This is a genomic window from Actinomadura rudentiformis (assembly GCF_008923185.1).
Lineage (GTDB): Bacteria > Actinomycetota > Actinomycetes > Streptosporangiales > Streptosporangiaceae > Spirillospora > Spirillospora rudentiformis.
On record NZ_WBMT01000011.1, the window covers coordinates 284903 to 342573 of the forward strand.

At 70.7% G+C, this 57671-nt stretch carries 46 protein-coding genes, 1 other RNA gene and 1 pseudogene (2 of these 48 running past the window's edge); 29 read left to right on the forward strand and 19 right to left on the reverse strand.

Translation table 11 applies throughout. The features are described 5' to 3' along the window. From F8566_RS24230 to F8566_RS24260, 7 genes are all read left to right on the forward strand, one after another. Nucleotides 1–885 carry the 3' portion of a type I polyketide synthase gene (locus tag F8566_RS24230; RefSeq protein ID WP_151563636.1) on the forward strand. The gene continues 6126 nt to the left of window position 1, outside the view, so the window shows 885 of its 7011 coding nt (coding positions 6127–7011); the start codon falls outside the window, past its left edge; it ends in the stop codon at nucleotides 883–885. Between the two features lie 34 nt (nucleotides 886–919). Beyond that, nucleotides 920–5524, forward strand: coding sequence for a type I polyketide synthase (locus F8566_RS24235; protein WP_151563639.1), 4605 nt, complete (start codon nucleotides 920–922; stop codon nucleotides 5522–5524). A 2-nt stretch (nucleotides 5525–5526) separates the two neighbouring features. Then, nucleotides 5527–5835: a phosphopantetheine-binding protein gene (locus F8566_RS24240; protein WP_151563641.1), complete on the forward strand. Its 309-nt coding sequence runs from the start codon at nucleotides 5527–5529 to the stop codon at nucleotides 5833–5835. Nucleotides 5836–5866: 31 nt separating this feature from the next. Next, entirely contained in the window at nucleotides 5867–6703 is an 837-nt protein-coding gene (locus F8566_RS24245; RefSeq protein ID WP_151563644.1) for an alpha/beta fold hydrolase, read from the forward strand. 149 nt (nucleotides 6704–6852) lie between these two features. Continuing rightward, a complete protein-coding gene (locus F8566_RS24250; RefSeq protein ID WP_151563646.1) occupies nucleotides 6853–8025 on the forward strand; it encodes a glycosyltransferase in 1173 nt (390 codons plus the stop codon). Further along, nucleotides 8025–9911: a class I SAM-dependent methyltransferase gene (locus F8566_RS24255; RefSeq protein WP_225993484.1), complete on the forward strand. Its 1887-nt coding sequence runs from the start codon at nucleotides 8025–8027 to the stop codon at nucleotides 9909–9911. Before F8566_RS24250 ends, F8566_RS24255 begins: the two co-directional genes overlap by 1 nt. Continuing rightward, a complete protein-coding gene (locus F8566_RS24260; protein WP_151563650.1) occupies nucleotides 9908–10879 on the forward strand; it encodes a galactokinase family protein in 972 nt (323 codons plus the stop codon). Before F8566_RS24255 ends, F8566_RS24260 begins: the two co-directional genes overlap by 4 nt. A gap of 31 nt (nucleotides 10880–10910) precedes the next feature. Here the strand turns inward: F8566_RS24260 and F8566_RS24265 are convergent, their stop codons facing one another. The 3 genes from F8566_RS24265 to F8566_RS24275 form a co-directional block, all read right to left on the reverse strand. Next, entirely contained in the window at nucleotides 10911–11309 is a 399-nt protein-coding gene (locus F8566_RS24265; protein ID WP_151563652.1) for a hypothetical protein, read from the reverse strand. A gap of 78 nt (nucleotides 11310–11387) precedes the next feature. Continuing rightward, nucleotides 11388–11741, reverse strand: coding sequence for a DUF6191 domain-containing protein (locus tag F8566_RS24270; protein ID WP_151563655.1), 354 nt, complete (start codon nucleotides 11739–11741; stop codon nucleotides 11388–11390). A 46-nt stretch (nucleotides 11742–11787) separates the two neighbouring features. Further along, nucleotides 11788–12312: a pyridoxamine 5'-phosphate oxidase family protein gene (locus F8566_RS24275; protein WP_151563657.1), complete on the reverse strand. Its 525-nt coding sequence runs from the start codon at nucleotides 12310–12312 to the stop codon at nucleotides 11788–11790. A gap of 121 nt (nucleotides 12313–12433) precedes the next feature. On the opposite strand from F8566_RS24275, the gene F8566_RS24280 reads away from it, so the two are divergent. The 4 genes from F8566_RS24280 to rnpB all read left to right on the forward strand — a co-directional run bounded on the left by F8566_RS24280 (nucleotide 12434) and on the right by rnpB (nucleotide 15706). Beyond that, nucleotides 12434–13333 (forward strand): Nif3-like dinuclear metal center hexameric protein, encoded by a 900-nt coding sequence (locus tag F8566_RS24280; protein ID WP_225993468.1) that lies wholly within the window; start codon nucleotides 12434–12436, stop codon nucleotides 13331–13333. After that, on the forward strand, nucleotides 13330–14073 hold the full coding sequence (locus F8566_RS24285; protein ID WP_151563661.1) for a zinc ribbon domain-containing protein: 744 nt from the start codon (nucleotides 13330–13332) through the stop codon (nucleotides 14071–14073). The genes F8566_RS24280 and F8566_RS24285 overlap by 4 nt, the downstream gene beginning before the upstream one ends. A gap of 2 nt (nucleotides 14074–14075) precedes the next feature. Then, on the forward strand, nucleotides 14076–15200 hold the full coding sequence (locus F8566_RS24290; RefSeq protein WP_151563663.1) for a bifunctional RNase H/acid phosphatase: 1125 nt from the start codon (nucleotides 14076–14078) through the stop codon (nucleotides 15198–15200). Nucleotides 15201–15291: 91 nt separating this feature from the next. Further along, nucleotides 15292–15706: RNase P RNA component class A (gene rnpB / locus F8566_RS24295), an RNA gene on the forward strand. 14 nt (nucleotides 15707–15720) lie between these two features. Here rnpB and F8566_RS24300 read toward each other — a convergent pair. Both F8566_RS24300 and F8566_RS24305 read right to left on the reverse strand, forming a co-directional pair. Further along, nucleotides 15721–16374 (reverse strand): annotated as a pseudogene (locus F8566_RS24300) (response regulator); the annotation flags it as partial. Next, on the reverse strand, nucleotides 16371–17501 hold the full coding sequence (locus tag F8566_RS24305) for a sensor histidine kinase (RefSeq protein ID WP_151563665.1): 1131 nt from the start codon (nucleotides 17499–17501) through the stop codon (nucleotides 16371–16373). The pseudogene F8566_RS24300 and the gene F8566_RS24305, both read right to left, overlap by 4 nt. A gap of 186 nt (nucleotides 17502–17687) precedes the next feature. Between F8566_RS24305 and F8566_RS24310 the strand changes: the two genes are divergently transcribed. Beyond that, complete coding sequence (locus tag F8566_RS24310) at nucleotides 17688–19847, forward strand: MMPL family transporter (RefSeq protein ID WP_151563667.1); 2160 nt, start codon at nucleotides 17688–17690, stop codon at nucleotides 19845–19847. A gap of 480 nt (nucleotides 19848–20327) precedes the next feature. Then, nucleotides 20328–20582: a hypothetical protein gene (locus F8566_RS24315; RefSeq protein ID WP_151563669.1), complete on the forward strand. Its 255-nt coding sequence runs from the start codon at nucleotides 20328–20330 to the stop codon at nucleotides 20580–20582. Nucleotides 20583–20966: 384 nt separating this feature from the next. On the opposite strand, the gene F8566_RS24320 is transcribed toward F8566_RS24315, so the two are convergent. The 3 genes from F8566_RS24320 to F8566_RS24330 form a co-directional block, all read right to left on the reverse strand. Beyond that, complete coding sequence (locus tag F8566_RS24320) at nucleotides 20967–23258, reverse strand: SulP family inorganic anion transporter (protein ID WP_151563671.1); 2292 nt, start codon at nucleotides 23256–23258, stop codon at nucleotides 20967–20969. A 152-nt stretch (nucleotides 23259–23410) separates the two neighbouring features. Then, on the reverse strand, nucleotides 23411–25534 hold the full coding sequence (locus F8566_RS24325) for a hypothetical protein (RefSeq protein ID WP_151563673.1): 2124 nt from the start codon (nucleotides 25532–25534) through the stop codon (nucleotides 23411–23413). Nucleotides 25535–25784: 250 nt separating this feature from the next. Then, nucleotides 25785–26366, reverse strand: a complete 582-nt coding sequence (locus F8566_RS24330) for a YbhB/YbcL family Raf kinase inhibitor-like protein (protein WP_225993469.1) — start codon at nucleotides 26364–26366, stop codon at nucleotides 25785–25787. 929 nt (nucleotides 26367–27295) lie between these two features. Here F8566_RS24330 and F8566_RS24335 point away from each other — a divergent pair. Then, nucleotides 27296–28672: an NAD(P)/FAD-dependent oxidoreductase gene (locus tag F8566_RS24335; protein ID WP_151563675.1), complete on the forward strand. Its 1377-nt coding sequence runs from the start codon at nucleotides 27296–27298 to the stop codon at nucleotides 28670–28672. 130 nt (nucleotides 28673–28802) lie between these two features. Further along, the gene (locus tag F8566_RS24340) at nucleotides 28803–32117 is read left to right on the forward strand and encodes a BTAD domain-containing putative transcriptional regulator (protein WP_151563677.1); all 3315 of its coding nucleotides are present in this window, start codon (nucleotides 28803–28805) and stop codon (nucleotides 32115–32117) included. Here F8566_RS24340 and F8566_RS50070 read toward each other — a convergent pair. Beyond that, nucleotides 32110–32835 (reverse strand): RICIN domain-containing protein, encoded by a 726-nt coding sequence (locus F8566_RS50070; protein ID WP_151563679.1) that lies wholly within the window; start codon nucleotides 32833–32835, stop codon nucleotides 32110–32112. The genes F8566_RS24340 and F8566_RS50070 overlap by 8 nt on opposite strands. On the opposite strand from F8566_RS50070, the gene F8566_RS52345 reads away from it, so the two are divergent. After that, a complete protein-coding gene (locus F8566_RS52345) occupies nucleotides 32812–32934 on the forward strand; it encodes a hypothetical protein (RefSeq protein WP_264159407.1) in 123 nt (40 codons plus the stop codon). The two genes, F8566_RS50070 and F8566_RS52345, sit on opposite strands and share 24 nt — an antisense overlap. 75 nt (nucleotides 32935–33009) lie before the next feature. Beyond that, the gene (locus F8566_RS24350) at nucleotides 33010–34152 is read left to right on the forward strand and encodes an MFS transporter (protein ID WP_151563681.1); all 1143 of its coding nucleotides are present in this window, start codon (nucleotides 33010–33012) and stop codon (nucleotides 34150–34152) included. 96 nt (nucleotides 34153–34248) lie between these two features. Here F8566_RS24350 and F8566_RS24355 read toward each other — a convergent pair whose 3' ends face one another. Further along, a complete protein-coding gene (locus F8566_RS24355; protein WP_151563683.1) occupies nucleotides 34249–35088 on the reverse strand; it encodes an ABC transporter permease in 840 nt (279 codons plus the stop codon). Then, a complete protein-coding gene (locus F8566_RS24360; protein ID WP_151563684.1) occupies nucleotides 35085–36068 on the reverse strand; it encodes an ATP-binding cassette domain-containing protein in 984 nt (327 codons plus the stop codon). Before F8566_RS24360 ends, F8566_RS24355 begins: the two co-directional genes overlap by 4 nt. A gap of 381 nt (nucleotides 36069–36449) precedes the next feature. On the opposite strand from F8566_RS24360, the gene F8566_RS24365 reads away from it, so the two are divergent. Next, nucleotides 36450–37007: a PH domain-containing protein gene (locus F8566_RS24365; protein ID WP_151563686.1), complete on the forward strand. Its 558-nt coding sequence runs from the start codon at nucleotides 36450–36452 to the stop codon at nucleotides 37005–37007. A gap of 161 nt (nucleotides 37008–37168) precedes the next feature. Continuing rightward, the gene (locus tag F8566_RS24370; RefSeq protein WP_225993472.1) at nucleotides 37169–38578 is read left to right on the forward strand and encodes a PH domain-containing protein; all 1410 of its coding nucleotides are present in this window, start codon (nucleotides 37169–37171) and stop codon (nucleotides 38576–38578) included. Between the two features lie 11 nt (nucleotides 38579–38589). Here F8566_RS24370 and sepH read toward each other — a convergent pair whose 3' ends face one another. The 3 genes from sepH to F8566_RS24385 all read right to left on the reverse strand — a co-directional run bounded on the left by sepH (nucleotide 38590) and on the right by F8566_RS24385 (nucleotide 43400). Beyond that, the gene (gene sepH, locus F8566_RS24375; protein WP_151563689.1) at nucleotides 38590–40419 is read right to left on the reverse strand and encodes a septation protein SepH; all 1830 of its coding nucleotides are present in this window, start codon (nucleotides 40417–40419) and stop codon (nucleotides 38590–38592) included. 443 nt (nucleotides 40420–40862) lie between these two features. Then, a complete protein-coding gene (locus tag F8566_RS24380) occupies nucleotides 40863–42173 on the reverse strand; it encodes a D-arabinono-1,4-lactone oxidase (RefSeq protein WP_151563691.1) in 1311 nt (436 codons plus the stop codon). Nucleotides 42174–42182: 9 nt separating this feature from the next. Further along, on the reverse strand, nucleotides 42183–43400 hold the full coding sequence (locus F8566_RS24385; RefSeq protein WP_225993473.1) for an MFS transporter: 1218 nt from the start codon (nucleotides 43398–43400) through the stop codon (nucleotides 42183–42185). Nucleotides 43401–43523: 123 nt separating this feature from the next. Between F8566_RS24385 and F8566_RS24390 the strand changes: the two genes are divergently transcribed. The 3 genes from F8566_RS24390 (at nucleotide 43524) to F8566_RS24400 (ending at nucleotide 46554) form a co-directional block, all read left to right on the forward strand. Further along, a complete protein-coding gene (locus F8566_RS24390; protein WP_225993474.1) occupies nucleotides 43524–44702 on the forward strand; it encodes a lytic transglycosylase domain-containing protein in 1179 nt (392 codons plus the stop codon). An 86-nt stretch (nucleotides 44703–44788) separates the two neighbouring features. Then, nucleotides 44789–45748, forward strand: a complete 960-nt coding sequence (locus F8566_RS24395) for a ferrochelatase (protein WP_225993475.1) — start codon at nucleotides 44789–44791, stop codon at nucleotides 45746–45748. Then, nucleotides 45745–46554 carry an inositol monophosphatase family protein gene (locus F8566_RS24400; RefSeq protein WP_151563695.1) on the forward strand — a complete coding sequence of 270 codons (810 nt, stop codon included), beginning with the start codon at nucleotides 45745–45747 and terminating at the stop codon, nucleotides 46552–46554. Before F8566_RS24395 ends, F8566_RS24400 begins: the two co-directional genes overlap by 4 nt. Before the next feature lie 104 nt (nucleotides 46555–46658). Here F8566_RS24400 and F8566_RS50075 read toward each other — a convergent pair whose 3' ends face one another. Further along, nucleotides 46659–46835 carry a hypothetical protein gene (locus tag F8566_RS50075; protein ID WP_192809831.1) on the reverse strand — a complete coding sequence of 59 codons (177 nt, stop codon included), beginning with the start codon at nucleotides 46833–46835 and terminating at the stop codon, nucleotides 46659–46661. A 213-nt stretch (nucleotides 46836–47048) separates the two neighbouring features. Here F8566_RS50075 and F8566_RS24405 point away from each other — a divergent pair, with 213 nt between their 5' ends. Both F8566_RS24405 and F8566_RS24410 read left to right on the forward strand, forming a co-directional pair. Next, on the forward strand, nucleotides 47049–47702 hold the full coding sequence (locus F8566_RS24405; RefSeq protein WP_151563697.1) for a response regulator transcription factor: 654 nt from the start codon (nucleotides 47049–47051) through the stop codon (nucleotides 47700–47702). Beyond that, entirely contained in the window at nucleotides 47699–49084 is a 1386-nt protein-coding gene (locus F8566_RS24410) for a sensor histidine kinase (protein WP_225993476.1), read from the forward strand. Before F8566_RS24405 ends, F8566_RS24410 begins: the two co-directional genes overlap by 4 nt. 37 nt (nucleotides 49085–49121) lie before the next feature. Here F8566_RS24410 and F8566_RS24415 read toward each other — a convergent pair whose 3' ends face one another. Both F8566_RS24415 and F8566_RS24420 read right to left on the reverse strand, forming a co-directional pair. Further along, entirely contained in the window at nucleotides 49122–52001 is a 2880-nt protein-coding gene (locus F8566_RS24415) for an ABC transporter substrate-binding protein (RefSeq protein WP_151563699.1), read from the reverse strand. Nucleotides 52002–52021: 20 nt separating this feature from the next. Further along, entirely contained in the window at nucleotides 52022–53680 is a 1659-nt protein-coding gene (locus F8566_RS24420; RefSeq protein WP_151563701.1) for a serine/threonine-protein kinase, read from the reverse strand. 512 nt (nucleotides 53681–54192) lie between these two features. Here F8566_RS24420 and F8566_RS24425 point away from each other — a divergent pair. Together F8566_RS24425 and F8566_RS24430 are read left to right on the forward strand one after the other, a co-directional pair. Then, entirely contained in the window at nucleotides 54193–54489 is a 297-nt protein-coding gene (locus tag F8566_RS24425) for a DUF4193 domain-containing protein (RefSeq protein WP_131740700.1), read from the forward strand. A 12-nt stretch (nucleotides 54490–54501) separates the two neighbouring features. Further along, complete coding sequence (locus tag F8566_RS24430; RefSeq protein ID WP_225993477.1) at nucleotides 54502–55314, forward strand: hypothetical protein; 813 nt, start codon at nucleotides 54502–54504, stop codon at nucleotides 55312–55314. A 66-nt stretch (nucleotides 55315–55380) separates the two neighbouring features. On the opposite strand, the gene F8566_RS50080 is transcribed toward F8566_RS24430, so the two are convergent. Continuing rightward, nucleotides 55381–55557 carry a hypothetical protein gene (locus tag F8566_RS50080; protein ID WP_192809832.1) on the reverse strand — a complete coding sequence of 59 codons (177 nt, stop codon included), beginning with the start codon at nucleotides 55555–55557 and terminating at the stop codon, nucleotides 55381–55383. Nucleotides 55558–55686: 129 nt separating this feature from the next. Between F8566_RS50080 and F8566_RS24435 the strand changes: the two genes are divergently transcribed. Beyond that, on the forward strand, nucleotides 55687–56061 hold the full coding sequence (locus F8566_RS24435; RefSeq protein ID WP_151563805.1) for a helix-turn-helix domain-containing protein: 375 nt from the start codon (nucleotides 55687–55689) through the stop codon (nucleotides 56059–56061). Nucleotides 56062–56110: 49 nt separating this feature from the next. Further along, nucleotides 56111–56521, forward strand: coding sequence for a VOC family protein (locus F8566_RS24440; RefSeq protein ID WP_151563703.1), 411 nt, complete (start codon nucleotides 56111–56113; stop codon nucleotides 56519–56521). Between the two features lie 96 nt (nucleotides 56522–56617). Here F8566_RS24440 and F8566_RS24445 read toward each other — a convergent pair whose 3' ends face one another. Continuing rightward, nucleotides 56618–56905, reverse strand: coding sequence for a DUF4235 domain-containing protein (locus F8566_RS24445; RefSeq protein WP_151563706.1), 288 nt, complete (start codon nucleotides 56903–56905; stop codon nucleotides 56618–56620). A 99-nt stretch (nucleotides 56906–57004) separates the two neighbouring features. Between F8566_RS24445 and valS the strand changes: the two genes are divergently transcribed. Continuing rightward, nucleotides 57005–57671 carry the 5' end (the start) of a valine--tRNA ligase gene (gene valS, locus F8566_RS24450; protein WP_151563707.1) on the forward strand. It continues 1859 nt past the right edge of the window, so only the first 667 of its 2526 coding nucleotides appear in the window; the start codon lies at nucleotides 57005–57007; its stop codon lies beyond the right edge, outside the window.

The window sequence follows — 57671 nt, forward strand, 5'->3', positions numbered from 1 at the left end:
GCTGAGCTCCCCGTCCCCGCGCCGAACGGGGCAGCCGGCGCCACCGCACACGGGCTGGACCTGGGCCCGGACAGCGTGGTGCTGCTCACCGGCGGCGCCCGCGGGATCACCGCGCGGGTGGCCCTCGAACTCGCCCGCACCACCGGGTGCCATCTGGAGCTGATCGGCCGGACGCTCGAGCCGCGCCCGGTCGAGGACCCGGCGATCGCCGGGGCCTCCGACGAGGTGTCCCTGCGCCGCGCGCTGGCCGCTCAGGGTGGCCGCGCACCTGCGGAGATCGAGGTCGCGATCCGCCGGATCATCGCCGAGCGGGAGGTGCGCGCAGTGCTGGAGACGATGCGCGGCCCCGCCGCGTCCGTCCGCTACCACGCGCTGGACGTCCGCGATCCGCAGGCCGTGCGCGCCATCGTCGAGGACGTCTACGCCCGCCACGGCCGCCTCGACGGCGTCGTCCACGGGGCCGGGCTCCTGGAGGACCGGCTCGTCCGCGACAAGGTGCCCGAGTCGTTCGCCCGGGTGTACCGCACCAAGGTGGACGGGGCCTGCGCGCTGGCCGCCGCGGTCCGTCCGGACCTGCGCTTCTTCGTGGTCTTCGGCAGCATCGCCGGCGTCCACGGCAACCGCGGCCAGGCCGACTACGCGGCCGCCAACGACGCCTGCGGCACCCTCGCCCAGGTCTGGCGCACCGAGCTGCGCGGCAAGGTCCTGGTGGCCGACTGGGGGCCGTGGGCGGGCGGCGGCATGGTCTCGCCCGAGCTCGCCCGTGAGTACGCGCGGCGCGGCCTCGCGCTGATCGAGCCGGGTGCCGGGGTGGCCGCGCTGCTGCGTGAGATCGCGTACGGCGACGAGGTGCAGGTCGTCCTCGCCGCGACGACCGCCCGATGACTGTGAGCGGGACGACTGCGAGCGGAGCGAGCCCATGAATACTGAGCCGATCGCGATCGTCGGCGTCGGGGCGATCTTCCCCGGCGCCGGGTCGGCGGCGGAGCTGTGGCGCAACATCCGCGCCGGGATCGACGCGATCACCGACGTCCCGGCGCACCGCTGGGATCCGGCGCTGTACTACGACCCGGAGGCGTACGGGCGGCCGCCCGAGAGCGACCGCTTCTACTGCCGTCGCGGCGGGTTCGTGGACGACCTGGCCACGTTCGACCCGGGCCGGTTCGGCATCATGCCCGCCGCGGTGGCGGGCATGGAGCCCGACCAGCTGCTCGCGCTGCGGACCGCGGCTGAGGCGATCGCGGACGCGGGCGGCGAGGGGCGGCTGCCGGACCGGACCCGGATCGGGGTCGTCATCGGCCGCGGCGGCTACATCACGCCGGGCGTGGCCCGCTTCGACCAGCGGGTGCGCACCGCGCACCAGCTGACGTCCGTGCTGATGGAGCTGGTCCCGGGCCTCCCCGCCGACCGGCTGGCACGGATCCGGCACGCGTTCTGCGAACGGCTCGGCCCGGACAACCCCGATGCCTCAATCGGGCTGGTTCCCAACTTCGCGGCGTCCCGGATCGCCAACCGGTTCGACCTGCGCGGACCGGCATACACGCTGGACGCCGCGTGCGCATCCTCGCTGCTGGCGGTGGAGCACGCCGTCCGGGCGTTGCGTTCGGGACAGTGCGACGCGATGTTCGCCGGGGCGGTGCACCACGCGCACCACGCGACGGTGTGGAGCGTCTTCAGCCAGTTGCGGGCGCTGAGCCCGAGCCAGCGGATCCGCCCGTTCGACCGGTCCGCCGACGGGACGCTGCTGTCGGAGGGCACCGGCATCGTGTTGCTCAAGCGGCTGTCGGACGCCGAACGCGCGGGCGACCGCGTGCACGCCGTCATCCGCGGCGTCGGCTCGTCCAGCGACGGCCGGGCCGGCGGCATCATGAGCCCGGTCGTCGAAGGCCAGGTGCTCGCCGTCGAGCGTGCCTGGCGGGACGCCGGCCTCGACCCGGCGGCGCCGGACGCGCTCGGCCTGGTCGAGGCGCACGGCACCGCCACCCCGGCGGGCGACGAGGCGGAGCTGGAGACACTGCGCCGGGTCTTCGGGGAGGGCGGGCCTCCCCTCGCGCTCAGCGCCGTGAAGTCGATGATCGGCCACGCCATGCCCGCCGGCGGCATCGCGGGCCTGATCAAGGCGGCCTGCGCGCTGCGCGACGGCGTGCTGCCGCCGACCCTGAACATCGACGAGCCGCATCCGGCGCTCGCGGGCACCCGGCTCCGGCCCGTCCGCGAGTCGGCCACATGGGAACGGCCCGCCGCGGGAGTGCCGCGCCGTGCCGTCGTCAACGCGTTCGGTTTCGGCGGCGCCAACGCCCATGTGATCCTCGAAGAGCCGCCTGCGCACGTGCGGCCCGCCACTCGCAAGAGCAGGCCGCAGCCGCTGCGCATGATCGGCTCGCCGCTCGTCGGCTCGCCGCGTGACGGGGACGGTGGCGGGGACGGCGCCGGTGCCGGGGTGCTTCGGCTGGCTGCCCGTACGGACGAGGAACTCGCCCGGCTGCTCGAACGGCCGGACGGCGAACTTCTGGCGATCGCGGCGAAGGGGGAGCCGCCCCCGGACCTGCCCTGCCGCCTGGCGATCGTGGAGCCGACCGCCCGGAGGGTGGACCTGGCGCGGGCGATCGTGCTCCGGGGTACGCCGTGGCGGGGCCGGAGCGACATCTGGTTCACCCCGAGGCCGCTGCTCGCGGAGGGCGGCAAGGTGGCGTTCCTCTTCCCCGGATTCGAGCCCACCTTCGAGCCGCGCGTCGACGACGTCGCCGACCACTTCGGGATGGCGCGGCCCGAGCTGACCGGGCGGACCGACCTGCTGGGGCACGCGGCGGACGTCATCGCCGTCGGCCGGTTGTTGTCGGACGTGCTGGGCGAGCTCGGGATCGAGCCGGACGTGGCCGCCGGGCACAGCCTCGGCGAGTGGACCGCGATGATCGCCTCGGGCATGTATCCGGCGAACGCCGCCGAGGCGTACCTCGCCGCCCTCGACCACACCACGCTCGACGTGCCGGACGTCGCGTACGCCGCTCTGGGCTGCGGCGCCGACCGGGCCCTGGAGGCCATCGGCGCCAGTCCCGAGGTCGTGGTGAGCCACGACAACTGCCCGCACCAGTCGGTGATCTGCGGGCCGCCCGACGCCGTGCGCGAGGTGCTGGCCAGGCTCGGCGCCGAGGGGGTGCTGGGGCAGGAGCTGCCGTTCCGGTCCGGCTTCCACACCCCGATGGCCGAGGCCTACCTGGGGCCCGTGCAGCGTTCGTTCGAGGTGCTGCCGATCCGCGCGCCGCGCGTGCCGCTGTGGTCGGGGACCACGGCCGAGCCGTTCCCGCCCGGTGCCGACGAGGTGCGCGAGCTCGTGGTGCGCCACCTGCTGGAACCGGTCCGGTTCAGCGAGCTCATCGAGGAGTTGTACGGGGTCGGCGTGCGCGCGTTCGTCCAGGTCGGGCCGGGCAGCCTGACCGGATTCGTGGGCGACCGCCTCGGCGACCGCGACCACCTCGCCATGGCGGTCAACACCCCCCAGCGGACGGGCCTCGCCCAGCTGGAACGGGTCGTCGCGTCGTTGTGGGCGGAGGGCTACGGAACCGCGCCGCAGGACGGGAGATCCGGCGGGCAGGGGACCGGCCGCGGCAGCGGAATGCGTTTGGACCTCGGCACGCCGCTCGTCCGGCTGGACGGTGCCGTGCCGCCGCTGAACGTCAGCGCGGGCGTCGGGGCGGGGCCCGGCACGGCCCCCTTCCCGCCGGACCGGTCGCGACTGGCCGACGCCGGACCGGTCATGGCCGAGCTGGACGCGCTGCTCCGGGACGCCACCGAGAGCGCTCAGATCGTCCTCGACGCGCTGCACACCGGCGGCGTACAGCCTGCGGCGGAAGCCAGGCCGCAGGTGACCGAGCTGACGACCTCGCGGGTGTTCTCGCTCGATTCCATGCCGTACGTCATCGACCACTGCGTGATCCCGCAGCCGGCGGACTGGCCGGAGGTGTCGGACCGCTTCCCGGTGGTGCCGCTGACCACCCTGCTCGAAGTGATGGGCGAGACGGCCCGGGAGCTCTTCCCCGAGCTGGTGGTGGTCGGATTCGAGGACGTACGGGCCATCCGGTGGGTGGTCGCCGACCCGCCGACCACCGCCGACATCCAGGCGACCCTCGCCGGTCCGGGAGGCCCCGGCATCCCAGGCATCCCCGGGACCGCCGGTGACATCGGCGTTCGCCGGGTGAGGGTGGTCATCAAGGGCCACACCGAGGGCACCGTCCTGCTCGCCGCGAACTACCCGAGGCCGCCCGCTCCGGACCGTACGCCGCTCACCGCCGAGGAGCCGCCGGAGGTGAGCGCCGAGCAGTTCTACGCCGAGCGCTGGATGTTCCACGGACCGCTCTTCCAGGGGGTCAGCGAGATCTCGGCGCTCGCCCGCGACGGCCTGCGCGCCGCCCTGAGGTCGTTGCCCACGCCGGGCGCGCTCATGGACAGCGCCGGGCACCTGTGCGGCCATTGGATCCAGGTGTACGGGGAGAAGGACCAGACCGTCTTCCCGGTCGGCATCGAGCGGGTGTCCTGGTACGCCCCGCTGCCGCCGGAAGGGGAGCGTCTCGACGTCACCGTCCGGAACCGGACGGTCTCTGACACGACGATCAGGTGCGACGCCGAGATGGTCCGCAGGGACGGCACGGTGTGGGGTCGCGTGGACGGCTGGACGACGCGCCGCTTCTTCACCGACGAGCCGGTGTGGCGGATGAGGCTCACCCCCGAGTTCTCGGCGATCGGCGAGCCTCAGGCCGGTGACTGGTGCCTGGCGCGCAAACGCTGGGACGGCACGGCATCGCGCGATCTGCTGATGCGGCAGTACCTGTGCGCCGCTGAACGGGCCGAATACCAGGCCCTCACGCCGCGCGAGCAGGGGCCATGGCTGCTGGGGCGGATCGCGGCCAAGGACGCCGTACGGCACTGGCTGTGGGGGCGGGGGCACGGGCCGCTGTTCCCGGCAGAGGTGACCGTTCGCATGGACAGCGCAGGCCGGCCTGAGGCCGTGGGGCCGTTCGACATGCCGGTGGCGCTGTCGATTGCGCAGACCGAGGAACTGGGCGTGGCGCTCGTCCGGCCCGCCACCGAGCCCGCAGGCATCGACGTCACGCCGATCGCCGAGGACGCGGCGGGGCGAGGTCTCGCGCTGCGGCCGGACCCGGCTGATGACGACACGTTGCGCGAGAGCGAGCTGGCGTTGCTGCAGCGGCTGCCCGGCGATGCCGCCACCGAGACCGCCCGGCTGCTGGCCGCCAAACGCGCCGCCGTGGCACGCGATGCCGCCGTCAAGGCCGCCGTCGGGAACGCGTCCAAGGGCGCGGCCATGGACACCGCCGAGGATGCCGAGTCCGGCGGCGCCGTCCGGACGAGTGACGTCGTCGTCACCGCGGCCGACGCCGACCGCCTGCTGGTGGCCACGCCGGACTCGTTGACGGCGGTGGCGACCCGGCTCCTGGACGGGCACGTCGTGACCTGGACCGTCACGTCGCAGAGCAGGGACTCCGCGGCCGAGAACACGGAGGCATGAACATGAGCACGGACATGGGCACGGACGTGGGCACCGACGTACTCAAGGACATCGTCGGGATGCTGGTCGACGTGGTCGGCGAGGACTTCCTGCTCGACCTGGACGTGGGCCTGGACACCACGTTCAACGAAGACCTCGCCCTGGAGAGCATCGAGTTCGTCGCGCTGGCGGAGAAGCTGCAGCGGCGCTATGGCGAGCGGGTCGAATTCGCCGCGTTCATCGCCGGCATGGACCTGGACCAGATCATGCGGATGACGGTCGGCGACCTGGTGCGGCACGTCGAATCACGCCTGCGGCCCGCCGGCCTCTGAACCCGCTGAAGGACTTTCCTGGAGGACGCGCATGCCTGAGGTGACCGCACGCGGGATCCGGTTCCACGTCCAGACGATGGACCCCCCGCGGGACGCCGCGTCCGACCCGCCCGTGGTGGTGTTCGTCCACGGGCTGGTCGTGGACAACCTGTCGAGCTTCTACTACACGCTGGCCGGGCCCGTGGCGGCGGCCGGAGCCCGAGCGGTGCTGTACGACCTGCGAGGCCACGGCCTCACCGAGCGGACGCCGACCGGCTACAGCGCGGCCGACGCGGTCGCGGACCTCTTCGGCGTCCTGGACGTCCTCGGTCACCGGCGGCCGGTCTACCTGGTCTCCAACAGCTTCGGCGGGGTCGTCGCTCTGAACGCGGCGCTCGCCCGGCCCGAACGGATCGCCGGGCTGGTCATGATCGAGTCGTACGGCCCGGCCGAGCGCTCGGGCGAGTGGACCGAGAACATGCTCAACACCCTCGGCAAGTCGGCGCTCGCCCTGGAGTACGAGCGGCTCGCCGACCAGCTGCTGGCGATCGGCTGGCGGCAGCGGGGCCGCCAGGCGCAGACCGCCGACGCGCTCATCAACGGCACCAGCCTGCTCGACGATCTGGCCGCAGTCGAACCTGTCAGGCCCGCCGATCTGGCCGCTGTGGACTGCCCGGTGCTGGCGGTCTACGGGGAGCACTCGGACATCGTGGACGCCGGCAAGCTCCTTCTGCGCTCTGTGCCCGACTGCACGCTCCACATCATGGCCGGTCACGCGCACACGGTGCTCCGGGAGGGAACTGCGGAGCTGCTGGGCGTGATGCTGCCGTGGTTGGCGCACCACGCGGGCACGCCCGTTCCGATCGCGGCGGCCGGGGGTGTGCTGTGAGGGGGCAGTCACCTGAAGGGCAGCCACATGAAGGGCAGCCACCAAAGGGGCGGCTGCGTAAAGGACGCTCGGCGACACCGCGTCGCGTACAGGTCCCGCCGCTGCTCGGCGGGGCGACGGCGGCCGCCGGCGACGGGGACGACGGCCAGGTGGAGGTCACGCCGCGCCGGTTTCTCTTCGCCGTGCCGCCGCTGACGGGGCACATCAACCCGACCGTCGCGGTGGCGGCCGAGCTCGTCAAGCGCGGGCACCGCGTCGCCTGGGTGGGGCACCCGGGCAGCCTCGAACCGCTCCTGCGGCCGGGCTCGCGCGTCTACCCGGCCGTGAGCGAGGCGTTCACTGCACGGTTGCAGGCAGGCCGGGAGGAGCGTCTCAAGCTGCGCGGCCCGGCGGCGTTGAAGTTCCTCTGGGAGGAGTTCCTCGTCCCGCTCGGGCACACGATGATGCCGGGTGTCGAGGCGGCGATCGGCAGGTTCCGGCCGGACGTGGTGGTCTCCGACCAGCAGGTGCTGGCGGCTCCGGTCGCGGCGCGGCTGAGCGGGCTGCCGTGGGTCACCTCGGCGACGACGTCCGCCGAGTTCACCCGGCCGCTGGCGGCGATGCCGCTGGTCGAGGAGTGGGTACGCGACCAGATCGGCGCGTTCCAGCTGCACTACGGCATCGAAGACCTGCTCGACCTGCGGTTCTCCGACCACCTGGTGCTGGTGTACTCCACGGGCGCGCTGATCGGGGACGTCTCGTTCTTCCCGGAGCACTTCGCCTTCGTGGGCCCGGCGCTGGAGCGCCCGCGGGAGGGCGGCTTCCCCTGGGAGTGGCTGGAGACGGGCCGGCGCCCGGCCGTGCTCGTCTCGCTGGGGACGGTCAACGGCGCGGCGGGGGCGCGGTTCTTCCAGGTCGCCGCCGACGCGGTGCGGGACATGGATCTGCAGGCGGTCTTCGTCGCGCCCGCGGGCATGGTCCCCGACCCGCCGCCGAACGTGCTGGTCCGCGACCACGTGCCGCAGCTGCCGCTCCTGGAGCGGATGTCGGCGGTCGTGTCGCACGGCGGCCACAACACGGTCTGCGAGACGCTCGCGAACGGCCTGCCGCTGGTGGTCGCGCCGATCAGGGACGACCAGCCGGTGATCGCCCGGCAGGTCGAGGAGGCAGGCGCGGGCGTGACGGTCCGGTTCACCCGCGTACGGGCGGCGGAACTGCGCGATGCCCTCGGCAGGGTGCTGGCCGACGAGAGCTACCGGTCCGCAGCCGGGCGGATCAGGGATTCCTTCACCGCCGCCGGGGGCGCGGCTCAGGCGGCCGAACGTCTGGAGAAGCTGGCGTGATGCTCATCTCCCTGCTGGTCGCCGCCGGGGTGACCGCCAACGCGGTTCGTCTGCGGCGGCGGCTGGGCGGGCTGCGTCGCATGGACGTGCCCACCGAGGACGGCCACACCGACGGCCGTCCCGACGGCCTTGCCGATGACCACGCCGTGCCGGACGACGCGTACCGGCTGATCACGGCGAAGGGCGGCGTCGTTTCAGGGCGGTTGCGCCGCGCCGCGTTCGACCACGCGTTCGCAGGTGACCTTCAGATCCTTGATTTGATCCCCGCCGACCTGCCCGTGGAGCGCGCGCTCGACCTCGCCCGGGACGTCGACCCCCGCCGATACCGGACCGATCCCGCCGCGCCGGGACGCGGAGCCGGGTTCGCGACCCTCGTCTGTGACGATGTGCTCGGGCGAGCGGGCGTCCGCGCCGGCTCGATGGAACCCGGCGACTTCGGCGCCGCCACCGTGCGGCTGCGGCAGTACGCGCTGCCTCCCATCGAAGGAGCCGGGGCGGGCGCGGCCATGGTCGTCGTGCCGTGCCGTCTGACGCCCCGGCTGCCGGTGAGCGACGGGCGGCGTGCCTGGCTGCGCGGGCTCGGGATCTCGGTGAAGCGGCGGATCACCGGCCTGTTGCTGGGGTACGGCCTGGTCGGGCTGGCGCTGGTGGCCGACCTGTGGTGGGGGATGCTCGCGGTGGCCGCGTACAGCGCCGTGCCCTACATCGTCTTCGCGGGATCCGTGCTTTCGCCACGGGATCTGCACCGATCCGCTCTCCTGCGCATGATCCAGACGCCCTTGCAGTGCTGGAAGACGCTCACCTGCCCGCAGACGGACTGGGAGCGGCGCGTCGCCGAGCGCGAGCGGGAGACGCGTGCCTGGTACGGGAACCAGATCGCCCAAGGCGTGGCCCGGTTTCTCGAACCACTTCGTGATGACTGCCCGTGGTGCGGCTCGCTCGCGTTCCGGAAGCTGCTGACCAGCGGGGACGTTCCTCAGGGCAAGCCGGGGAGCTTCAGGCTGGAACGGTGCGGCGACTGCGGGCACATCTTCCAGAACCCCGCGCTGAACGCGGCAGGGCTGGATTTCTACGACCGTGACTTGCCGGACGGTCCCGGTGGCGCGGCGGGCGAGCGGATCCTGGCGGGCCAGACCAAGCTCCACCGAGCGCGGGCGAAACTTGTGGCGGCCCACGCCAGGTCTCGGCCGCGTACGTGGTTGGACGTGGGCAGCGGGCACGGGCATTTCTGCCGCACGGCTCGCACGGTGCTGCGGGACACCGAGTTCGACGGGCTGGACGCCTGGGCGGCGGGCGGGGCCGAGGAGGGCGTGCGGCGGGGCTGGCTGCGGCGGGGCTACCGGGGGCGATTCACCGAGCTAATGGACGAGCTGTTCGGCCGGTACGACGTCGTCAGCATGCACCGCTACCTCGAACACGCCGCCGACCCGCTCGCCGAGCTGGACGCCGCGGCCAAGGTCCTCATGCCCGGCGGGCACCTGCTGATCGAGCTGGCCGACCCCGAGTCGCTGGTCGGCAAGGCGTTCGGCCGCTGGTGGACGCCCTGGACCCAGCCCCGGCACCGGCACCTGATCCCGATCGGCAACCTGGAGGCGGCGCTCGGCGCGCGCGGGCTGCGGATCGTGGCCCGGCGGCGGCGCCGCGCGCACCAGCGCTACGACGTGGCGCGGACGGTGCTGGGCATGCTGCGGACGCTCGGGCCCGATCCCCGCCGGCCCTGGGCGCCATGGCCGCCGACGGCCGGCGCCTGGGTGCGGTGCGGGCTCGCGGTGACCTGCGCCGGTCCGCTGCTCGCCGCGGCCGTCGTGCTGGACCTGGTGGTGCTGCCGCTGGTCCCGCGTACGAGCAACGCCTATCGCGTACTGGCACGAAAGGACGAAGGGTGATCCACGCCGGCGGCGGTGCCGCTGTCGCTGAACTAGCCGTCGATCCAGAGGTACGGATCACCGCGCATGTCTTCGAGCGGGCCTACGGGAGCGCGCCCGCGGGGGTCTGGCGGGCGCCGGGCGGGCTGACCTTGCTGGGCGGGGATCCCGCACTGGCGGTCGCGCTGCCGTGGGGTGTCATGGTGGCCCTCGGCGCGACCGATGACGGCTCCGCGGCGTTCTACTCGACGAGCCACCACGCTGAAGGCTTCTCTGCCGGCTGCGGGGAACTGCCGTCGGCGCTCGCCTCGGGCGCCGTCCCGGAGTGGGCACTGACCGCCGTGAACGCGCTCATCGCGCACGATCAACCGGGAAGGACGCGGCCGGTGACGCGGGCGTCCGGGATGCGGGTGATGATCAACCGTGAACTGCCGGACGAGATGGGGCTCCTCACCGGTGCCGAGACGGCCTGCGCCATCGAGCTGGGCCTGCGGGAGTTGTACGCGGCGGAGGCCAGGCCCTACGACCCCACGCCGTCGTACGCCGCTGCCATGGAGGCCCGTCCCAAGCGTGCGCTCCTGGTCGCGGACACGATCGAGCACCTGCCCTTCGACCTGGCCGCCGTGGGCCTGCGGCTCTTGATCATGGACGTCGGGGTGGGCACGGCGGTGCCCGTACACCCGGCGGGCGACCTTGCCGAACGTGCCGCGTCGGCCTTGCGCGCGGGGAACTTCCCGGCGCTGGGCGCGCTGCTCACCGAGGCCCACAGCCGCGGCGAACCCCTGCTGGACCTGGCCCTCGACGCGGCCCGTGCGGCGGGTGCGCTGGGCGGGCTGGTCATCGGCCGCTGCGGGGTGGCCCTGGTCCCGATGGCCGCCGTTCCCAAGATCCGGGCGGCGGTCACCAGGAGGCTGGCGGGCGAGGCCCGGCGTCCACCGCGCTTCCTGACCGCGGTCCCCGCCGCCCACAAGGCCGCCCGCGCCCTCTGACCTCCCGGCCGCGCCCGGTCCCGGGCGGGGGTCAGAGCTTGGGCGTGAAGGGGCGGCGGTATTCGGGGTCGTCGGGGAGCTCCTGGCTGCGCAGGGCGGACTCGACGAGCTCGATCGCCGAGGCGAGGGCGACCAGGCGCCCGCCCTCGCGGCGGTAGGTCTCCAGGACGGCCTCGATGCCGTGCGGAGGGACGGCCTCGGCGAGCTCCACCCGGGCGGACCGGAATCCCTCCCGGGCGGCCTCGACGGAGGCGTTGACATGATGGCGGGCCATGCGGGCCAGCGCGATGGGATAGCGGCGCAGCACACCGTAGCGGCGGTACTCCGGCGGGACGAGTTCGAGCAGCCAGGTCATCGCCGTGTCCTCGAAGCGTTCGGTGCCCGGGGGGTGCACCTGCGCGGGCCAGCCGGGCGGGACGTACGTGCTCACACGCCTACGATAACCCGAGATTCGAACCTATGTTCGACACATATCGGACACAGATGCATACCCCCGCCTCTCCCGCTCCTACTGGGGCTGCTCGCCCTCGCTGGAGGCGCGGCGGATGCGGATCTTGCCCGAGTCGAGATTGTCGCGGCCGCCCGTGCCCGCCTGGAGCATGTCGTCGGCCTTGCGCAGCTTCTGCTGCTCCTGCTCCTCGATCTTGACCTTCTTGGAGCCCTCGAAGGCCGAGGCGAGGTCCTCGAACATGCCGCCGCCGAAGCCGGCGCCGGTCTCGCCGTCGCCACGGATCGCGCCCATCAGGGACGACTTGCCGGTGCCCTCCTGTGGCCAGTCCACGGGCTCGTGCTCGGTGGCCTTGGGAGCCGTCCCCATGGGGCGGCCCTTGACACGCTTGCGGCGGCGAAAGGGTGACTTCACACACACTCCAACGCGATGAGTCTCCGAATTGATCCCGCCTGGCCGCTCATTGTGCGAACGACCAGCGAGTGGGAGAACCGCTGAAGTCTCCCTGTTGCAGCCCGAACGCCCATTGTGGCCAGACGGCGACCGTCGCGTTGACGGCGGGGTCCAGGAAGTCCACACGATAGCCGGTGTCGTACTTCGCGTTGACCATGTCGATGAACCGCTGCAGCCGGTCCGGCTCGGTGACGATCTCAGCGCGACCCTGTACGACCACGGGATTCTCGGCATCCTCGGTGGCCATCGTGACGATCTCGTTGCCCCGGATATTGCTGATCTTGCGGGAGGACAGGCTGCTGCTGAACCATAGGGCCTCCCCTGACCACACCCCCCACACGGGCATGGTGTGCGGGCGGCCGTCCGGCCACACCGTGCTCAGCCAGAAGTTCCGCGTCGTGTTCAGCCGTTCGACGGCCCACGACCAAGGCAGCAGGCCGGTGCCCTCCGCCGGGCCGCCGATCCCGTAACCGGGCATGTACGGACGGCTGATGCTGGGAACCACTCCCGGTACGGCGCCGGAAGCCGGCATGACGATCTCCCCTCGGTCTGGCTCTCCCCGCCCTATCGTTCCAGACTCACTCCGGACGCCGACACGGTCGGTCGCCGCCGGTGACTCGGCTGGGGCCTCCGGGAGCGGTAGCCTGCGGGGCGTGCGTCTCTCCGAAGTCATCGCGGTCCTGGAGGAGTTCTACCCCCCGGCCTGGGCCGAGTCATGGGACGCCGTCGGGCTGGTCTGCGGCGATCCGGACCAGGAGGTGGGCCGCGTGCTGTTCGCGGTGGACCCCGTCGCCGCCGTCGTGGACGAGGCCCTGGAGTGGGGCGCCGACCTGGTCGTCACCCATCACCCGCTGCTGCTGCGGGGCGTCACCGGCGTCGCCGCCACCACGCCCAAGGGCCGTCTGATCCACCGGATGATCACGAACGGGGTGGCGCTCTACACCGCCCATACCAATGCCGACGTGGCCGACCCGGGCGTGTCCGACGCCCTGGCGCGCGCCGTGGGCCTGAGCGGGCCGCTGCACCCGATGGTCCCGGCCGCCCTCGGGGATGCGGAGGCCGCCCCCGGCGAGGGCGGCGGGCGGGGCTTGGGACGCATCGGCGAGCTGGCCGAGCCGATCACGCTGGCCGAGTTCACCGCCCGCGTGGCCGCCGGGTTGCCCGCCACGGCGTGGGGAGTGCGCGCCGCAGGCGATCCCGGCCGTACGATCCGTACCGTCGCGGTCTGCGGCGGCGCGGGGGACTCGCTGCTCGACACGGCCCGCGCGGCGGGCGTGGACGTCTACCTCACCGCCGACCTGCGGCACCATCCCGCGTCGGAGTTCGCCGAGCACGACGGCCCGGCACTCGTCGACGCGGCCCACTGGGCGACCGAGTGGCCCTGGCTTGCCGACGCGGAGCGGCGCCTGCACGCGGCGTTCGCCGGGAGTGGCAGCGCCGGCCGCGCACAGAGCTGGTCGTCCCCCCACAAGCAGCAGGCGCTGGACGTGAAGACCCGGGTGTCCACGCTCGTCACCGACGCGTGGAGCCTGCATTACGAAGGAGCAAAGTGAAAGCCGCACCGGAAGCCCAGCAGCGCCTGATCGACCTGCAGGAGCTCGACACCGCGCTCGAGCGGCTGGCGCACCGCCGCCGGACCCTGCCCGAGCTGGCCGACATCGAGCGGCTCGAGGCACGCCTGGCCGAGGTGCGCGACGCCATCGTGGCGGCCGAGACCGAGGTCGGCGACCTGGACCGGGAGCAGAAGAAGGCCGAGCAGGACGTCGACCAGGTCCGCAGCCGGGCGGACCGCGACCAGAAGCGGCTCGACTCCGGGCAGGTCAGCTCGGCCAAGGACCTGAGCAGCCTCCAGGCGGAGATCGCCTCGCTGCAACGCCGCCAGTCCGACCTCGAGGAGGTCGTGCTGGAGATCATGGAACGCCGCGAGGAGGCCGAGGCCAGGGTCTCGGCGCTGCGTGCCGAGCAGTCCTCCGCTCAGGAGGAGCTGGCCGCCGCCGGCGCCCGCCGCGACGAGGCCCAGCAGAAGATCGATGAAGAGACCGGCATGACGAGCACGGCCCGTACCGCCGTGGCCAAGGACGTACCGGACGATCTCCTCTCCCTCTACGAGAAGCTGCGCGGGCAGTTCGGCGGGGTGGGCGCCGCGAAGCTCTACCGGGGCGCCTGCCAGGGGTGTCACCTGGCGCTCAACACCGTCGACCTCAACCGGATCCGCGCCGCCGCCGCCGACGAGGTCATCCGCTGTGAGGAGTGCCGGCGCATCCTCATCCGCACCCCCGAGTCGGGCCTGTAGGCGTGGCGCGGAAACTGGTCGTCGAGGCGGACGGCGGATCGCGCGGCAACCCCGGTCCGGCCGGATACGGGGCGCTGGTCCGCGACGCGGTCACCGGTGAACTGCTGGCCGAGGTCGCCGAGTCGGTCGGCCACGCCACCAACAACGTGGCCGAGTACCGCGGCCTGATCGCGGGTCTGCGCGCCGCCGCCGCCGTCGACCCGGGTGCCCGCGTCGAGGTGCGGATGGACTCCAAGCTCGTCGTCGAGCAGATGTCCGGCCGCTGGAAGATCAAGCACCCGGACATGATCCCGCTGGCCCTGGAGGCCCGGGAGGCGGCGAACGGCCTCGGCTCGGTCTCCTACTCCTGGATCCCGCGCAACCGCAACGCGCACGCCGACCGCCTGGCCAACGAGGCGATGGACGCGGCGGCGCGCGGCGAGCACTGGGTCCGCACGGTGGAGGAGAACACAGCGGAGGAGGAGCCGCCGCCCACCCCTGAGGTGGCGGCCCCCGCGTGGTCGGGGGCCACGACGACGCCGACGAAGACCCTGCTCCTGCGGCACGGCGAGACACCGCTCTCCGTCGAGAAGCGCTTCGCGGGGATCGGTGACTTCCCGCTGACCGAGCACGGCGTGGCCCAGGCGCGGGCGGCGGCCATGGCGCTCAAAGGCCGGGCGATCGACGCGATCGTCACCTCGCCGCTGAGCCGCTGCCGCGACACCGCGGCCGAGGTCGCCGCCGTGACGGGCGCCGAGGTCCGGGTCGAGGAGGGCTTCCGCGAGACCGACTTCGGCTCGTGGGAGGGGCTGACGTTCCGCGAGGCCGGTGACCGCTGGCCCGCCGAGCTGAAGGCCTGGCTGGCCGACCCGTCCGCGCCGCCGCCCGGCGGGGAGAGCCTCGTCGAGGCCGAACGCCGCGTACGGACCGCGCTGGACAAGCTCAAGGTGCGCTACCGGCACCAGACCGTGCTGGTCGTGTCGCACGTGACCCCCATCAAGCTCCTGGTGAAGGAGGCGCTGGGCGCCCCGATGGGAGCGCTCTTCCGGATGCAGCTGGACGTGGCGTCGCTGTCGTCGATCCACTGGTACGACGACGGGCCCGCCAGCCTCCGCGCGTTCAACGACACCCACCACCTGCTGGACTGACCGCTTTCGGACACCCTCAGCCCGCTACGGCAGCGCAAGACCGCGTCTTCGGCGACCTCTCCTGAAGCGGTAGCCTGTGAGACACGGCGGACGAGCCGGCCGGACGGCCGCGTCGGGAGGCCACTGGCCGAGGTCAAGGGTCTCCCGCCGAGGAAAGTCCGGGCTCCACAGGGCAAGGTGGTCGGTAACGCCGACCCGGGGTGACCCGCGGGACAGTGCCACAGAAAGCAGACCGCCACCGGTTCGCCGGTGGTAAGGGTGAAACGGTGAGGTAAGAGCTCACCAGCGCCCACGGTGACGTGGGCGGCTCGGTAAACCCCACCTGGAGCAAGGTCAAGAAGGTGAGCCGACAGGCTCTCCGCGCAGGCGTTCGAGGGCTGCCCGCCCGAGCCTGCGGGTAGGTCGCTGGAGACCGCCGGCAACGGCGGTCCGAGATGGATGGCCGTCGCCCGCCCGCCGCAAGGCGCGGCGGGGCACAGAACCCGGCTTACAGGCCGGCTCGTCCGCCTTCCTGTCCTCTTCGGGGGGCCACCAGCCCGGATTCGTAGGCGAGGACCACGAGCTGGGCGCGGTCGCGGACCTGAAGCTTGATCATGGCCCGGTTGACATGGGTCTTCGCGGTGACCGGGCTGATCACCATGCGGTCGGCGATCTGGCCGTTGGACAGGCCCTGCGCGACCAGGGCGACGGCCTCGCGTTCGCGGTTGGTCAGCTCCTTCAGCGCCGCGCCGGTCGCCAGGTTGAGCGGCTGGGCGACGAACCGGCTGATCAGCTTTCGGGTGATCGACGGTGCGAGCAGGGCGTCACCGCGCGCGGCGACGCGTACGGAGTGCAGGAGGTCGTCCGGCTCGATGTCCTTGACCAGGAAACCGGCGGCCCCGGCGCGCAGCGCGTTGAAGACGTACTCGTCGAAGCCGTAGTTGGTCAGGATGACGACGTGCACGCCGGCCAGGGCCGGGTCCGCGGCGATGCGCCGGGTCGTCTCTATGCCGTCCATCACCGGCATCTGGATGTCGATGAGGGCGACATCGGGCAGGTGCTCCCTGGCAAGCGCCAGGCACTCCTTGCCGTTGGCGGCCTCGGCCACCACCTCGAAGTCGTCCTCGGCGTCCAGCAGTGCCCGGAAACCTCCCCGGAGGAGCGGCTGGTCGTCGACCAGCAGGACACGGATCACAACGGCCGGCCCACGGGGAGCTCGGCCTGGACGCTGAAGCCTCCCTCGCTGCGCGGTTCCGCGCGGAGGTGGCCGCCGAGGGCGGTGACCCGCTCACGCATTCCGAGCAGCCCGGTGCCGGGGACCGGGGCGGTGCCCGGCATGGCCTTGCCGTCGTCGTCGACCCGTATGGCGAGGGTTTCCGGAAGGTAGCTGATCCGGATCGACGCCGTCGCGGCGGCGGCGTGCCGGGCGGTGTTGGTGAGCGACTCCTGAACGATGCGGTAGGCGGTCTGGTCCACCGCGGCCGGCACGTCGTGCCGTTGCCCTTCGATCATCAGCGTCGTGTTCAGGCCGGTCCCACGTGCCCGTTCCACCAGGTCCGGGACGCGGTCGAGCCCATGCGACGGGGCCCTGTCGTCGTCGCGGAGCGTCTCCAGGGTCGCTCGCAGCTCCCGGGTCGCCTCCCTGCTGGCCTCCTGGATCGCCAGCAGGGCCTCCGGCACCTGTTCGCCACGCTTGCGGGCCAGGTGGACGGCGACGCCGGCCTGCACCTTGATGATCGAGATCTGGTGGGTGAGCGAGTCGTGGAGTTCGCGCGCGATGTGCAGCCGTTCCTCGGACGCGCGCAGCCGAGCGGTCTCCTCCCGGGTGCGCTCGGCCTCGTCCGCCCGCCGCTCGGCCTGCCGCAGCGCCTCACCCGCGGCGGCGGCGGCGACCAGCCAGGCCAGCTCCAAGGCGCCTCGGGCCTGTGCGAACGCGTCGGCCGTGGACCCGTCCGGCGAGGAGACCATGGCGGCGAGAGGGAGAGTGGCCAACAGGGTCACGGTCCCCGCCAGCGTGATGATCCGGTGCCCCGCGCGTACGGCGGCGTACACCGCGAACAGGTACGCGACGGCCGGCACGTCGAAACCGATGGCCTGATAGCCCAGCGCGCACAGTCCGGTAACGGCCAGGACGGGAACCGGGGCCCGGCGGCCGGCGGCCAGCGCCAGGCCGCTCGTCACCACCAGCGCGTAGCCGAGCAGGTCGAGATCCGTGGCGGGGTGATCCTCGGCCAGCGCGGTGACCAGCACCATCGCCACCACGCAGACCGCGATCGTCCAGCCCCTGGCCTTGGCCCAGACACCGGACAGTCCTGTGCTCATAAGCGCACCTTAGCCGCGCCCCGTCGCGTGCCACTCCTGCTCGCGGATGAGCAGCCGGCTACCGCGAACGCAGTACTTTCGCGGTGCCTGCGGCTCCCGCGGTAACAGGGTGCGCCATTAGCCGTAGCGCGAAGTGCATGCGCTCGGGGGACGACCGGCATTGCGGCCGGCAGCCAAGATCAGGCCATGAAGAGCGAGACTCCCCGTACGAATGGAATTCTGGCGGGACTGGCCCGGTTCTGTTACCGGCGCCGCCGTTTGGTCCTCCTGACTTGGGTCGTCGGTGTGATAGTCGTGGCGTTCGCCGGCTTCGGTTATGGCGCCGCCCCCGACAACGACTTCTCCGGCGGAGACTCCGGGTCCGCGAAAACACAGGAACTGATAGAGAAACATTTTCCCGAGCAGCAAGGCGACACGCTCACTCTCGCGATCAAGGCGGACAAGGGGATCGACGACCCCGCCGCCCGGCAGAAGATCGAGAAGACCATCGCCGATCTGGTCGCCTCACCTGTCACAGGACCGGTGATCTCGCCGTACCAGGACAAGGATCTGGTGACGGCGGATCGTCGCATCGCCCGTACCGTCATCCCGCTGACCGACCAGGACGTGACGAAGGACGAGGTCAAGCCCCTGGTGGCCACGGTGAAGAACGCCTCTGACGACGGCGTCACGCTGGGGCTGGGCGGGTACATGGCGGAAAAGGCCGAGACGCCCCCGCAGGGTTCGGCCGAAAGCGTGGGCATCCTGGCAGCAGCAGTGATCCTGTTCATCGCCTTCGGGTCGTTGGTGGCCATGGGCTTGCCCATCGTGACCGCCCTCCTGGCGATTGCGGCCGGCCTGGCGCTGACGAAGCTGGTGGGGCACCTGGTCCCCGCGCCGGACTTCACTTTGATCTTCGGCGCGATGATCGGGCTCGGTGTCGGCATCGACTATGCGCTGTTCATCGTGACCCGCTACAAGGACGGCCTCCGGGACGACGATGGGCCCGAGAGCGCCACGGTCACGGCCATCACCACCGCTGGTCGCTCGGTGCTGTTCGCCGGCACGACCGTCGTGATCGCGTTGCTGGGCCTGGTCGTCATGGGACAGCGGCTGATGACCGGGGTGGCCGTCGCCACGTCGATCACGGTGCTGATCACGATGATCGCCGCGGTGACACTGCTGCCCGCGTTCCTGGGCTTCACCGGATACAAGATCAACTCACTGCGTCTGCCTCGTCGCGCGTCCCGCCGGGTCGGCCCCCCGCCCCAGGAGCGCCGTACCCTCGCCGAGCGTTGGGCCGGCGTGGTGCAGCGCAAGCCGCTGATCGCCGCAGTGCTGGCCGGTGCGAGCCTGCTGTTGCTGGCCGCCCCGATGCTGTCGATGCGGCTGAGCCAGCCCGACGCCAGCGTTCAGCCCCGCGACAGGAGCAGCTACATCTCGCACGAGATCCTCTCTGAGGGCTTCGGTCCGGGTTACGGAGCGCCCCTGATCTTCGCCGGCGAGGTCGGATCCAAGGGCGCCGATCTGCGTCCCGTCGTCGAAGCGGTCGGCAAGACCGAGGGCATCGCCCACGCGACGCCACTTCGGGTCAGCAAGGACGGGCAGGCCGTCATCTTCATGGCCTTCCCCACGACCGGATACCAGGACGAGGCGACCGTGGACCTGGTGCACAAGCTCCGCGACGAGGTGCTGCCCCGTGCGCCCGGCGGCGAAGAGGTCCTCGTCGGCGGACCGAACGCCGGCACCATCGACGCCGCCGAGGAGTCCGGCTCGCGCCTGCCCCTGATGATCGCGGTCGTCATCGCGATGTCCATGGTGCTGCTGATCGCGTTGGTCCGATCGGTCACGATCGCCCTGCAGGCCGCCGTGATGAACCTGCTGTCCATCGGCGCCGCCTACGGCGTCGTGGTGGCGGTCGTACAGTGGGGATGGCTCGGCCCGGCCCTGGGATTCCCCGCCGCCATGCCGGTCACGACCTGGGTCCCGATGATGATGTTCCCGGTCCTGTTCGGCCTGTCGATGGACTACCAGGTATTCCTGATCTCACGGGTCCGCGAGGAGTACGAGCGGACCGGTGACACCCGCGCGGCCGTGGCGCAAGGCCTGGCGCGGACCGCCAAAGTCATCACGGCCGCGGCCGCCATCATGATCGCCGTCTTCACCACCTCCCTGCTCGGCCCCGACCTCGCGGTCAAGCAGGGAGGTCTGGGCATGGCCGCCGCCGTGCTCATCGACGCCACCATCGTCCGGCTGATCCTCGTTCCCGCGGTGATGGAACTGTGCGGAAAAGCCAACTGGTGGATGCCCGGCCGCCGCGCACAAAAGGCGCCCTCACCTCCACAATCAGAAAAGGTCACAGCCTGACCTGGAGTGCGGGGACGTCTGTCCCCGCACTCTTTTCACGTCCCGAGGAATGCAGACCCGTGCGCACTGAAGGGCCGACTAAATGCGGTCCGCCAAGGCAGCGGACCGTATTATGCAAAAGCCTTCGGCGACCAGGTCTGTGTACCAAATTGAGGCAGTCGACTCTGGCTTTTATCTGACAAGAGGCTGCCTAAAACAGGCGCCCCCGGCGAACTTGCCCCGTGAGGGGGCCACATCACCGTCCGTGTCCGGTGGGTCCCGGCAACAGGCCCCGGCAACAGGCCGACTTACGTACCCTTCCCCCTCCGCACCTCGTTCACACCAAAACGGGAAGTGTGTCTCATCTCGGTAGCTTCGGGTCACACGACACAAAGGAGCGGAAACAGCGCCTCTAACGTCCAAGGTACAGCTGATCGCCTTTGGGGGAGATCGGCGGTGGCGGCGGGGCCCCGGAAGAACGCCCCGCGGAGAGGAGCGCCGATGTTCATCGTGATCGCGGTGGCCGCGCTCGTCGGATTGCTGGTGCCACTGATCTTGGTGGCCGCGTTCTCGCGGTCGAGTCGGCGGGACGCCCTGTACGCTCCGGCGACCGGTCAGACGCGGTGGGCGCGCCGCGTGGCAGGCATGTACATCCGCGACGACTACACCGCTCGCAGGGACGAGTACACGGGTTACCACACCCGGATGATCGAACACGGGGACCGGACCGGCGAGGACGAACTCGTCGGCCGCTGAAGACCCGATGGCGGCCGATCCGCTGCTGAGAGACCAGCAGCGGACGACCAGCCGCCATAAAGCCGAAGGCGTACTGGCCGCCGCGACGACCGACCCCGCAAGGCCGGAGACAGACGACCGGCCGACCAAAGGGTCTGTGGCGGACGGCCAGCCGTCCATAAGGCGGGGCCGGAAGATCGGCTCCGCCGGCCGGAGGCAGAAGACCGGCCTCCACAAGATCGGGGGCGGGCGATCGGCAGCCACAAACGCGGGCGGTTTGGCGCTGGGAGGTCCCTCGCGGTCGGAGCTTCGGTTAGAGCTCGGGTGGGCACGGTTCCACGGTGGCGGGTGCCGTGGGCCGGGTGATCATGGGTCGTCCTGTCGGGGGACGACCCATGATCGTTCTTAGGTGAGGGCCCGGGTGTTGTCGGTGTCGCCGGGAGCCTCGTCCGGGACGGGGACGAAGGACTGGGTGGAGCGGTCGAGGATGTTGACCTCGGCGGACTCCAGGTCCAGATACAGGCCGACGAGTTCGAGCTTCCCGGCCTCCACGCGGTTGCGCAGCCAGGGATAGGTCAGCAGGTTGTCGAGCTGCTGGATCACGTTGATCTGGCAGAGCCGGGTGAGTGGCGGGACGCCCTCCTCGGGCTCGGTGGCCAGGAACCTGGCGAGGCTGTGGTTGCCGTGCTTCAGCCACCGCGACAGGGCCGGCAGGTGGTCGATCTCGGTGCCGCCCGCGAGCAGCGCCGCCATGGCGCCGCAGTTGGAGTGGCCGCAGATCGTGATGGTCCTGATGTCGAGCACGTTGGTGGCGTACTCGACCGTCGCGGCCACCGAGTCGTCATGGGTGCGGGAGCCGAAGCGCGGGACGAGGTTGCCGACGTTCCGGTTGATGAACAGGTCGCCGGGACCGCTCGCGGTGATGATGTTGGGCACCACACGCGAGTCCACGCAGGTGATGAACAGGTGTTCGGGCTTCTGCTCGAAGGCCAGCTCCGCCATGATCGGCTTGACCAGCCGGGCGGTGCGGCCGTGGTATTCGCGGACGCCGGCGAGCAGCAGGGCGCTCGGCGACACGTCCGGTGCGTCGAGTTCTTCGTGGCGGCGCCGTCGATTCGCCCAGGGTGCCCACCAGCGGGCACTGGGGGACGATTTACGCGGCGGCGACATATCCCCAGTCACAGCTCTTTCATACCAACCTTCGTGAACCTCATCGATGTCGACCCTCCCTCCCTGGCGTTCGTGGGCGACCCGCCACTCGTGGATCGCCTCGAACGCGGCGTGGTCCATGAAGTCCACATTAAGGTCCAGGTCGACGCTCGTTCTGGCCGGGACCTGCTGGAGGACCTTGGTGACCTTGGGCACGCCGAGGAACGTCAGCGTGCCCTCGACGATCACGTGCCATTGCCCCGCAGGGCCAGGGGATCCGGGCATGGCCTGGATCGGGACCGGGAGCGCCTGCTCGACCCGGACCGACAACCTCGTGAGCCGCCGCAAGGCCATCACGGCCGAGATCCCGATGCCGAGCAGCACGCCCTCGCCGAGCCCCAGCAGTACGACTCCGATCAAGGTGGCGAAGTAGGCGGGCGCCTCGCGGTGGTGACGAAGGTCACGGACCCGGGCGGTGTCGATCATCTTCACGCCGAGCACCACGAGGAGCGCCGCCAGGGCCGCCAGCGGCACCTGCTCTATCACCGGCCCGCATGAGAGGGCCAGCACGAGCACCCAGAACCCGTGCATCACGGTGGAGGCGCGGGACCGGGCGCCGGCCGCCACGTTCGCGGTGCTCCGTACGATCACGCCGGCGATCGGCAGGCCGCCCAGCAGGCCCGACGCCGCGTTCGCCGCGCCCTGCCCGAGGAGCTCGCGGTCGAGGTCGGCGCGCGGTACGCCCTGCGGCCGGGCCCGGTCGATGGCCACGCTGCACAGCAACGACTCCACGGCCGCGACCACGGCGACCGAGACGACCGCTCCGACGATCTCGGGCAGACGGCCATGGGGCAGCGCGGGCGCATGCCAGTCGCCCAGCAGGGTGTCCGGCAGGTCGACGCGCGGAGTCTCCCAGCCCAGCGCCCACGACGTCAGCGTGGCGATGGCGATGGCAGGAAGCGGCGCGGGGATCCAGTGCAACGCCGTGGGGCTCAGGCCTTTGGGGAGCCGTTCCCAGGCCAGGAGGACGGCGATGGTGAGCAGGCCGAGCATGACCGTGTGGGAGTGGGACGAGATCAGCTGTCCCGGAAGCTCCCGTACGTTGCTCAGCGGCGAATGCTGGGGCCTGCCGCCCAGAACGACGTGCGCCTGCGCCAGAACGAGCACGACGCCGACTCCGGCGAGCATGCCGTGGACGACGGCGGGGGAGACGGCCAGTGCCGTCCGAGCCACTTTTGCGGCGCCGAGGGCCAGTTGCAGCAGGCCCGCCAACGCCGTGATCGTGCAGGTCGCGCGCCAGCCGTAGGTCTGGACGAGCGAGGCCACGATCACGGTGAGCCCCGCCGCGGGTCCGCTGACCTGCAGTGGCGAACCGCCCAGCAGGCCGGCCACGATACCGCCGACGATCGCGGCGATGAGTCCGGCGGCGATCGGTGCCCCGGAGGCCACCGCGATGCCCAATGACAGCGGGATCGCGACGAGGAAGACGACGAACGAGGCGGGAAGGTCCCGTCGAAGTATGGATACGTTGAGTGTCGAGAACGTCACGCATGGTATGCAATCACGAGCTGGATCATGTCCGCCCGGGATGACACAAACCAAGGGGCCCGGACTGCGTAGATCTTGGAGGGTCCGGGCCGTCGAACGCGAAACGGAGGGCGCCCTGGGGGCCGCCCTCCGTTTCGTTGATATTCAGCCGGTCAGCGCCGGTAGTCGCGATGGCTTTCCCAGTCGTCCGGCTGCTGCTGCTGCGGGCGGGAGTTGCCGCTGCCGTACGAGGAGCCGTACTGGCCACCTGTGTCGCCGCCGGATCCTCCGGCCTGCCCGGAGTTGCCGTAGCCCTGCTGCGACCCGAAGTAGCCGTTGCCGAACTGCTGTGTGGAGCCCGAGTCGCCGTAACCGCCGCCCTGGGAGCCGGTGTCCTGAGGAGTCGGCGCCGACAGCGGGTCGGACGCGCCGTTGTAGCTGCTGCCGCTGAAGTCGGTGTAGCGACCGGGCTCTCCGCTGTCGCCCGCGCCGTTGCCGGCGGAGCCGGGGCCCGACCCCGAGCCGGTGCCGTACGAGCCGTACGACTCGCGGCCGCCGCCGAGCGGGTCGTCGTAGCGGGGACTGTCACCGTAGGCGGGCGCCGACGGGTAGCCGTCGTTCTGCCCGTAACCGCCGCCGCCCGTTCCGCTGCCGGGTGTGCCGGAGAAGGTGCCGGACGGTCCGGACTGGTCGTTGTCGTACCCGGCACTCGCCGAGGCCGGCGTGGACCAGGGACCGGTGGAGCCGTAGGAGGACGACGAGCCGCTGCTCGTGTTGAGCGGGTCATTGAGCGGGTCACTCAGGCCGCTGCCGAACGAGGGGGTCTCCGGCTGCGAACCCGCGCCACCGAGAGCCCCGGCGCCGCCACCCCCGGCGGAACGTGCCCGGTCGGTCTGGATGCGCTGGAGCAGCTCGTCCACGGTGGGGAGCTTGTTGCTGTCGGTGTCGCCGCCGGAGGAGCCGCCGCCGTCCCAGCCGCCGTGGCTCACGGGCTCCGCGTGGGACGGTGCCGGCGGGGCCGGAGGGGCGGGGGGAGCCGCAGGGGGCTCGTAGCCGCGTGCAGGCTGCTCGTCGGTGCGTCCGAGAGGCAGGCCGAGAGGGTCGGACACGCGCGGGTCGCTCGAAAGCGGCCCCGAGGACATGGGCAGGTCGTAGGACTCCTGGCGCGCCGGACCCGCCGAGGGGGCCGGAAGCGAGGTGCCCAGCGGGTCACCCGCGCCGTAGGCACCCTGGGAGCCGTTGCCGTAGGCCGGCTGCTGGTCCGGAGCGCCGTACGGTGACGGGTCGCCCACGCCGTACGGGGACTGCTCAGGGCCGGAGCCGTAAGGCTGCTGCTCGGGGGCGCCGAAGGGCTGCTGCTGGTCGGGAGTGCCGTAGGGAGACTGGTCCGGCGACCCGTACGCGGGCTGCTCGGGGGAGCCGTAAGGAGACTGATCCGGGGAGCCGTAGGGCTGCTGATCGGAGCCCCCGCCGCCGAAGGACTGGTCGCCCGCGCCCCCGAAGGCGGGCTGCGGGCCGGTGCCGGAGCCGAACGCCTGGAGGTCGGCGGCGGTTTCGCTCGGGTCACCTGCGTAGTGCGCGGCGGCCGGAGTGAAGGACGCGGGGGGCGTGGGCACCGCCTGCGCGTCGGCGCCGTTGCGGGAGCCGAGCAGGCCGCCGACGGCGCCGGTCGCCGGGGCGCCGGGGCCCTGACCGCCCGGGCCGTGCCCGAGGTCGTTCATCGAGACCGGCTGGGTGAGGCCGGCGGCGGGACGTTCGGTTGGGGACTGCGGCTCGGGGCCCTGCGGGCCGCCCTGAGCGTTGAGCGGGTCGGCGGCGAGCTCGGCCTCGGTCTTCTCCGGGGCAGCGTCGTGCTGCCAGGGGAACTTCGGCTTGTCGAAGGTGATGGTCGCCCAATAGTCGTCGTCGGCCATTTCGTCGCTGGCCTGGCCACTGGGCGGAGGCGGCGCGGGGGCCGCCTGCGCGGGAGCGGGTGTGGGCGCGGCCAGGGGACCGGCGGCGAGCGGCGCGCCGCCCGGCTGGCCACCACCGGCCTGGCCTCCCGCCACCCGGCGGTCGAAGCCCGGCTCGGCTTGGCCCGGTCCATAGGAGGCGCCGTCATAGCCGGTGCCGTAGCCGTCTTCGGCCGGCTCGTCGGCCGGGGCCGAACGATAGCCCCTGGACGGCTGCTGCTCGTCGGCCATCCAGTCGTCGCCGTCCTCGCGGGCCGCCCTGCTGGCCCGCATGCCCAAGGCCACCAGGACGACCACCAGGACCACGACCACAATGAGGCCGAAGACCACGATGTAAGAAGTCATGCCACCACCCAATGCCTTGGCCCTACGGCCCGCGGGTTCGTCCTGATTATCGCTAGCGGCCGGGTTCCCGAGGGGAGCCTAAACCGATTCTGACCGACCGCTATGACCGTTGTCACACCCTTCGCGCACATCTACCCTCACACGGCGTGCCTCTATCGGCCAATCCGGCCGACCGGTACACCCCCGTCAGTTTTGTCCCTTCAGGCCCTGTTCCGCCCTACTTGCCCAACGGCCTCAGGGTTGAACGCGCCTACTCGGTCCCGAAGTTCCCGATGATCCTGCCCCGGCCCACCGTGTGCTTGGCGATGGCCTCGAGAGAGTCCTTCAGCGTCGCGCCCTGTTTGAACGGCGCCTGGTCGTTGAGTGCGTAGATGGTGAACCGGTACCGGTGCTCCTCGCCCCGTGGCGGGCAGGGCGGCTCATATCCCACCTTCTTGCCGGTGTTCTGACCCTGGACCCAGGTCTTGTCGATCCGTGTGCCTTCGACGAGGTCCTGCGTGTTCTCGCCGATGCCGGCGATCACCCAGTGCACGTACGCCCCGTCGGCGGCGTCCGGGTCGTCCACCACGATCGCGTACGAGCGAGTGCCGGCGGGCTTGCCGGTCCACCGCAGCGGCGGCGTCTTACCCTGCCCGCCAGAGTACGACGAGCAGCCGTAGCGTGTGGGCAAGTCCTGCCCATCGCGGAAGACCTGGCTGCTCACGGGGAACCACTCGGAGAGCTCGGCGCTCTTGTTCTGGGGCAGCCCGATCAGGCCACACCCGCTCAGCGCCCCGCCGAGCAGCACGACGCCCACCGCGGCCACACCTGGACGCCGCTTCCTGCCCATCATCGACACGCCTTCCCGCAGCCCCCGCCCAACCAACCTTTCAAAGGACAAGCCGAGCTGGCCGCCATCCCGCAGCCTCCGCCCAGCCACCCTTTCAAGGGACAGCCGAGCTTGGCCGCCGTCTCGCAGCTCCGCCCAACCGTCCTTCCAAAGAACGAGCCGAGTTGACCGCCATCATGCAGCCCCGGCCGCCCTTCAGGGGACGAGTTGAGCCTGACCGCCTTCCTGCAGCCCCTGCCCAGCCACCCTTTCAAGGACGAGCTGAGCTTGGCCGCCATCCTGCAGCCACGACCCAGCCTGTCCCTTCCAAGGACAAGCTTTCACTGGACTGACCTCCGGAGACGACGTCTGCCCAGCCGCCCTTCAAGAGTGAGCTGCGCTTGACTGACCGTCCGACAGGCAGCAGTCTCGCCCAGCCACCCCAATGGGGGTGAGCTTGACTGGCCTCCGGGACGACAGCGCCACCCAGCCGCGCCCTTCACGAGCAGCCGCGCTTGACCGGCTCCTAAGAGGCAGCCCAGCCCTACCTACCCCTTGGAAGGGTAAAGCTGTGCTTGGCCGACCTCATGGGCGAGATCGTACGCCGCGCACTGCCGGATCCGGTCCAACTCCACGGTGGGCGCACCGCACCGGTGGTGCGCCCTTCCTCGTCCGCCACAACCATAGGCGGTCGACGGGGGTGGATCGGGCCTTTTCTCCCGGGGGGCGACGGCGCTCCCGGGGGGCTCCGCTGTGACGTTCATCATGTGACGTCTGTACCCTGATGTCCGATATCCAGCGAAGGAATGCAGAAGTTCACATGATCGTAACGTTCCATCTTGCTGGTTTGGAAAGTTCTTGAGTTCTTTACCAGTCTCTGACTGGCACTTGGCGCGGCCTATGCGGTAGTTTGTGAATGTCTTCACAAGCCGACCATGAACTTGGAGGCCGCAATGGCCAGGACCGCCGAGGGAACCCCTGGCGCTCCCCACATCCTGATCGTGGGTGGCGGCTATGTGGGCATGTACACCGCACTCCGCCTGCAGAAGAAGCTCAAGGGCGAGCTCAAGCGGGGCGAGGTCAAGGTCACCGTCGTTGACCCGAACGCGTACATGACGTACCAGCCGTTCCTCCCCGAAGCCGCCGCCGGAAACATCTCCCCACGCCACGTGGTCGTGCCGCTGCGCCGCACGCTGCCCCTGTGCAACGTCCGCAACGCACGGGTCACCGAGATCAACCACGACGAGCGGTGGGCGATCGTGCAGCCGCTGGCCGGGCCGCCGGAGCGGATCTCCTACGACTACATCGTCATGGCCGCCGGCGCCGTGCCGCGGATCCTGCCGATCCCGGGCCTGGCCGAGAACGGCATCAGCCTCAAGACCGTCGGCGAGGCCATCCACCTCCGTAACCACGTTCTCGCGCAGCTGGAGATCGCCGAGTCGACCGACGACGAGGAGATCCGCCGCAAGGCCCTCACGTTCGTCTTCGTCGGCGGCGGCTTCGCGGGCGTCGAGGCGGTCGCGGAGATCGAGGACATGACCCGTGACGCGACCAAGTACATGCGCAAGGTCACCCCGCGCGACCTGCGCTTCTACCTGGTCGAGGCGGCCGACCGGATCCTGCCTGAGGTCGGCCCGGACATGGGCAAGTGGACCGCCGAGCAGCTGCGCGGCCGCGGCATCGACGTCAAGATGAAGACGCTCCTGAAGTCGGCGGTCGGCGGCGACATCGAGCTGTCGGACGGCAGTGCCTTCCCGGCGGGGACGCTGGTCTGGAACGCGGGCGTCAAGCCCTCGCCGGTGGTCAAGGCGAGCGACCTCCCGCTCGACGACCGCGGCCGGATCAAGGCCACCGAGTACCTCACCATCGAGGGCGTGGTGGGCGCCTGGACCGCGGGTGACAACGCCGCGGTGCCCGACCTCACCCAGGACGGCATGTTCTGCCCGCCGAACGCCCAGCACGCGCTGCGGCAGTCGAAGCTCCTCGGCGACAACATCGTCCGCGCCCTTCGCGGCAAGTCGCTCAAGCCGTACGCGCACAACAACCTGGGCGCGGTGGCGGGCCTCGGCCTGCACAAGGGCGTGGCCAACCCGATGGGCTTCAAGCTCAAGGGCCTGCCGGCCTGGTGGTTCCACCGCACCTATCACGGGATGATGGTGCCGACGTTCAACCGCAAGATGCGGGTGCTCGCCGACTGGACCCTCGCGCTCTTCTTCAAGCGCGAGACCATCTCCCTCGGCACGATCGAGCAGCCGCGGGCCGACTTCGAGCTGGCGGCGACCGACGACGTCAAGCAGATCGAGGCGCCCAAGGCCGACAGGGTCGCCTGACGGCGCACGCCTCCTGACGGCTCACGACGACGCCCCGCTGATCCACATCCGGATCGGCGGGGCGTTCTCGTTCGGCACGGGCGTGATCCGCGCATGGGCGGAACGGGCCGGCTTGGGAGAGAATCAACGGGTGCGAATCGGGATCCTCGGGCCCTTGAAGGTGGCCGCGAACGGCCATCCTGTCGAGGTCGGCGGCGCACGCCTGCGCGCCCTGTTGATCCTGCTCGCTCTCAACGCGGACCGTACGGTCTCGGCCGACCGGCTGATCGACGACCTGTGGGAGGACCGTCCGCCGGGCGCCGCGCCCAACGCCCTGCAGTCGCTGGTGTCGCGGCTGCGCCCGGTGATCGGTCGCGAGCACCTGGAGTCGAAGCCGGGCATGTACCGGCTCCTCGTCCCGCCCGCGGCCGTGGACGCCCACGACTTCGAGGCCAGGGTCGCCGGTGCACTCCGTACAGGCGACCCGGCCAAGCGCGCGGCCGAGCTGCGGGAGGCCCTCGCGCTCTGGCGAGGCCCGGCGCTTGAGGACGTGGCGGGCCGCCCGTTCGCCGAGGGACCGTCGGCGCGCCTCGAAGGCCTGCGCCGCACCGCCCTGGACGAGCGCATCGAGGCCGATCTCACCCTCGGCCGCCACACCTCGCTCATTCCGGAGCTCCGGGCGCTGACCGCCGCCGACCCGCTCAGTGAGCCGCTCCGCGGAAAGCTGATGCGAGCCCTGTACGCGGCAGGCCACCAGGTCGAGGCCCTGGCCGAATACGAATCGGCCAAACGCACCCTGGCCGAGACCCTGGGCGTGGACCCTTCACCCGACCTGGAGAACGTCTACCTGGCAATCCTCCGCCAAGACCCGACCCTTCTCATGACCAGCCGGGCAATCCCAGGCAGCACGAGCGCAGCACAGACAGCCTCAGCGAACGGTGCGCACGCGATCCAGCAGGCGGCGGCCGATGCAGGCGAGACCATGCACTCCGAGGCGGCGGGGGCGCGGCCGGTCGGGAATCTGCGGGCGCGGATCACGAGCTTTGTGGGGCGGGACGACGATCTCTCCCAGCTGAGCGAGTTGCTGGCCGGGCAGCGGCTTGTGACGTTGACCGGGCCGGGTGGCGCGGGGAAGACGCGGCTGTCGCTGGAGACCGGCGAGCGGTGGCTGGGCCGGGTGCGGGACGGGGTGTGGGTGGTCGAGTTCGCGCCGATCACAGACCCGGCCGAGGTGCCGCAGGCCGTGCTCACGGCGCTGGGGCTGCGCGAGACGGTCTGGCAGGCGGGCGCGGCGCGCGTGAAGCGGGAGATCAACGATCCGCTGGACCGGTTGGCCGCCGCGCTCGCGCGCAAGCGGCTGTTGCTCGTTCTCGACAACTGCGAGCACCTCCTCGACGCCGCGGCCGATCTGGCGGACCGCCTGCTGGCGGACTGCCCGGGTGTGCGGATCCTTGCGACGAGCCGCGAGCCGCTCGGCATCACGGGCGAGGCGCTGTGGCCCGTCGACCCGCTCCCACCACCCCCTCCTGGCGTGCGAGCCGGCCACGCGCTGAACTATCCCGCGGTACGGCTCCTTGCGGATCGCGCGGCGGCCGTGTCCCGCGGCTTTGCGGTGACCGACGGCAACGTCGCCGACATCGCGCAGATCTGCTGGGCCCTGGACGGGATGCCGCTGGCGATCGAACTGGCCGCCGCCCGCATGCGCGCGATGACGCCCGGCCAGGTCGCGGCCCGGCTCAACGACCGGTTCGGCCTCCTGGCATCGGGCAGCCGCACTGCGCTGCCGCGCCACCAGACGCTCCGTGCCGTCGTCGAATGGAGCTGGGATCTGCTTGATCCGGCTGAACGCGCGCTGTGGCGGAGGCTCGCGGTCTTCACCGGCGGCGTCACCGCGGCGAGCGCCGAGGAGGTGTGCGCCGGTCCGGAGCTCCCTCGTGACCAGGTCTTCGACGTGCTGACCGCCCTGGTCGACAAGTCCCTCGTGACTATCAGCGACGGCCAGGGGGAGCCCCGCTACCGGATGCTGGAGACGATCCGCGCGTACGGGTTGGAGCGGCTGGCCGAGTCGGGCGAGGAAGAGGAGATCAGACGCGCGTACGCCACGTACTTCGTCCAGCTGGCCGAAACCGCGGAACCCCACCTCTACCGCGACGAGCAGGTGTACTGGATTGCCAGGCTCGCTGCCGAGCACGACAACCTGCATGCCGCGCTGCGGTGGTCGATCTCGGTCGGTGACGCGCCGCTGGCCGTGCGGTTCTGCGCAGGGCTCGGTTGGTACTGGTTCCTGCGCGGGCAGCTCAAGGAGAGCACCGACACCATCATGTGGGTGCTCAATCTGCCTGGTCTGCCCGAGGACCAGACGACCGCGGTCGCCATGGCGATCGGCGCGATGATGATGGTTGACGGCGACTACAAGAACGAGCAGAGCGTCGCCCTGCTGATGCGGGTACGCCGGATCTGCGACGCCCACGCCGACGAGGAGTTGCAGCCGACGCTGCGTGTGACGAACGTCGCGCTGAAGATGTACCTGATGGATTGGGACGAGGACGCGGTCACGCTCATAGACCCGCTCCTGCACGATTCCAATCCGTGGGTACGCGGGGTGGGCCACTTCATCCGCGGCCAGTTCGCGCTCAACTACGGGCACCACGACGCGGGCGCCGACGACTTCGCCCGCGCGCTGGAGGCCTTCCGCCTCATCGGCGACCGCTGGGGGCTCGCGTTCACCCTCACCGCCCAGGCCGAACTCGCCGGCCGCCGCGGCGACCACGGCGAAGCCGTCACGCTCTACGAGGAGTCGATCCGGCTCAACGACGCCCTCGGCGGCGGGCCCGTGCCGATCCTCCATAGCCATGTGAAGCTGGCGAACGAGCTGGCGCTGCTCGGTGAGAGGGACCGCGCCGTCAAGATGCTCAACGTCGCGCTCCGCGAGGCCGAACGGGTCTGCAGCATCGAGAGCATGGCGGCGCTGCACTGCCAGCTCGGTGAGATCGCACGCCACGATGGCGATGTCACCGGGGCCACCAGGCACCTCGATCGTGCGTACGAGCTGGTCTCGGCCGATACCGGCCCGCCGCACATCCGCGCGATGGTCCTGTGCTCGCAGGGTCATCTCGCCCTCGGCCTCGGCGAGGTCGAGGCGGGCCGGACACGGCTCATCAAGGCATTGCAGGCCGCCGTGCACGCCGTGGACCACCCGATCATCGCGTTCGTCCTGGTGGGCCACGCCGCCCTTGCTCTTCGCGAAGGAGACGCGGAACGTTCCGCATACTGGCTGGGCGCGGCCGACGGCCTGCGCGGCAGCCGCGACCAGTCACTGCGCGACGTCCTGCTGGTCGAGGCCGCCACCCGCAAGGTCCTCGGCGAGACCGCGTTCACCACTGCCTATGAACGCGGCCTCGCCGTCACCCTGGACGACGTCCTGAGCACCTTCGCGCTGGAACGCCCTCCGCCGTTGGTCACTTGATGTTCTTGAACCGCTGGTTCTTGGCGTAGCTGCACTTCCAGACGGTCGTGAGGGCCCTGTTGCGCTTGCTGGCTCCGGCGATGTCCAGGCACTTGCCCTTGGCGTACTGGCTGAAGAACCGGTTGTCGGGCGTGTACCAGAACAGCTGCTTGGTGTAGTTGTCGCCGTACTTCTTGTTCCGGCACTGCCGCTGCGTGACGGAGGAGCCGTTCCGCTTGGCGTCCACGGTGAGGCACAGCCCGCTGTTCCGGTTCTGGATCGCGTAGATGTGGTGCCGGACGCCGCCGGCCCCCGGGGCCTGGACCAGCCAGAGTGCCCACTGCATGTTCGCCTGCTTCACGCAGGACCATTGGTCGGCGCGCACTCCTTGCCGCTTGGACCAGCCAGGGATCTCCACGCACTTCTTGGAGTGCTCTGCCCGGAGGCGTGTCCACGCAGGGCGCTTCAGAGCCGTGGCGTCCCCGGCAGCATCCACACGAGCAGGCCCAGGCGATCCCGGCGCGGCCGAGGCCGCCGAAGAGAGCAACGTGGCGGAGATGGCGCAGGCCGAGCCGACTACAGCGAGCGTGCGAAGGTGATGGGACATAGGTGTCTCCCCAGGTCGGTGATGCCCCAGAGCCAACCCCGACCGCGTCTCCGGCCCGTCTCCGGCCCAGCTCAGGTGGGAAGCGGCCGGTCGTTCACGACATGCTTGATGATCTCCTGCGGTCTCTTCCATCTCTGCCTGGGCACCCTCACCCGCACGGTCCTGCACACCCGGCCCGCCGCCGTGGTCGCCCTCGCGGCCGGGCTGCCCGTGGAGCGGCCAACGATATGAATTCGCCTATAGGACCGCAGCCGTGTCCATATTGGACCGGCCGGATGCCCCTCTGGTCTGCTCTGTCCCGTGCTCATGACCGCCCCCACCTCCGATCGCCGGGTGATCGTGACGATGGTCACGGCCCAGATCGCCGCCAGCCTGGGCTACTTCTCCGTGATGGCGCATCTGGTCGCGCACCTCCGGCATGACGTGGGCCTGATGGCGAGCACGATCGGGTTGATCCTCGGCGTCCGGCTCGGCGTGCAGTACGCACTTCTTCTTCCGGTCGGACCCCTCACCGACATGCTCGGCGCACGCCGCACCGGAACGATCGCGTGTTCCGTCCGCGCGCTGAGCTTCGTCCTTCTGGGCACCGCCGAGGGGTTGAGCGCGTTGCTCTGCGCAGCCGTCCTCATGGGTGCGGGCGGTGCGCTCCTCCACCCGGCGGCTCAGAGCATGCTGGCCGGCGTCACTCCTGCCCGCCGCTCCAAAGGCTTCGCCGCCTACGTGGCGACCCAGCACATCGGAACGGTGGTGGGTCCGCCCTTGGGGCTCGCACTCCTCACCCCGGGCTTCGCGTTCGTCGCGGGAACGGGCGCCGTCTTGTGGGCGTTCGCCGGAGCCCTCTTCCTCTTCCTGCCACGCCACAACCATGAGTCGGCTCCCCGCGATCTCCTTGCGGGCGTCCGAGCGGCTTTCCGCGACCGTTCATTTCTGCTCTTCGCCCTGGCGACCGCCCCTACGACCCTCCTCGCCAACCACATCATGACCGCCGTGCCGCTCCTGGGTTTCACGCCCAGCATGGCGACCCTCAGTTTCTGCGTGCTGGCTGCGGTGGCCGCCTCAGCCCAGCCGTTCGTGGCCGCGAAGCACCGTGGCGAACGCCCGTGGGTCCTGCGTCTCGGCCTGCTGTGCGCGGCGGCCACGTTCCTGGTGCTGGCGCCCTTGGACGGGACGGAGACCGACCTCTTGATGCTCGCGGCCGTCCTCAACGGCATCGCGAACGGCCTGATCCAGCCATCGATCTTCCAACGCGCCGCCCGCCATGCCCCGCAGGGCCGCTTCGGCTCGTACTACGGCGTCCTGGCGTTCTGCTCCGGAATGTTCGCCTGCGTGGGAGATCTGCTGATCGGCCGCCTCTTCGACCAAGGCCCCACCGGCGCCACCACAGCCCTCCTGGCCGTGGCGATCTTCGCCCTGGCAGCCGCAGTGACCACCCGAGGCCCGCACCACTGACGGCGTGGAGATTTGGGACAGGAAACGAAAACGGCGGCGGTGCCCTTCTTGGGGACCGCCGCCGTGATGTGCGTGCCAGACCTTTGAGACCTTGCGTCAGACCTTGCGCCTGAAGGCTCGCATGGACAAGGGGATGAAGAGGGCGGCGATCGCCACGCCCCAGATGAGGGCCTGGATGGCCGGCGTGAGGACCGGCTGGCCCATGCTCGGGTCGGTCACCTTGTGGCCGATCAGCAATCCCCGGATCGCGTCACCCAGCAGGGAGACCGGGTTGTTCTCCATGACCGTGCGGATCCACCCCGGGTACTTGTCGGAGACCGGGATGAAGGCGTTGCTGAGGAACGAGACCGGAAAGATGATGGTGAATCCGAAGATCTGCACCTTCTCCGGCTCGTCGACCGCCAGGCCCACGAAGACCGAGACCCAGGCGAACAGCAGGGAGAAGGCGAGGAGCAGCAGGAACGCGGGGAGCAGGTTGACCCAGCTGGTCTCGACCCGGAAGCCGATGATCAGCCCCACGACCATCACGATGAACATCGACCAGGCCTGCTTGACCGTGTCGGCGATGATCCGGCCGGCCAGCGGGGCCGAACGCGCGATCGGCAGGCTGCGGAACCGGTCGAAGACGCCCTTGGTGACGTCGTTGTTGAGGCCGACGCCGGTGGTCATCGAGGCGAACAGGGCGTTCTGGACGATGATGCCCGGAATGAGGATCGGCAGGTAGTCCTCGACGCTTCCGGCCATCGCGGGACCGAAGACGAAGGCGAAGAGCAGCACGAACATGATGGGCTGGACGCTCAGGTCGACCAGTTCCATCGGGTTGTGTTTGATCTGCACCAGGTTGCGCCAGGTCAGCGTCATGGTGTTGCGCAGTCCGGTGGACAGGCTCACCTGCCGGGGCAGGTCGCGCGGGACGACGTGGGTGGCGGCGGTCATGCCTTGGCCCCTTCTTGGGACATGAACTCCTCGGCCTCGGCCTCGAAGTCGTCGGTGTGGTGTCCGGTGAGCGCGAAGAAGACCTCGTCGAGGGTCGACTTGCGCAGGGCGAGCTCGCTCAGGACGACGCCCGCGTCGTCCAGCTTGCGCACGACGGCGGGCATCACGGCCGGGTCGGTGACCGGGGCCGAGACGAGGCCGTCGCGCTGCTCGGGTGTGGCGTCGAGCAGGTCGGCGACCACGCGGGCGACCGTCACCTCGTCGGCCTCGTTGACCGGGCGGACCTGCAGGACCTGGCCGCCGGCCTGGGCCTTGAGCTGGTCGGAGGTGCCGTGCGCGATGACGGTGCCGTGGTCGATGACGATGATGTCGTCGGCGAGCTGGTCGGCCTCTTCGAGGTACTGGGTGGTGAGCATGACGGTGACGCCGTCGTCGGTGAGGCCGCGGACGATGTCCCACAGGGCGTTGCGGCTGCGGGGGTCGAGACCCGTGGTGGGCTCGTCCAGGAACAGGATCTCTGGCCGGCCGACCAGGCTGGCGGCGAGGTCGAGGCGGCGGCGCATGCCGCCCGAGTAGGTCTTGGCGGCGCGTTCGGCGGCCTCGGTCAGCTCGAAGCGGTCGAGGAGCTCGGCGGCGCGGGTCTTGGCGGAACTGCGCGACAGGCCGAGCAGCCGGCCGATGAGCACGAGGTTCTCGGTGCCGGTGAGCATCTCGTCGACGCCCGCGTACTGCCCGGTCAGACCGATCAGCTGGCGGACCCGGTGCGCGTCCTTGACGACGTCGTAGCCGCCCACTTGGGCCGTGCCCGCGGTGGGCCGGAGAAGGGTGGCGAGGATCCGGGTGGTCGTCGTCTTGCCCGCGCCGTTCGGGCCCAGAACACCGAGCACCGTACCGGCCGCGACCTGCAGCGATACCCCGCACAACGCCTTGGTCTCACCGAAGTGCTTCACCAGGCCCTCGGCCTGGATGGCGTGTGACATGTGATCTCCTAGGTCTGTGTTCGCCGGACACCTGACGGCCCTGGATGCGGCGGCGTGCAAAGTTACAGCTGTCCGGTGGGGAACGCATCCAGTTTTTTCCGACGGTCCTGACAAATCGCTGACGGACCGCTGACGTCCGGGACAACTCTCGCATCCAGGTCTGACAAAACGCTGAGACGCCTGGGATGCAGCTGGCTGAAGCCGGTATTCGGAGAGGGATCGGCAGCGCGACTCCTATATCTTGCGTCGTCCTGAGCATGGTCAACACAACTTCGTGTCACAGCAGGGCAAACCATCGGCCTGGAGGCAGGGTCTGCCGGCGGGAGGCGGCGCGCTCACAGATGACGCTCCACGGGTGGGAGCCCTCATGGATCTAGACTCATGCCCGTGACGTCGGTGCGGCGCGCCCACCAGCCCGACGGCGGTGGTCCGCGTCTGCGGCCGCCCGCCCATCGGGTCTCTCCGCGCGCCATCGCCCACTGGGCGATCGAATATCTCCTGCTCTGGGGCCTGGGCCTCGGCCTCGCCTGGGGTGTGGCCGCCTGGATCGACGACGCCGACTGGGACGGCCTGCCCGGCTGGATGATCGAACGTGTCTGGTGGCTGCCGTTCCTGATCGGGGTCGCCGGGGTGCTCATGGTCACGGTGGCGCCGGTGTGGCGCTACCGGGTGCATCGCTGGGAGGTCAGCTCGGACGTCGTCTATACGCGCACGGGATGGTTCAGCCGTGAGTGGCTGCTCGTCCCGGTGAGCCGTATCCAGACCGTCGACACCGAGCAGGGTTGGCTCGAACGCATGCTGGGCCTGGCGACCATCGAGGTCAACACCGCCTCGCACGCCGGATCGTCAGAGGTCGCCGGCCTTCCGGTGGCGGTGGCGACGCGCCTGGCCGAGGACCTCGCCCGCCGCGCCCATGACCTCCGAGACGACGCGACATGAACGTCCAAGAAGAGGGGCGGGGCTCGCCGCCCTCGGACGATCCAGGGGATGACCACATCCCTGAGGCGTCGGCTGAGCGCGATGGTGCTGAGCCTGGCGGTGCTGAGTCCGGCGGTGCTGAGTCCGGCAGTGTTAAGCCTGGCGGAGTTGAGCCGGTCGCCTTGCGGCTGCATCCGCTGACGTTCGTCGTGGGCGCGGCGCGGGAGCTGATCGCGCTGCTTGCCGCCGGTGCGGCGGGACTGGCGGTCGGTGGCCTGTCCACGGCGTTCTACTTCACGTTGGTCGGACTGGGCATCGGCTTCGTCTTCCATCTGGCGACCTGGGCCACATTCACCTACACCGTCCACGAAGACCGCATCGCGCTCCGCCGGGCGCTGATCGGGCGATCCGTGAAGACCATTCCGCGTGATCGCATCCGTGGTGTGGACATCAGCGCGACGCTGGCCCATCGAGTGCTGGGGCTGGCCATCGTCCACATCGATGCCGGCGCGGATGGGGGCGAGGGCGAGCTCAACGCGGTCTCGCTGCAGGAAGCCGAACGGCTCCGCAAGGTCCTGCTCGCCCGAGCCTCAACAGCCGCTGAACGAGCCGCACCTGAGCCTCAGCGGCGAGTCCTTGGCCGGATGGAATCGCGCTGGTACGTGTACGCCCCGCTCAGCGGCGCCTATCTCCTCACCCCGTTCGCACTCGCCGGCAGTCTTCTCGGCACGCTCTACAACCTGAGCGACGACTTCGGCCTGATCACCCGGGACCGGCTCGAGAACCTGGGCCACGAGGTGGTCGGCCTCCCGACCCTCGTCGTGATCATCCTGGCGATCCTGTTCCTGATCGCCATGCCGGTGATGTCGGTCATCGTGTTCACGCTCTTCAACTGGGACTTCACCGTGTACGAGCGGGACGGCTCCGTGGTGGCCGAGCGCGGTCTGATGACCCGGCGCAGCGTCTCGCTCGAACGCCGGCGCATCCGGGGCGTGGAGCTCGCGGACAACCCGTTCGAACGGCTCGCCGGAGTCGTCCGCCTCGGTGCCCTCGTCACCGGCCTGGGAGACGCCGCCCACCGCGGCCGCCTCCTGCCCGCCGCGCCTGGCACCGCCGTGGAGTCCCTGGCGCGACGAGTGCTCGGCCCTCCGCCCGCACCGCTCATCATGCATCCGCGTGGCGCCCGCAGCCGCCGCATCACGCGGGCCGTCGCCCCACCGGCCGGGGTGGGGGTGCTGGCCGTCCTGGCCGGCCAGCCCTGGGTGGCGTACGGATGTGCCGTGGTCGCATTGCTCGCCGTCCCGCTCGGCATCGACCGTTACCGCCAGCTGGGCCATGCCTCCGATGGCGAACGCCTGACCGTGCGATCCGGATCGCTTCGCCGCCGCCAAGCCGTGGTCGAACACGGCGCAGTCGTCGGCTGGCGCATCCGCCAGACACTCTTTCAGCGCCGCCTCGGCCTGGCGACGCTGGTCGTCGCCGTGGGCGCGGGCGACGGAGGGTATCCCGCCGTGGACATGGCCGAGGAGGACGCTCCCGCCTTCGCCGCAGAGATCACGCCCGCCTGGCTGGATCCCTTCCTGACCCGCTGAGGAGAACGGAGCTATTCGGGGCGGCGGGCACCGAACATGATCTCGTCCCAGGACGGGACAGAGGCGCGCTTGCCCTTGGCCTTGCGGCGGTTGCGGGCCGCAGGGCGCTGGGGTGCCGCCGGTGGCTCGGAGCTGGCCGCCGCAGGCTCGCTGCCCGGCTTGTCCGCGGCGGGCATCGCCGGGCGGCCCGCGGGCTTCTTCTTGGCAGGCGTACGCGGAGCCTCGCGGTGACGCTGCGGCTGTGGCTTCGGCGCCTGTTGCTTGGGCTTCGGCTCGACAGGCTCAGGCGTGGCAGGGGGCTCGTCGTCGGCCTCGGCGGACGCCTCCGGCTCGTCTTTGGGAGCGTCCGCTTCTTGGGGCGCGAGTTCTTGAGGCGCGAGTTCGTCCGCGGGCTCCAGGGCGGGCTCGGGAACGGGATCCGGGGCAGGCCGCGTTGACGCCTCGGGAGCGGGATCCACATCCTGCGAGGGTGCACTGTCCGTGACCTCAGCGGCTGGCTCCTGCTCCACGACCTCTGCGGCGGCCGACGTCGGCTGGACGTCGCCTTCGTCCTGCGCGGGAGCGGACGCCTCTTCGTGAACGGAGTCCACGTCCTGGGAGGGCTCTTCCTCCTGGACGGCGGCGTCCTCCACTGGCGCGGGCTCGGCAGGCTCTTCCTTGCGAGCGAACACAGTGGCGCGTTCCTCTTGAGCCGCGGTCGCCTGCTCCTCACGGGCGGCACGCGCCTCTTCACGGGCGGCGCGAGCATCCTCCGCCTGTGCCGCCGCGTCCTCGTCCTCCCGGGCGGCCGGGCGCTCGTCACGCGGGGCGTCCGTCTCGTGTGATTCGTCCCGAGATTCGGCCGGCGTAGCGCGCTCCTCGGAGACCCTCACGGGAGCGGGCGGCTGTTCTTCACGTGCAGGTGCCGCTGGCTGTTCTTCACGTGCGAGTGCCGGCGGCCGTTCTTCGCGCGCGGCCGCAGGCGCCGGAGCAGGACGGTCCTCGGATGTGGCCTCGTGGATGGCCGGGCGGTCGTCGTCCCAAGTGTCGGTGGTGGGGGCGGCCATGCGGACGGCGGGGGGCTCCAGGCGCGCGGCGACGGCGGGCTCGCGCGGGGTCTCGGCCGGCTGCGCCGGTTGCGGTCGGGGGTCGACCATGCGGCCGCGTTCGACGATGTACTCGCGGCGGGCCTCGGCGGGGCGCTGCTGCTCGCGGTCCGAGACGACCTTCATGGCGGGACGGCGGGGCACCAGCGGCGTGACCGTGTCGTTCAGCGAGTCGTCCCCCCATTCCACGGCGGTGAGGCGGGCGGCGACCTCGTCGAGAGGGGAGACGTGGCGGCGGCGGGGGTCGAAGACCCACTCCGCGGCGTGCGGGCGGCCGTTGTCGAAGAACGACAGGCGCACCCGCCAGGTGCTGTCCTCGCACTTCCAGGAGTCCCACTCGACCTCTTCGAGGTCCACGCCGCCACGGCCGAGGCGTTCTTCGACCGTCTCGCCGAGAGGAGGCCCGGGCGTCGACTCGCCCGGTCGGCGGACGGCGACGCGCTGCGCCTGCTGAGCCATGTACTCGCGCTCCTGCAGGACCGGGCCCTCGAACCAGCGAACGCGCTCGACCGGGATGCCGGCCGACTCGGCGATTTCCTCCGCCGTCTCGCCGGACCGGATGCGGGCCTGGATCTCCTTGGGACGCAAGGGACTCTCCACTTCGATCTCGAACTGGCCGAGGCGGGAGAAATGCCCACGTACCGCTGCGCGCAGCCGGTCATCGACGGGCAGGGTGAACCGGGTGCCCCGGCCCGCGGTCGCCAGGACGAGGTACGTACCGTCCTCGCTGACCGCGACGAGGCGCAGCTCCTGCATGCGTGTCCTTCCTGCCCTTCCTGACGGCACCGGAGGGTGCCGGACGACACGTCCGGTCGCGAGCCCGCCTCACTCGTGCTCGTGACGATCGGTCGTTCGGCGCCCACCGAGGGCGCATGCGTGCCCTTCCCCCGGACTCCTGAGTCTCTCTTCCGGACACGCCTTGCTGCCAGCACCGTACCCGGCATGTCCGAACATCGCCGCTCTCGAAGCCCTCCTCACGAGGCTGAAGAGGGCACCTGACCAAGCTTGCCCGTGCCGAACTCCGGCTGGGGTCGCCCTGCCTGATTCTTGTGGATCCTTTTCCACACTGTGCCTCAAGAGGCAGGGGGACCTGCACTGTTTTGGCCGTCGGCGTCACTTCCAAGGCCTGGAACACCCGAGAAGTCCGGCTAGTTTCCAATGCGGCCCCACATATGGGCGGACCGAAACCGGAAAACGGGTCAGGTGCCGAAGACCTGCCTGGTGTACGGGTTGAGGAACCGGCGTTCCGGGTCCAACTGGTCCCGCAGAGCCAGGAAGTCGTTGAAGCGCGGATAGACCGTTTCGAGGTACGCGGCGTCGCGCGTGTGCATCTTGCCCCAGTGGGGACGGCCGCCGACGGCGGTCATGAGCTCCTCGACGCCCTCGAAGTACTCCTCGTGCGGGTCGCGGTGGTAGACGTGGATCGCGATGAAGGCGCTCGGGCGGTCGTACGCCATCGACAGCCACGCGTCCTCGGCGGGCAGCAGCCGCACCTCGATCGGGAAGCTGATCCGCCAGTCGCGCTTGTCGAAGAGCCCCCGCAGGTCGCGCAGCGTGGGCACAAGCTGCTCACGCGGGATCGCGTACTCCTGCTCCTTGAAGCGCACCGTGCGCGGGCTGGTGAAGACCTTGTACGAGGTGTCGCTGAACGTGCGCGCGCCCAGTGCCTTGGCCGAGACGCCGTTGATGAACGGCGCGGCCCCTGGAGCGCGGTGGGTGACGTGCTGGAGCAAGCCGAAGGCCGTGTTGGACAGGAACTGGTCGTCCAGCCAGCCCTTGAACGTGGAGAGCGGCTTGGCCGGGCCGTCCACGCGGTTGTTGCGCTTGGTCAGGCAGCCCTCGGTGTGCGGGAACCAGTAGAACTCGAAGTGCTCGTTGGCCGCCTCGAACTCGTCGATGCGCGAGAGCACCTCATCCCACGTCATCGGCTCCTCGCGGGCCTCCAGGATGAACCTGGGCACGGTCCGCCACGTGATCGCGGTGACGACCCCGAGGGCGCCCACCCCGGCCCTGGCGGCGTCGAAGAGTTCCGGCCGTTCGTCCCGGGAGCAGGTCACCACGCTGCCGTCGGCGAGGACCAGTTCGAGGGCCTCGACCTGGGACACGAAACCGGCGGCGTCGCGGCCGGTGCCGTGCGTCGCGGTCTGGAGGGCGCCCGCGACCGTCTGCTCCTGGATGTCACCCATGTTGGCGAGCGCGAGGCCGTGCTCGTCCAGGACCCGGTTGAACTCGTGCAGCGGCAGGCCCGCCTCGACCGTGACCAGCCCGCTGGCGGTGTCGACCGAACGGACCGCCGTCAACGCGGTTGGCCGCAGCAAGGTCCCCTCGGCGACTGCTGCGCCGGTGAACGAGTGTCCGGTCCCGACCATGCGGACCGTGAGACCGTCGGCGGCGGCTGAGCGCACTGCGCCGGCCACCTCGTCGGTGGTCCGGGGGGTGACGACGCGCCGTGGCGTGACCTGCTGGTTTCCGGCCCAATTCTGCCACTTTTGTGAGCTCGTGGGGGACATGCGGCGACTCTACCCGGATGGCTGACGTGAAGAAAGTTCATGTTTATTTATTTTCCGTGTCCCGGCCAAGCCGATCGCCGCCGCGACCAGAGCGGCCCCCAGCGGGAGCAGGAACGCGGCCCGCGCGCCGTACACGTCGACCACCCGCCCGGCGCTGGAGGCGCCGAGCGCCACGCCGAGGCCGACCGTGGTCGAGACCAGCGCGAGTCCCTCGGTCAGCTGGTGTCCCGGGACGGCCTGCTCGACCACCCCGTACCCCGGGATGATCGTGGGCGAGATCGCCAGTCCGGAGAAGAAGACCACGAACATCATCAGATAGAGGTTCGTGATCAGCAGCGGCGGCACGAGCCCGGCGGCGAGGAGGATCAGCCCGATCCGGAACCGGCGGTCGAGGGGACTGCGCCAGTGCCGCGCCCCGTACCAGAGCGCGGCGCTCCCACTGCCCAGGGCGTAGCAGCCGAGGAGCAGCCCGGCGAGGGCCTTGTGGCCCTTCTCCTCGGCGAACGCGATGCCGCTGACGTCGATCGCCCCGAAGACCGTCCCCAGCATCAGGAAGACCGGCGCCATGACCAGCACCGCCGGATTGCGCAGCACGCTCGCCGATCCGCCCGCCGAGGGCGGATTGGGCGGCGGTTCGGTGCCGCGCTGCGCGGCCAGGGCCAGGCAGCCGGCGAGGGTGCACGCGGCGGCGACGGCCAGGCCCGCCGCCGGATGCACGCCGGTGGCCACGGCCGTGACGATCATCGGACCGCAGACGAAGATTGTCTCGTCCACGACCGACTCGAAGGAGAACGCGGTGTGCAGCCGCGCGGGGCCGTCGCGCAGCGCGTGCTTCCAGCGCGCCCGCACCCAGGCGCCCAGCGACGGCTGCGTCAGCCCGGCCAGCGCCGCCATCGGGAACAACGTCCACGTCGGCAGGTGCAGCAGGGTGAAGGTGATCAGTGTGGCGAAGCTGGACGCGTTGGCCAGCGCCAGCGGGATGAGGATCCGGCGTTGTCCGTACCGGTCGGCGAAGCGCGCGCTGAGCGGGGCTCCTGCCGCATAGGCCAGAGAGAGGGTCGCCGACACCGCACCGGCGATACCGTACGATCCGGTAATCGCGGACACGAGTAGGACGATGCCGATTCCCACCATGGACATCGACATGCGGCCCACGAAGCCCGCGGCGACGAAGGTCCGGGCCCCGGGAACGGCCAGCAGCTCCCGGTACGGGTTGGCCAAATCCATCTCCTCACCCCGGAGACGGCCCCCCGGTCTCGTCGTCGACCTCCAGACCCAAGATCACGTTACTGGGCGAAACAACTCTAAAAACAAGTAACCCCTCGATAGCGACTCTCGTTGGGATTGGTTGTGGCTCCTCCTTCACCGCCCCGGAAGCAGCCCAAGGTCAAGACCGGGCGTCGGCTGGCGCCGCTCGCCGCGGCCGGCCTCGCGTTGCTGGTCGCGGGCAGCCTCGGCGGTGGCGTCTACGCGGCCATCGACACCCGGGACGACACGCGCCGTTCGGCCTCGGGCACACCCTCTGAGGTGCCGCCGACCGCGCCGCCAGGACCGGTGACGAACGTGGCGGACGCCGGCCAGATCGCTCCGCTGCGCCGGGTCGTACCGCCGGACGTGCTCGCGGTGAGCGGCGGAGGCGGCTCGATCACCCCGTCACAGATCACCAAGATCTCCAAGCTGGCCAAGGTCCGGGACGTGGTGGCGGTCGCGGGCGGGGCCGTCCAGCTCCAGGGGCGCGCGATCAACACGTTCGCGGTCGACCCGTCCTCGTTCCGGTCCTGGACCCCGCCGGGCACCGCGAAGAAGACCGAGCTGTGGGCCGCGCTCGCCGCGGACCAGTTCGTGGTCTCCTCCTCGGCGGCCGAGCAGCTGCAGCTCGCCCGCGGCTTCCAGTACCCGATCGTGGCCCGCACGATGCCCAACCTCACGATGGGCGGCTCCGGCACGCTCGGCCTGCCCGGCATCGACCTGCTGGTCAGCCGCAAGACCGGCACCGACCTGGGCCTGGTCCCGAACGTGGCCGTCATGGTGAACGCGCCGGGCGCCGACCCCGCCAAGGTCGTCAAGGGGGTCAGCAAGGTTCTCGGGACGGGCGCGAACGTGGTCAACCTGCACGAGCAGAAGTACCAGGCACCCGCCGACGGCGGCCGCCCGGGCAGCTACATGGACCTCTACCGGCAGGCGGCCACCACCTGCCCCGGCCTGTCGTGGACGGTCCTCGCCGCCATCGGCCAGGTGGAGAGCGACCACGGCCGGAATGCGGGCCGCTCCAGCGCGGGAGCGCTCGGCCCGATGCAGTTCATGCCCGCCACATGGAAGGCGTACGGCGTGGACGGCGACCGTGACGGCAAGGCGGACATCATGAACCCCTACGACGCCGTTCCCGGGGCCGCCAAGTACCTGTGCGCCAACGGCGCCGGCAAGGGCGGCAAACAGCTCTACCGCGCGATCTGGCACTACAACCACGCCGACTGGTACGTCCAGAAGGTGCTGGCGCTGGCCAAGGCCTACGCCGCCCGCTACCGCTGACCCGCGGGTCCGGAGCGGGTCCGGGTGAGACCGGGGTGGAACCGGGGTGAGATCTGTCACTCGCGGGCTGCTGGTTGGATGGACGCATGACGACTGGACGCACGGCGGCTGGAGGCATGACGACGCAGTACGACGCGCTGCTTCTGCTGTCTTTCGGGGGGCCAGAGGGGCCCGACGACGTGATCCCCTTCCTGGAGAACGTCACACGGGGCCGGGGCATCCCGCGCGAGCGCCTTGAGGCCGTCGGCGAGCACTACTTCCTCTTCGGCGGCGTCAGCCCGATCAACCAGCAGTGCCGGGACCTCAAGGCCGCCATCGAGGCCGACTTCAAAGAACATTCGATGGACCTGCCCGTCTACTGGGGCAACCGCAACTGGACCCCGTACCTCGCCGACACCGTCCGGCAGATGAAGGAGGACGGGGTCCGCCGCGCCGCCGCGTTCGTCACGTCCGCCTACAGCGGCTACTCGACCAGCGACCAGTACGTGGAGGACCTCGCGCGCGCCCGCGCCGAGGTCCCGGACGCGCCGGAGATCGACAAGCTGCCCGTCTACTGCCGCCGCGCCGGCTTCCTCGCCCCGTTCGCCGACGCCACCCGGACGGCCCTCGCGGGCGCGCCGCAGGGCACCCACCTCGTCTTCACCGCCCACAGCGTGCCGCTCGCGCAGCCCCGCCGTGAGCTCTACGTGGCCGAGCTGGAGGAGGCCGCGGCGACCGTGGCGGACGAGGCGGCACCGGGCACGCCGTGGGCGCTGGTCTACCAGAGCCGGAGCGGGCCGCCGAGCCAGCCGTGGCTGGAGCCGGACGTGTGCGATCACCTGGAGACGCTGCACGGCGCGGGCGTCCGCTCGGTGGTGACGGTCCCGATCGGGTTCGTCTCCGACCACATGGAGGTCAAGTACGACCTCGACGTCGAGGCGGCCGCCAAGGCCGGGGAACTCGGGATGCAATTCGTACGGGTCACCACACCCGGGACAGATCCGCGGTTCGCCGCGCTCGCCCGCGAACTGGTGACCGAAGCACAGACATCGGGGGAACGAGCGTGAGCCAAGCCGAGGACCTGCTGGAACTCGCCGTGGAGACCGCCCGCGAGGCGGCCCGCATGCTGGTCGACAAGCGGCCGGTGGGCGGGCCGGACGTGGTGCAGACCAAGTCGAGCCCGACCGACGTGGTCACCCAGATGGACCAGGCCGCGGAACGCCTGATCGTCGAGCGCATCCGGGCCGCCCGGCCCGACGACGGCTTCCTGGGCGAGGAGGGCGGCACCCACGACGGCGGCAGCAACGTGCGGTGGGTGATCGACCCGATCGACGGGACCGTCAACTACCTGTACGACCTGCCCGACTGGGCCGTCAGCATCGCCGCCGAGGTGGACGGCGTGGCGGTGGCCGGGGTGGTCGACATGCCGCGGCGCGGCGAGACGTACACCGCCGTCCAGGGCGGCGGCGCGCTGCTGCAGACCCCCTCCGGCGCCCGCGATCTCCAGGTCAACGCCGCCGTGCCGCTCAACCAGGCCCTCGTGGCCACCGGTTTCGGGTACGCGGCGGAGCGCCGCGCCCACCAGGCCGAGGTCCTCACCGGCGTGCTGCCCAACGTCCGTGACATCAGGCGGAACGGGTCGTGCTGCGTGGACCTGTGCTCGCTCGCCGCGGGCCGCGTGGACGCCTATTACGAACGCGGCGTCCAGGCATGGGACATCGCCGCCGGAGCGTTGATCGTCCAGGAGGCCGGCGGTCTCGTCGGCGGCCTGGAGGGCGCCCCTGCGGGCCCCGAACTGACCATCGCCGCGGGCCCCGCCACCTTCGAGGCCCTCCACGACCTCCTGCTCCCCCTGGGCCCGGCCCGCGACTGACGTGAAAGGCCCTCTCCGCGGCCCTCAGGGGCATGGAGACCCGTGCACAACAGGGAGACTGGGGCCGTGGCCCCGGTCTCCCTGTGGCTATCGCAGAGGCGTCCTCAGTCGCAGCGGGGTAGTTCGACGCCAATGTCGTGGTTCGCTGCGATCCGGCGCAGTTCTTTGATCTCCTCCTGGCGGATGTCCGCCAGGTAGGTGTCGTCGTTAGCGTGGGCGTGTTGCAGCGACTCGTACGCGTCGTCGAGTCGTTGTCTGATGGCTCGTGACAGCTCGCCCATGGGCCTCCTCCCGGATCAGGCCGCTCCTACCCACACCTACGCTGAAGATAAACCTGTTCCAAACCAGCAATTCGCAGTGTGTTCCGGTGGGTGTGCGGCGCCATCCTGAACGGGGCTTACGGGCTTCTTACGAGGCCCATGTCATACCTGGACTGCCTGTACCTGGACGGGTGCCGTCCGGCGCGCGGGCATCATGGACGAGGGGGACGTGGAGTGCGTGTTCTAGTCGTCGAGGACGAGCGGGTGCTCGCCGACGCGATCGCCACCGGCCTGCGCCGGGAGGCGCTGGCCGTGGACGTCGCGTACGACGGGGCAGGCGCCCTGGAGCGGGCTGGGGTCAACGAGTACGACGTGATCGTGCTCGACCGGGACCTGCCTAGGATCCACGGCGACGACGTCTGCAAGCAACTCGTCGCGCAGCGGTATCCCGCGCGGATCATCATGCTGACGGCGGCCGGCGAGCTGGACGACAAGGTCGAGGGCCTCTCCATCGGAGCCGACGACTACCTGGCCAAGCCGTTCGCGTTCGCCGAGCTGATCGCCCGGGTGCGCGCGCTGGGCCGCCGTGCCTCGGCGCCGCTGCCGCCGGTGCTCGAACGCGCGGGGATCGTCCTCGACCCGTCGCGCCGCGAGGTGCTGCGCGACGGCCGTCCGGTCGATCTCACCCGCAAGGAGTTCGCGGTGCTGGAGGTGCTGCTGGGCGCCGAGGGCGCCGTGGTCAGCTCCGAGCAGCTGCTGGAGAAGGCCTGGGACGAGCACATCGACCCGTTCACCAACGTGGTGCGGGTCACGATGATGACGCTGCGCAAGAAGCTCGGCGACCCGCCGGTGATCGAGACGGTGCCGGGAGTGGGGTACCGGCTATGAGCACCTCGTCAGCCCCCGAGTCCGGTCCCGGACGGGAACCCGGCACCGACCAGGGGACTGCGCCGGCGGAGGCCTCGCCCCAGGCCACTCACCCCACACAGCCCATCCAGTCTCCGCCGCCCGCCGCTTCCGCACAGCGGCGCGGGCTGTTCAGGTCGCCGGGTTCGCAGCCGGTGGTCATCCAGCCCAAGAACGGCGGCGGCCGCAAGGGCGGCCGCCGGGACAGATCGTCCCTGGCCGAGGATCTCAAGGCGCTGCCGGGCCGGGTGAGCGTGCGGCTGCGGCTCACGCTGCTGTACGGGCTGCTGTTCTTCATGGCGGGCGGGCTGCTGCTCCTGGTCATGTCCGTCCTGATGGCCAACATCCTGAGCGGCATCACCGTGCAGGTCGGCGACCCCTATGACCCGCTGACCAACCCCGCGGTGCTCGAGGAGCTGCGGCGCACGTTCGTCGAGGAGACGATGCGGCAGCTCGTGGGCCGTTCGCTGCTGGCGCTCGTCGGAGTCGGGATCATCGCGCTGGTGCTGGGCTACTTCGTCGCCGACCGGGCACTGAGCCCGCTGCAGCGGGTGACGGCCACCGCGCGCCGCCTGTCGGAGAGCACCCTGCACGAACGCATCGCGCTCGAAGGTCCGGACGACGAGATCAAGGAACTGGCCGACACGTTCGACGCGATGCTCGAACGGCTCGGCGAGGCCTTCGACTCCCAGCGCCGCTTCGTCGCGAACGCCTCACACGAGCTGCGCACCCCGCTGGCGATCAACCGGACGCTGCTGGAGGTCGCGCTCGGCGACCCGGACGTGTCCGCCGATCTCAAGACCGTCGGCAAGACCCTGCTGGCCACCAACGCCCGCCACGAACGGCTCATCGAGGGGCTCCTGCTCCTCGCCCGCAGCGAACGGGAGCTGACGGCGCGCACGACGGTGGACCTGGGCGAGGTGGCGGAGACCGTGCTGGACCTGGCCGGGCGCCGCGAGCAGGACAACGAGGTCACCGTCCACCGCGAGCTGACGCCCGGCACCGCGCTCGGCGACCCGGTGCTGCTGGAGCACCTGGTCTCCAACCTCGTCGACAACGCGATCAAGCACAACGACGAGGGTGGTGACGTCTGGGTCCGGACGGGCGTCCTCGACGGGTACGCGACCATCCAGGTGGAGAACACCGGCCCCGTCGTGCCGCACTACGAGGTGGACCGGCTCTTCGAACCGTTCCGCCGCCTGAACTCCGACCGCATCGAGTCCGCCAAGGGCGCCGGCCTGGGGCTGTCCATCGTGCGTTCGGTGGTGCTGGCGCACCGTGGCACGGTCTACGCCACGCCCCGGGCCGGCGGCGGGCTCGTCGTCACCGTCCGGCTTCCCCTCGTCTCTCCCGCAGTCACGTGAGAGCCGTTCACGCAACAGCCGTTCACGCAACAGCCGTTTACTTGATGGCTGTCGTCGCCAGGGTGGGATCGCCGTCGGCGTCTTGCTTCAGACCGGTGAACTTGGCGCTTGCCAGCGACGCCTTGACATAGCTCCAGAGCGGGATCAGCGCCATGTCGTCGAGGGCGAGCTTTTCGGCCTGCTGAAGGCTGTTGAGGCGGGTGGTGGCCTGCGGGTCCTTGATCGCGTTGGCGAGCGCCTGGTCGAACTGCTCGTTGCGCCATCCGCTGTAGTTGAGCGTGCCGTTGGTCTCGGTGGCGACCTGGTCGCCTCCCAGCAGCGGCTGGAGGGCACCGTACGCGGAGGGGTAGTCGGGCACCCAGCCGTACGTCAGAAGGCCGCCAGGCGAGTTCTTGGCCAGCAGGGTCCGCCGCATCTCCTTGTCGTTGAGCCTGACCGTCTTGATGTCCACCGACCAGCCGAGGTTCTGCTGGAGCTGCTGCTGCACCAGCTCCGCCCAGCGCCTGTACGAGGACAGTTCGCGGGCGTAGATGGTCACCCTGGTCCCCGCCTTGAGGCCCGCCTGCTCGGCGAGCTGCCTGGCCTTGGCCGGGTCGGGCGCCTCGCAGGACGGGCATGGGCCGGACCGGGCGAACCCGGGGATCGCGGGGGAGACCAGGCCCCTCGCGGGGGCGTAGAGGCCTCCGTACAGCGTGTTGCTCATCGCCCGGCGGTCGAGCGCGTACGAGACGGCGAGCCGGGCCTCCCTGGACCTCATCGGGCCGCGCGAGGTGATCGGGACGAGGTAGTTCATGCTCATCGACGGCCGGGTGAGCAGGCCGGACTGCGACTTGACGCTCGCCAGCGACTCCGTGGTGACCTCCGCCCAGTCGTACTCGCCCGACGCGATCCCGGTACGCCCCACGGTGAGCGCGTCGTCGCTGAACCTGATGGTGACCTGGTCGAGATAGGCCTTGCCGAACCCCCACGAGGGATTGCGGACCAGGGTGAGTGCCTTGTCCCGAGTGTACGAGCCGATCTTGAACGGGCCGTTGCCGACCGGCATGACGTTGTAGGTCTCGTTGTCGGCCTTGAGGGCGCTCGCGGGCACCGGGAAGAAGACGGGGTCGGCCAGCCGCTTGTCGAACTCGCAGTCCGGCTTGATGAGCGTGACGTCGATCCTGTTCTGGCCGGCGAGGGCTTGGACACCGGTGAAGGTGGTCGCCCTGTTGCCGCTGAGCTCGGGATATCCCTTGATGGTGGACATCAAGAAGGATGCCGCACTGGTCTTGCTCTGGGCAGCCCGGGTCCAGCCACGCACGAACGCCTCGGCGTTCACCGGTTCGCCGTTGCTGAACGTGGTGCCGCTCTTGACGTCGATCTGCCAGGTCGTGCAGGTGGAGTCGGCCGGGGCGATGCGGCTGGCAAGGCGGTTGTTCATGGTCCCGGAGGTGGTGACCTCGGTCAGCCCGGTGAAGAGCTGCTTGGTCACGAACCGCGTGCCGGAGCCGTAACCCGCCTGCGAGGGGTTCAGCTCTTCGCCCGTGAAGAACTTGCTCATGATCATGCTGAACTGGCCGCCGGGCTTGGACGTCGGTTCGTCCTCTTTCCCGAGGACGTTCACGGCGATCACCGAGCCGGCCAGGATGAGCGCCACGAGTGCGGCGCTGCCGACACCGGCGAGCACACCGATCGTTCGCTTGCGCGAGCCGCCTGGACCGGCGGGTCCGCCTGGCCTGGCCGGTCCGCCGGGCCCACCCGGACCGCTTGCCGGAGAGGTGGTCTGCGCGCCTGGCGAGGTGGGGCCGTTCGGCCATGAGGCGCCGCCCCCGTTGCCGCCGGGCGCGGGCTGGGCGTAGGGGTGCCCTGGTGACGCGTCGTAGAGGTATCCGGGCGCGGCATACGGATTGTGGGGCGGAAACGAGCCGGGCTGGTCGAATCCCGGAGGGAGGGCAGGCGGAGCAACGGGCGAAGCGTGCGGCGCGGAGGGCGGAGCGGAGGACGGACTGGCGTGCGGAGCGGCGGGGGGCTGCAGGAGGCGGCCCTCTGCGGTCTCGGACGCCGCCGCAGCACCCTGCGTGAGCATGGCGGCGGGCGGGGCCTGGGCACTGGAGCCGCTTTGCGGAAGGCTCCCCGCCAGGTCGAGGAGGCGCACGAGGACCTGCTGCGAGGACGGCCGGACTGCGGGATCCTTGCTCAGGCACTGGAGGACGAGGTCGCGCAGCGGGTCGGTGAGCGCGCCCAGGTCCGGCGGCAGATTGAGGATGCGGTGCATGACGGCCGGGATGGAGTCCTGGCCGAACGCGGCCCGCCCGGTCGCCGCGTAGCCCATCGTCGTGCCCCACGCGAACACGTCGGCCTCGGGCCCGACGCGGGCCCCGGAGATCTGCTCGGGCGCCATGTAGGCGGGTGTGCCCACGGCCGTGCTGGACAGCGTGCCCGTGGCGTCCAGCGCCCGCGCGATGCCGAAGTCGATCACGCGCGGCCCGTCCGCCGGAAGCAGCACGTTGGCGGGCTTGAAGTCGCGGTGTACCACCCCGGCCTCATGGATGGCGGCGAGCGCGGTGATCGTGCCGATCGCGATCCGGTCCAGGACCGCGCCGGTGCGCGGGCCCTCGGTGGCGATCACCTGCGACAGCGGCGGGCCGTCGATGTACTCGCTGACGATGTACGGGCGGTCGCCCTCCACGTCGGCGTCCAGGATGGACGCCGTGCAGAAGGCCGCCACCCGCCGCGCCACCTCCAGCTCGGCGGCGAACCGCGAGCGGGCCTTGGGGTGGCCGCTGAAGCGCGCGTGCAGCAGCTTCACGGCCACCCTGGCGCCGTCGTCGTCCTCGCCCAGGAAGACCGAGCCCTGACCGCCCTCGCCGATCAGGCCGACGAGGCGGTAGCCGCTCAGCCGGTCGGGGTCGCCTGGGCGCAGGGGGAGAACGTCCATGGGCGGGGGTCCTCCCGGGTTTATCGCTTACGGGCCGTTCCGAATGCCTGGGGGGAGGAGCTGGACTGGTCCTGGCGCCACTCCCAGCGCATCGACGGGGTCGCGCTCAGGAAGAACGTGACATAGCCGTCAGCACAGTTCTTGTTGGCGGTGCTGAGAGGTGTCTCGCGATACGTCGCCTTGGTGCTGTCGCCGCCGATGTAGGAGAGCCTGGTGGAGCAGTTGTCGGCAATGTTGCTGTAGGTGTACCGGGCGATTCCCGCGCTCCGGAAGATCGTGAAGCGTGCCGTGAAGTTCCGGGTGTCCGGCCTCGTGGCGCCCGGCTGGCTGGCCGGCCCCTCCCAGGTGCCCATGAGCTCGCCTTGCGTACCGAGCGACGGGGTGCGCAGGCTGTAGGTGGGCGGGCTGTAGGTCGGCCGGAACGGCGGCGGATCGTCGTCACTGCCGATCGCGGCCAGCACGACCACGATGATGATCCCGACCACCAGCAGCGCGCCGCAGCCGATGCCGATGATGGCGGGCGCGTTGGAACCGCCCTGGCGGGGCGGCGGCCCATACCCCGGGGGCAGAGGGCCACCAGGGCCCTGCTGCATGTGCATGGCCGGCGGCGTGTGCGGCCCCTGCGGCATGCCCTGGCCCTGGTACATGGGCATGGGCGGCGGAGTGATCTGCTGCGGTGGCGGCGTGTTGGGGCCGACCCCGCCCTGGTGCATGGGCATCGGGGGCGGCGTGAGGGGCTGCGGCGGAGGGGTGTGCCGCGCCGGGGGAACGGGCGGCGGAGCCTGCATCTGGGCGGCGATCCGGGTGCCCTGGTTGAGCAGGTCCTCCTGGCCCGCGCCCGGGTTGGACGGCGCCGCGCCGACGTGGCCGAGCAACTGCAGCAGCAGCGTCGCCGCAGGCGGCCGGAGCCCGGCGTCCTTGGACAGGCAGCGCCCCACCAGATCGCGCAGCGGCCCGGCGGGCAGCGCCGACAGGTCGGGCTCCTCGTTCAGGATCTTGTTGATGATCACCGGGAGCGTGTCGGCCTCGAACGGCGACTGGCCCGTGGCGGCGAACACCATGGTCGCGGCCCACGCGAAGATGTCGACCGCGGGGGTGAGCGGGGCCCCGGTGAGCTGCTCCGGCGCCAGGTAGCCTGGGGTGCCCACCACCATGCCGGTGGCGGTGACCGCGCTCTCCTGGGAGTTGACCGTGCGGGCGATGCCGAAGTCGACCACGCGCGGGCCGTCGGACGCCAGCATGACGTTGTTGGGCTTGAAGTCGCGGTGGACGATCCCGGCCTCGTGGATGGCCGCGAGGGCCGTCACGGTGCCGATCGCCAGCCGTTCCAGCTCGGCCGCGTCACGCGGCCCGTTGTGCGCGACCACGTCGTGCAGCGAGGGGCCGTCGATGAACTCGCTGACCACGTACGGCTGGTCGCCGTGCACGTCGGCCTCGAGCACCCGGGCGGTGCAGAACGGCTCGACCTTCTGCGCCGCACTCACCTCACGGGTGAACCTGGCGCGTGCGGCCGGGTCGCTCGCCATCTGGGCATGCAGCAGCTTGACGGCGACGTACTCGCCGCTGGGCGACTTGCCGAGAAAGACCGCGCCCTGTCCGCCCGCGCCGAGCCGCCCGACGACCTCGTACTGCCCCAATGCGCGGGGATCGCCTGGCTCCAGGGGAGCGGCATCCGGCATCTGACCCTCCAGTGACCCGTCAGTAATGTGCCGCGTGTCGGACGCCGGCCCCCGTCATGGGGCACCCCGGACCGTGACGATGCGGGGACGCCCTGTCAGGGGACCCGCCCCAACCTAGGCGGGCACGATATCGCGTTAGTTCAGACGTTTCACCGGAGCGATCGGTTCGGGGGCGCAAGCCCCGTGTTTCCGGACCGGAATAAGGCCTCCCGCCGGTCGGCGAGCACAACGCGGCCAGGGACCGATATGATCCCGCCGCCGCGGGAAGCCCCGGTGGGGCGTTCCGGCCCTGATTCAGTCCGGGATACCCGATCGGGTGTGTGATGTACGACACATATCGGGGGAGTGATCTGGGGTGATCGGTGTCACCGGTGGGATCAGTCGCGCCTTGTGTGTCGCAGGCCACTGCCCGTGACAGAATTTCCCGCCCGGATCGGGCACAAGAACGGTCTCCCGAGCGTTAGATCCGCGCGACGGGGCGCATAAAGGACTGAGGGGGATGGAGATAGAAGATGGCGACCGACTACGACAGCCCACGTAAGACAGACGACGACCTCAACGAGGACAGCCTCCAGGAGCTCCAGGCCCGGCGGGCCGACAAGGCCGCGAGCATCATCGACGAGGACCTGGACGCCGGCGAGGTCGCCGAGCTTCCGGGTGCCGACCTCTCCAACGAGGAGCTCACCTTCCGGGTGGTTCCCCGCCAGGCGGACGAGTTCACCTGCACGCGGTGCTTCCTGGTGCACCACCGCAGCCAGCTGGCCACCGAGAAGAACGGCCAGCCCATCTGCCGCGAGTGCGCCGCCTGACGGGAGCGCCCGGTGGGAGGAGACAAACGCGACGACGAGGAGCGCACTACGGTCGCAGTTCCGGAGAACGCCGAGATCGGTGAACTGATCGGCAAACTCTCCGGCGACGACGACATGGACCGCGAGACCCGCGGCCGCCTGTTCGGGCGACTCGCCCGGCTGCTCGGCCTCAGCGCGCGCAGAACAGGCGCCGCGGGCATCGCGCGTGGACGCTGGCTGGCGGACCTGATGGCCGCAGCCGCACCGCACATCCCGATCCGTGACCTGGAGACCCTGCGCCGCCACCATCACGGCCTGACCGGCGAGGAGCTCGCCGAGAGCGTGGCCCGGGTGGCGACCAACGGCACGACGGCCGTGGGCGCGGCCGGTGGCGCGCTGGCGGCGGTCGAGTTCGCCGCGCCGCCGATGTTGCTCACCGCCCCCGCACAGCTCGCCGCCGAGACCCTGGTGATCGCGGCGATCGAGGTCAAGATGATCGCCGAGCTGCACGAGGTCTACGGGGTCCGCGTCGAGGGCACGGGCACCGCGCGCGGCGCCGCGTTCCTCACGGCCTGGGCCAAACGCCGCGGCATCAACCCGCTCGAGACCGGTTCGTTCACCAACGCGCTCGGCTCGGCGGCCAAGGTCGCCCTCCGCAAGCGCCTGCTGCGCACGATGGGCCGCAGCCTCAGCACGATGGGCCCCTTCCTGACCGGCGCGGCCGCCGGGGCCGCCCTCAACCGTGCCGCGACCAAGCGCCTCGCCGAAGAGATCCGCAAGGACCTCCGGCGCACCACCCCGACCCCGCTCCCCAGCGAACCACCCCGCCTGCCCTCCACCGACTAGCCCCTCAGAACGCCGACCAGCCCTCTCACAGCAGCCCGCGCCCCCCTCGCGGGCGGGCTCACGGCGTCATCGGTCGTCCTTACGCCGGCTCTGCGAGTACCAGACAAGGGCCAAGGCGACGGCTGCACCGGTCGTGGCTGCGCTGATCACTGTCTGGTACCAGGTGCCGGGAAAGAATCCGGAGACGACGAAGTTGAGCCCCAGCAAGAGGACGATCAGGGTCACGCGGACGGCGATGCGCATCGGTCTTCACCTTCGTTGAGACCAGCATCAGGGCGCTGGGCGCCGGCATCAAGCCCGCCGGGCACGGGCGGTGGAGAACCGTGGTGTGATGGCGTTGTGGGCAGCGCCGTCGAAGAGACCAACCGCCGCATGCTCCGGGCCCGGGACGCTATGGACCGCGCCTATGCGCAGCCGCTGGACGTCCCGGCCCTGGCGCGGATCGCCCATGTCTCTGAGTCGCACTTCACGCGGACGTTCCGGGCCACGTTCGGCGAGACGCCGCATCGCTACCTTCAGCGCCGCCGTGTCGAGCGTGCGATGTTCCTGCTGCGGGAGACGGATCGCCGCGTGACGGACATCTGCTTCGACGTCGGCTTCGGCAGCCCGGGAACCTTCAGCCGCACGTTCCGGGACATCGTCGGCAAGTCGCCGAGGACGTACCGCAAGGAGTCCGTGGCCCTGGGGGTACCGACGTGCTTCGCGAAGGCCTGGATGCGACCGGTCGTCCGGCCGCCCGTCGACTGAGCGGTTTTGGATAAGTTTTCCGCCCGGCCTGCTCAGTAACGTGACGGCCATGTTCAACGCGATCACGCATTCACAGATCTACGTCCTTGACCAGGACGAGGCCCTTGACTTCTACGTCGGCAAGCTCGGCCTGGAGGTCGCCGCCGACATCGACCTGGGCTTCATGCGCTGGCTGACCATCAGCATCCCCGGGCACCCGGAGCGCCAGGTCCTGCTGGAGAAGCCGGGCGGACCGTCGATGTCGGAGGAGACGGCGCAGCAGGTCCGCGAAATGCTGACCAAGGGGGCGACGGGCGGCATGCTCATCTTCAGCACGGATGACTGCCGCAAGACGTACGAGACGCTGCTGGGCCGGGGGGTCGAGTTCACCGAGGAACCCACCGAGCAGCCGTACGGCATCGACTGCGCCCTCCGCGACCCCTTCGGCAACAACATCCGCTTCACCCAGCCGAAGTCCTGAGGTTCAAGCGAAGTCAGAGCCAGACCGCCGCCATCGTGGTCGATCCCTTGGCCGTGCCGGGGATCGACCACGATCGGCAAGCCACGGATCCCCGGCTCAGACCTCGGCCTTGAGCTCGTAGGGGGACTTGCCGGTGCCCTTGGCCCACTGCCGGGCCGCCGCGCGGGTGGCCAGGAGCCGTGCCACCTCCATGCCCACACCCATGATCACGGCCCAGCCGATCGCCTCGTGCAGCGCGACGTCCGGGGACTCGGGATTGGTCGGCGGCTCCTTGCCGGTGGTCTTCTTCCACGCCATGGTGATCGCCTTCTTGGCGACGAAGCCGCCGGCGAAGGCCGCGGCACCCGCCATCAGGCGCCAGCCGATGTCACCCTTATCCGCCATTGTGTCCTCCCGTACTCGAATCTGTGGTCGACGCTATCGGACCGCCGTGCGCGGGCTTAATTGGCGTGCGGGACGCTGCGATGTCAATACCATTGGCGCATGACAGAACAGCCGCGTACGCCGAACGTCCCCTCCAAGCCCTCCCTGGACGGCTTGGAGGAGAAGTGGGTACGCGTCTGGGAGACCGAGGGCACGTACCGGTTCGACCGGACGAAGGCCCGGGCCGAGGTCTACTCCATCGACACGCCGCCCCCCACGGTCAGCGGCTCCCTGCACGTCGGTCACGTCTTCTCCTACACCCACACCGACACCGTGGCGCGCTTCCAGCGGATGCGCGGCCGGGAGGTCTTCTACCCGATGGGGTGGGATGACAACGGGCTTCCGACGGAACGCCGCGTCCAAAACTATTTCGGTGTCCGCTGCGACCCGTCGCTGTCGTACGACCCGTCGTTCGAACCGCCGGAAAAGCCGGATCCGAAGCGCCAGCTGCCCGTCAGCCGCCGCAACTTCATCGAGCTGTGCGAACGGCTGACGGAGATCGACGAGAAGGCCTTCGAGGAGATGTGGCGCCGGGTCGGCCTCTCGGTCGACTGGAACCACCTCTACACGACCATCGGCGACGAGTCCCGGACCGCGTCGCAGCGCGCGTTCCTGCGCAACCTCGCGCGCGGTGAGGCGTACATGTCGGAGGCGCCCACGCTCTGGGACGTCACGTTCCGGACGGCGGTCGCGCAGGCGGAGCTGGAGGACCGCGAGTATCCCGGCG

What these genes read in the sequence shown, in the direction of transcription:
- F8566_RS50070 (WP_151563679.1), bottom strand. Translation starts at nt 32,835, where the DNA reads ATGGAAGAGACCGCAGGAGATCATCAAGCATGTCGTGAACGACCGGCC.
- F8566_RS24330 (WP_225993469.1), bottom strand. Translation starts at nt 26,366, where the DNA reads ATGATGGGCAGGAAGCGGCGTCCAGGTGTGGCCGCGGTGGGCGTCGTG.
- F8566_RS24360 (WP_151563684.1), bottom strand. Translation starts at nt 36,068, where the DNA reads ATGTCACACGCCATCCAGGCCGAGGGCCTGGTGAAGCACTTCGGTGAG.
- F8566_RS24275 (WP_151563657.1), bottom strand. Translation starts at nt 12,312, where the DNA reads ATGCCGGCTTCCGGCGCCGTACCGGGAGTGGTTCCCAGCATCAGCCGT.
- F8566_RS24315 (WP_151563669.1), top strand. Translation starts at nt 20,328, where the DNA reads ATGTTCATCGTGATCGCGGTGGCCGCGCTCGTCGGATTGCTGGTGCCA.
- sepH (WP_151563689.1), bottom strand. Translation starts at nt 40,419, where the DNA reads ATGCAGGAGCTGCGCCTCGTCGCGGTCAGCGAGGACGGTACGTACCTC.
- F8566_RS24305 (WP_151563665.1), bottom strand. Translation starts at nt 17,501, where the DNA reads ATGAGCACAGGACTGTCCGGTGTCTGGGCCAAGGCCAGGGGCTGGACG.
- F8566_RS52345 (WP_264159407.1), top strand. Translation starts at nt 32,812, where the DNA reads ATGATCTCCTGCGGTCTCTTCCATCTCTGCCTGGGCACCCTCACCCGC.
- F8566_RS24255 (WP_225993484.1), top strand. Translation starts at nt 8,025, where the DNA reads ATGCTCATCTCCCTGCTGGTCGCCGCCGGGGTGACCGCCAACGCGGTT.
- F8566_RS24240 (WP_151563641.1), top strand. Translation starts at nt 5,527, where the DNA reads ATGAGCACGGACATGGGCACGGACGTGGGCACCGACGTACTCAAGGAC.
- F8566_RS24380 (WP_151563691.1), bottom strand. Translation starts at nt 42,173, where the DNA reads ATGTCCCCCACGAGCTCACAAAAGTGGCAGAATTGGGCCGGAAACCAG.
- F8566_RS24350 (WP_151563681.1), top strand. Translation starts at nt 33,010, where the DNA reads ATGACCGCCCCCACCTCCGATCGCCGGGTGATCGTGACGATGGTCACG.
- F8566_RS24435 (WP_151563805.1), top strand. Translation starts at nt 55,687, where the DNA reads ATGCTCCGGGCCCGGGACGCTATGGACCGCGCCTATGCGCAGCCGCTG.
- F8566_RS24335 (WP_151563675.1), top strand. Translation starts at nt 27,296, where the DNA reads ATGGCCAGGACCGCCGAGGGAACCCCTGGCGCTCCCCACATCCTGATC.
- F8566_RS50080 (WP_192809832.1), bottom strand. Translation starts at nt 55,557, where the DNA reads ATGCGCATCGCCGTCCGCGTGACCCTGATCGTCCTCTTGCTGGGGCTC.
- F8566_RS24365 (WP_151563686.1), top strand. Translation starts at nt 36,450, where the DNA reads ATGCCCGTGACGTCGGTGCGGCGCGCCCACCAGCCCGACGGCGGTGGT.
- F8566_RS24310 (WP_151563667.1), top strand. Translation starts at nt 17,688, where the DNA reads ATGAAGAGCGAGACTCCCCGTACGAATGGAATTCTGGCGGGACTGGCC.
- F8566_RS24420 (WP_151563701.1), bottom strand. Translation starts at nt 53,680, where the DNA reads ATGCCGGATGCCGCTCCCCTGGAGCCAGGCGATCCCCGCGCATTGGGG.
- F8566_RS24325 (WP_151563673.1), bottom strand. Translation starts at nt 25,534, where the DNA reads ATGACTTCTTACATCGTGGTCTTCGGCCTCATTGTGGTCGTGGTCCTG.
- F8566_RS24445 (WP_151563706.1), bottom strand. Translation starts at nt 56,905, where the DNA reads ATGGCGGATAAGGGTGACATCGGCTGGCGCCTGATGGCGGGTGCCGCG.
- F8566_RS24235 (WP_151563639.1), top strand. Translation starts at nt 920, where the DNA reads ATGAATACTGAGCCGATCGCGATCGTCGGCGTCGGGGCGATCTTCCCC.
- F8566_RS50075 (WP_192809831.1), bottom strand. Translation starts at nt 46,835, where the DNA reads ATGGGCGAGCTGTCACGAGCCATCAGACAACGACTCGACGACGCGTAC.
- F8566_RS24245 (WP_151563644.1), top strand. Translation starts at nt 5,867, where the DNA reads ATGCCTGAGGTGACCGCACGCGGGATCCGGTTCCACGTCCAGACGATG.
- F8566_RS24415 (WP_151563699.1), bottom strand. Translation starts at nt 52,001, where the DNA reads ATGGACGTTCTCCCCCTGCGCCCAGGCGACCCCGACCGGCTGAGCGGC.
- F8566_RS24410 (WP_225993476.1), top strand. Translation starts at nt 47,699, where the DNA reads ATGAGCACCTCGTCAGCCCCCGAGTCCGGTCCCGGACGGGAACCCGGC.
- F8566_RS24395 (WP_225993475.1), top strand. Translation starts at nt 44,789, where the DNA reads ATGACGACTGGACGCACGGCGGCTGGAGGCATGACGACGCAGTACGAC.
- F8566_RS24425 (WP_131740700.1), top strand. Translation starts at nt 54,193, where the DNA reads ATGGCGACCGACTACGACAGCCCACGTAAGACAGACGACGACCTCAAC.
- F8566_RS24440 (WP_151563703.1), top strand. Translation starts at nt 56,111, where the DNA reads ATGTTCAACGCGATCACGCATTCACAGATCTACGTCCTTGACCAGGAC.
- F8566_RS24385 (WP_225993473.1), bottom strand. Translation starts at nt 43,400, where the DNA reads ATGGATTTGGCCAACCCGTACCGGGAGCTGCTGGCCGTTCCCGGGGCC.
- F8566_RS24355 (WP_151563683.1), bottom strand. Translation starts at nt 35,088, where the DNA reads ATGACCGCCGCCACCCACGTCGTCCCGCGCGACCTGCCCCGGCAGGTG.